Below are 57,671 nucleotides of genomic sequence, written 5' to 3' on the forward strand. Positions count from 1 at the left end.
GCCGCAGGTCGGCGTCACGGTCGCGGCCAGCACTGTTACTTTCGGCGCCGCGGCGACCGTGCGCTTCTCCAGTACCGATACCTCCGAGGAAGACGTGCCGACCGGCTGGCGGATCGACTGGGGCGACGGCACGGTCAAGACTTATGGCGCCGGCGTGCGCGAGGCGAGCCATGTCTATGAGACGCCCGGCAGCTTCCAAGTGACGGTCGGGGTGTTCGACCAGGACAACCCGACCACGCCGACGACCGCGACGCCGGTGACGATGAGCGTCGTCATGCCCGCGCCGTCCACCACGCCGGGCGCCGGCGACACGGTCGTGCTCGCGGATGCCACCATGGTCGCGGGCGGCGCCGTGCAGCTCTCGGTGACCGCGATGGGCCTGCCGACCAGCTATGTCTGGAGCGTCAACAATGTGGTGGTGGCCGGACTGAGCGGTGCGGCGCCGACTCTGAACTGGGAACAGGCAAAGGCGGCCGGCATCATCGCCAATGGCACCTTTGCCAACGCGATTTCGGTTGACGTGATCTACGGTTCGGGCGGCAGCGCGACCTCGACCACGCGTCGGGCGGACCTCACTGTCACCAATGCGGTGCCGACGTTTACCGCCTTCAGCCAGCTCAAAGCCGGCACCGAGGGCGCGTCGACTCCCGATACGCAGACGGTCATCGGCTTTACCGGGGCAACCGATGCGGCGCCCTACGACGCCGCGCGGCTTCGTTATGATTTTGATTTCAACGGCGATGGCACGTGGGATCTGACGGACGAGATGACGGCGACCGTGGCCATACCGGCGGCTTATGCGTTGCGCTCCGGATCCTTCATCGTTGCCGGACGGGTGAAGGACACGAGCGGCGCTACGGCCCTTGGCTACGCGTCGGTGACCATCGCCGACATCGCCCCGACCGTGACGATTACCGACACAGGCACGGTCAAGGAGGGCGATCCGGTCACGCTCAACCTCACCGCGACAGACCCGGGCTTCATCGACCCCACCCAATCCGTGCTCGTGGGCGACAGAATTACCGGCTGGACCATTGACTGGGGTGATGGCGCGACGGTGAGCCTTGACGCCGGCGCCAGCAAGGCCGCCACGCACAGCTATGGAGCGCAGGGCACCTACACGGTGAAGGTGACCTATTTCGACAGCGAGGGCCTGACCGGCACGCGGACGCACCGGGTGAGCGTCAGCAATGCGGCGCCGGTACTGAGCGCTGTCAATGCGCCGACGACGATTGCCGAGGGCACTCCCTTCCGCATTACCGGCGCGATGGCCGATGCCGGTATCGCCGATGCGCGGACCCTCACGGTGAACTGGGGCGATGGCAGTAACGCCGACTACGACTTCGCCGCCGGCACCACCACTTTCGATATCTCCCACGTCTATGCGACGGATTCGGGTGGTGTGGCGCGCATGGTCTTCCTGACGCTCAAGGATGATGACGGCGGCAGCGATGCCACGGCCCTCTCCGTGACGGTGACCAATGCGGCGCCGGTGGTGACGGAACTCGCGGTCTCCAGCGCGACGCTCGACCAGATGCAGCAGGTGCTGATCACCGGCCGCTACAGCGATGCTGGTTCGGGCGACAGCCACTCGGTCGTCATCGATCTCGGCAACGGCACCGTGCTTTCCGGTGCCGACGTCAAGGTGAACGCCGCGGATAAGAGCTTCTCCGCCGTCGCGGCTTTCCCCGTGGTGGGGGTCTACCAGATCAAGGCCGTCGTCACTGATCGCAACGACGCCGGTTCCAAGGGGCAGAGCTCCACCACGGTTAGCGTGGTCAACCCGCTGGCTTCGATCCGCGATGTGAAGGTCAATGGCGTGGACGGCACGGGCCAGCGCTCCAGCGCCGCCGTGGTGAGCGTCGACAAGGGCGACGCGGTGACGGTGAGCTTCAGCCTGACCGATCCCGGCAAGGATGGAAGCTACACGGTCCAGATCGACTGGCGCGACGGCCGCGGGCCGGTGACGCTGGAGGCGCTGACCACGACCTATGACGCGGCGAAGAACCTTACCGTCAAAACTTACAGCGCCACGCAGATATTCACCCGCGCCGGTGGCGTCGAGGCGGACCCGACCCTGTCGATCATCGATATTCTGATGAGCGAAGGCGGCGATACGCCGACGCTGACGGGAAGCATCGCCATCGCGGTGCTGAACGCCGCGCCGGTGGTTTCCGCCTTCACCGTAACTCCGGAAAGCACCACGGAGCCGGGCGTGGTGACGGCGAAGCTCGTCTTCACCGACAACGACGTGGACGACACGCATGGCGTGATCTTCACCTGGGGGGATGGCAGCACCACCACGCTGGAGTCGAGCGAGCGCGTGAGCGAGATCGGCGGTGGATACTCCTTCACCGCCACCCACACCTATGCCGACAACGCGGTAGGTGCGGCAAGCTATGTCGTTTCCGCTACGGTGACGGATCAGGATTTCGGGAGCGCTACGACCACTGCGCTGGCGCCTGTCGTCAATGACGCGCCGTCCTCTCTGGTCATCGCGCTCGACGAGAGCAAGGTGGTTGAGGGCGGCACCGTGACCCTGCGCGGCAGCTTCACGGATGCCGGCCTGCTCGACACCCATAGTGTCACGATCGACTGGGGTTTCGGCACGGATACGGAGCGCTACCAGACGATCAACCTCAATGGCGGCGAGCGCAGCTTCACCGTGGAGCATCGCTATGGCGCGGGGCTGCGCGCCGCCGCCGCGGCGGCGCCCTTCGGCATCTCCGTCACGGTCGAGGACAAGGACGGTGGCACCGGCGTGAACCGCCTCGCGCCGGAAGTGGCGAGCGAGCCGCCGAGCCTGTCCGGTCTCAAATTCGCCACCCCTTCAGTCGTCGAGGGGGGCTATGTGCGGCTCACCGGACTGATCGAGGACGCGGATCTCAACGACACCCACAGTCTCGTCATCGACTGGGGTGACGGCACGGTGGAGACGCTCGCGGTCGCCGCGACGGATCGCGTGATCGACCTCAAGCACCGCTATGCCCAGGATGCCCAGAGCGCCCTTGGCATCGATACCTACGCGGTCTCGGTCCGTGTTACCGACGCGCTCGGCAAGAGCGCGGCTCAGGATCTTTCTGTCGCGGTAACCAACGCTGCGCCGCAGCTCGGCTCGGTCAGCCTCACCGGCATCGTCGCCGAGAACGGCACAGTCACGCTTACCGGCAAGGTGAGCGATGCCGGCCAGCTTGATGTGCTCAGCCTCGTCCTCCTCTGGGGTGACGAAGCGGCGGGCGCGAGCCCGGTCACGGTCGACCTCGCGCCGGATGGCAGTTTCACCGCCTCGCATCGCTATCTCGACGATGCCCGCTCGGCCGGCCTCGAGGCGGACAGCTACACGGTGACGCTGAGCGCCGGCGATGGCGTGACGCAGAGCGAGACCACCCGCGCCGTGACCGTCACCAATGTCGCGCCGGTTCTGAACGATGTCGCGGTCACCTCCACCATCGACGAGAACGGCACTGTCACCTTGACCGGCACCGTGACCGATGTCGGCACGCTCGACGGCCATGTGCTGACGATCCTGTGGGGCGACGAGGCCGAGGGGGGCGTGGGTCAGAGCGTGACGGTGGGTGCCGACGGCACCTTCCGCGTGACGCATCGCTACCTCGACGATGCCTTGTCCGCCGGTAGCAAGGTCGACAGCTACACCGTCGCCCTCCGCGTGACGGACGAGGCGGGCGACGAGGCGACCGCCTCGCGCAGCGTCGTGGTGGTCAACACCGCCCCGAAGCTCACCGACATCGCGCTCACCAGCGCAGTGGACGAGGGCGGGTTGGCCCGCTTGACAGGCGTGATCGTCGACGAGGGCTCGCTGGATACCCATGTACTGACCGTCGACTGGGGCGACGGCACGGTGCGCGACTACAGCTTCACCGCTGGCCGCGCCATCGATCTGACCCATGTCTACGCCGATGATGGCCGCAGCTTCGGCAATCTCGCCGACAGCTACACGATGAAAGTGTCGGTGAAGGACAATCGCGATGCTAGCTCGGCGGTTTCCGAGGCCAGCGTGCGGGTGGACAATGTGGCGCCGGAGTTCCACGACGTCTCCGTGACCTCGGCCATCGACGAGAACGGCATCGTCACCCTCACCGGGCGGATCAGCGATGTCGGCGTCAATGACAGCCATCTGCTGACCGTGTTCTGGGGCGACGAGACCCTTGGGGCTACGCCGGAAATCGTCACGCTCACGGTGGATGGCAGCTTCACCGTCACGCACCGCTATCTCGATGATGGCCGCTCCTTCGGACTGGCGACGGACAGCTATGCGGTCAGCCTCACGCTCACCGACAATGCGGGCGCAAGCGTCGGGGCCGGGGCTGTCGTGCAGGTCTCCAACGTCGCGCCGGAACTGTCGGACATCATCCTGACGCCGGAAATCGACGAGGACGGCACGGTGACGCTGAGCGGACGGGTCAGCGATGTCGGCTCGCTGGACAGCCATGTCATCACCGTGCTGTGGGGCGATGAGTCCCTGGGCCAGATGGGTGAGGTGGTTACGCTCGCGGCGGATGGCACCTTCACTGCCGCTCATCGCTATCTCGACGATGCCCGCTCCTTCGGCCTTGAGGCTGACAGCTACACGGTTCGCATCACGGCGGTGGACGACGCCATTGGCGATAACGTGGCGCGGGAGGATGTTGAGACGGCGCAGGTTCTCGTGCGCAACGTCGCACCGAGCCTCCCGACGGTCGCGGCGACGGCTGAGATCGACGAGAACGGCATCGTTACGCTCACTGGGACAGTGGCGGATATTGGCAGCCGCGACACGCATGAGGTCGTCGTCGACTGGGGTGACGGCGAGGCTTCGCTGGTAACGGTTGACCCGCTCACCCGCAGCTTCAGCGTCGAGCACCGTTATCTGCAGGACGCACTGACCGCGCTCGACACGGCGCGCTACACCATCGCCGTCACCCTGTCCGACAATGCCGGTGCCACCGCGACCGCCGTGCTGGAGACAACGGTCAACAATGTGCCGCCGGTGCTGGGTGATATCGCCTTCCTTCGGCGCGGGGCGATCCTGCCCGGCGCGGTCGATCTGAGCGGACGCGTCACCGATGTCGGCCTCAAGGACATTCATCAGGTGAGCATCGACTGGGGCGACGGGCGGTCGAGCACGGTCGCGGTCGATCCGGTGACGGGCACCTTCGATGTCCGGCACTTCTTCGGCCGCAGCGGCGCCTTCAACGTAACGATCACCGCCATGGACGATGCTGGCGATGTTTCGGAAGCGCTGTCCATCGTCATGACGGTCACCGTGCCCGATCTGACCGCCACGCCGGAGCCGAATATCGACGGGGCGCTGGCCGGTTCCACCGGAGCGGATGAAGGCGCGGCGGCACCGGGCGAGGAGGGCCTCGGCGATGCTGGGACCGACATGGCGACCCGCTTCGGCGCGCCGCCGAGCTTCGGCTTCTTTGGGCGTGACGGCGCCGAGGACGGGGCCGATCCGGAAGGTGACGGGCAGACGATCCGCTTCAATCTGGAAACCCCGAGCGGCGGGCGGTCTCCCTCGCAATTCGGTGGGGCGGGCCCGACGACCGAGCCCGGTTCTGGGGCGCCCGCATCCACGGGTGGGAGCAGCGGATCGGGCCAACCGGACGAGACTCCGGCGGGCAATCAGGGCCAGCTTCGCGAGGGGGGTGCGCCCGCTACTCAGGGACAGTTCCCACCGGAGGGCGACCCCGCCTCGCGCGGTGCCGCGCTGACGCCGCCGACCCGTCTCACACTGGCCTCGGCGTCCGGTATTGTCTTGCCGGAACTCGCGGTTACGCATCCCTTCGCCAGCGCCGTCACTCTGGCGCAGCGCTCGGAGGCGGTGATCGCGCTCCGCCCGGTGCTGGAGCCCCGTGGAGATGCTTCCGGGATGGATGCGGATCACCAAGGGATTCGGGAGACGTGGTCGGCCGTCGGGGGCGCCTCGCTTGCCGCCGGAGGGCTGTTCGCGCTCACCGCCGACCGAGCCTCGGCGCGTCACCGCCGCAAGCGGGCGCAGGCCCTGCGTGAGGCGCTCGGCCTGCCCGTGAATGATGCGTGGGAAGTTCCCCATCCCTCCGCCGCGCCATTGGCGGGTTGGGGCGAGGGGGGAGATGTTTCACAGGATTGGCGCTGATTGAGGTAATTTAATACCGCGATCGAATGCCAGTCCCCGGCCTTACGGTTCTCAAGAAACGGATCGACGAGATATGTCCGACCTGCCGCTGTTTTATTCTTCGGTGGTGCCGCTCGACAGCCAGGCGCACCGCTCCCACCGCATCGCCACGGCGCAGGCTCCCTTCGCCTTCGCCGCCGGGGCGCATCTCATTCCGGCGGTGGTCGACGAGTTCGCGGCGGCAGCGCGGGAAATCCCGGTGGTGTTCGCACCGGCCGGCACGCGGTATGCGGCGGTGTTTCTGTGCGGGTTGAAGCCGCAGAGCAACCTGTTCGTGGATGCGCAAGGTCGGTGGACCGCCACCTATCTGCCGGCCTATCTGCGCCGCTATCCCTTCATTCTGGGCGAGCGGCAGGGGGGCGATCCGCTTGTCTGCGTTGATACGGGCTTTGCCGGCTTCGCCCCGGATGAGGACGGGCAGGCGCTGTTCGACGCGGAGGGCAAGGCGACGCCGGCTCTGAACGCCATGGTGAAGCTGGTGACGGACTACGCCAATTCCGCCAAGCGCACCGAGCTTCTGGGCAGCAAGCTGCAGGAATTCGATCTTCTGCGCAGCGTGACCATCGATGTGCAGGGCGCCAACGGCCCGAGCGCGAGCATTCACGGGTTGTCGATCGTCGACGAGGCCAAGTTCGCGGCTCTGCACGACGCGGCGCTGCTGGAGCTGCGGCGGCTGAACCTACTGGGCGCGATCTACGCGCATCTGTTCAGCGTCGGCGCGACGCAGACGCTGTCGGCCAAGCTGAAGGCAAATGAAGCGACGGCCGCAGAGACTGGCGCAGACGCTTACGACAAGAGCGCGGCCTGACGGCGCAGGGGAGATCGGCGCCCGTGCTTCACAGTCTGCCGCGGGATCGTCACGGCCCGGAGGCCTTCGCCGAGAGCGAAGGCTGGCAGCTTCTGGGCGCCGAGGCGGGCACGCGCGCCCTTTCCGACGTCACGCAGCTGCGTCCCTGGCTGGAGGCGTGGCTCTTGCTGCAATGCGCGCTGATTGGTGACGTGGCGGCCGCCACGGTGACGCTCGACGCAGCGGTTGGCGTGCCGGTCTCCGTTTTCTGGCCGCCCGGTTCGCGCGCGTCCTATCCCGTGGAAGCCGCCGCCAGCGTCCGCACCCGCACGCGCGGCATGGTCAAGGATGAGGCGGAGGACGGGGCGGGCGCGGCGACGGTTCTGCTCGCCTTTCCGCTGATGCTCGATGGACAGGCGTTCGGCGGTGTCGCGCTTCGCCTTGAGCCGCGCTCCCCCGAAGCCCTGCGCCTCGCCATGCGGCACATGCAATGGGGCGTCGCCTGGCTCCGCGAATGGCAGGCGGGTGAGCGGCTCGACACGTTGAGGGCCAGCGATTCCGCCGGCCGCGCGCTGCTGGATCTGCTCGCCGCGGCTCTGGAGCCCAACGGCCTCAAGGCGAGCCTGCGCAGCCTCGCCATCGAGCTGGCGGAGCGCTTTGGCTGCGAGCGCGTCTCGGCGGGCATCGTCCGGGGCAATCACGCCACGGTTCTCGCGATCTCCCACAGCGCGAGCTTCGGCAAGGACATGAACCTCGTGCGCCTCATCGGCGAGGCGATGGACGAGGCGATTGACCAGCGCGCGCTGGTGCAGGTGCCCGCGCCGCCGGGGTCGCTGGTCGCCAGCCGGATGCATGAGCAGCTGATGCGGGGCCATGGCGCCGCGACGGTGCTGACCGTGCCGATGCCGCTGCGCGATGGCTTCATCGGGGCGATCACGCTGGAGCGCGCGGGGGATGATGCCTTTGCCGCCGAGGATGTGCGGCTGATCGACCTACTGGCCACCGCCCTCGCGCCGATTGTCGAGGAGAAGCGTCTGAATGACCGGCCGCTGGCGGTCAAGGCCTGGGATGCGCTGCTGGTGGAGATCGGCAAGGTCACCGGGCCGCGCCATGCGCTGCGCAAGGCTTTCGCGGCGGGGGGCGTGCTTCTCCTCCTGCTGTTCACTTTCTGGTATGGCAGCTACCGCGTGACGGCCGAGGCGCTCGTCGAGGGCCGGGTGCAGCGGGCCATGACGGCGGGCTTCGATGGCTTCCTGCGCGAAGCGCCGGTGCGTGCCGGCGACCAGGTTCGCGAGGGCGACGAACTCGCGCGGCTCGATGACCGCGAGCTGGTGTTGGAGCGGCTGCGCTGGGCGACGGAGCGCCAGCGGCTCGCCTTCGAATATGAGCGTGCGCTGGGTGAGCGCAACCGCAGCGAACTGCGCCTGCTGACCAATCAAATCGAGCAGGCCGATGCGCAAATTCAGCTGATCGATGCCCAGATACAGCGAGCCCGGATCACCGCGCCCTTCGATGGGTTGATCGTGTCCGGTGATCATTCCCAATCCATCGGCGCGGCGGTGCAGCGTGGGCAGGTACTGTTCGAGGTCATCCCCGACGGTGGCTACCGCATCGTGCTGCATGTGGATGAGACGCAGCTTGGCGAACTGCGACCCGGGCAGAAGGGTGAACTTGTGCTCGCCGCCCTGCCGGGAGAAACCTTCCCTTTGACGCTCGCTCGCATCACCTCGGTCGCCGAGGCGGCGGAGGGACGCAACCGTTTCCGGGTCGAGGCGACGCCCGACGGCGCCACGCAGGAGCTGCGGCCGGGCATGCGTGGTGTCGCCAAGATCGAGGTCGGCGAGCGCCGGGTTATCTGGATCTGGTTGCGCAGCGCCATCGATTGGATGCGTCTCGCGCTCTGGCGCTGGATTCCCTGATCAGGCAGGGCATTCATGGCCGTTTCCCACCACAGCCCCTCCTGGTACCGCGTCTGCGGGCTGCGCCCTCGGCTGCGCGCGCATGTGCAGATCCACCGGCAGAGCTTCCGCGGTACCGTCTGGCATGTCGTGCAGGACACCCAGTCGGGTCGGTTCCACCGCCTGTCGACAGCCGCCTATCATCTCGTCTGCCTGATGGATGGGAGACGGACGGTTGAGGAGATCTGGCTCGCCGTGTGCGAGCGGATGGGCGCCCAGCAGCCAACGCAGGAGGACGTGGTGCGGCTGCTCTCCCTGCTGCACGCTGCCGATCTGACGACTGGCGGCACTGCGCCTCATCTCGACGATCTCACCGAGCGCGAGCGTGCCAAGAGCCGTCAGGACATGTGGTCCCGGGTGCGCAATCCGCTGGCGATCCGTCTTCCGCTGGTGGATCCCGACCGGTTCCTGACCGCCACATTGCCCTTTCTGCGGCCGCTCTTCACGCGCTGGGCGCTGGTTGCCTGGAGCGTTCTGGTGCTCATTGGCGCGGTGCTGGCGGCAGTGAACTGGGACGCCCTGATGGCGTCCGTGTTCGAGACCGAGTTTCTGGCGCAAAACATCGCGCTCGCCTTGCTGATCTTTCCCGTCGTGAAGCTCGTTCACGAGTTTGGGCACGGCTACGCGACCAAGATGTGGGGCGGGGAGGTGCATGAGCTCGGCGTCATGCTGTTGGCCTTCATGCCGGTGCCCTATGTCGATGCCTCGGCCTCGACCGCCTTTCGCGAACGCGGCCGCAGGGCCGTGGTGGGCGGGGCAGGGATCATTGTCGAGCTGGCGATTGCCGCCCTCGGCATGATCGTCTGGGTGCTGGCGGAGCCGAGCCTTGTCCGCGCGGTGGCGTTCAACGTGGTGCTGACCTGCTCGGTCTCGACCCTCGTGTTCAACGCCAACCCGCTGCTGCGCTTCGACGGCTATTACGTGCTGAGCGACCTGATCGAGGTGCCAAACCTCGCCCAGCGGGCCAATCGCTACATGATGCATCTGATCCAGCATCGGCTGTTCGGCCTGCCGGACCTTGAATCGCCGGTGGAATCGCCGGGCGAGCCGCTGATCTTCGTCGTCTACGCGGTTGCCTCCTTCATCTATCGCACGGTGGTGATGGTCGGCGTGGCGCTGTTCATCGCAACGCATTTCGTGCTGATCGGCGTGCCGCTGGCCATCGCCAGCCTTGTGACGGCGATTGTATTGCCACTGATGAAAGGGCTGCACTATGTGCTGGCCGATCCGCGGCTCGGGGTGCATCGCCGACGCGCGGTCATAGTGAGCGGGCTCGGCGTCGGAATCCTTCTTGTGCTGCTCCTCGCCGTGCCGCTCCCCTATGCCACCCTCGCGCAAGGCGTGGTGTGGGTCGCCGACGATGCGGCGACGGTGCGCGTGCGCAGCCCGGGCGTGGTTGCCGCCGTGCCAGCCGGCGATGGGAGCAAGGTGGATGCTCAGGCCCCGCTGATCGACCTCTATGATCCCGTCCTCGCGATCAAGGCGCGCATCGCCGAGAAGCAGCTGGAGGAACTGCGCATCAAGCTGGAGGCGCTCGACCTGTCGGACCGGGTCGGCGGCAACATCCTGCGCGAGCAGATCCGCGAAAGCGAAGCACAGCTTGCCGATATGCGCCGCCAAATCGACGATCTGGCCCTCCTATCCCCGGCCGAAGGCCGGCTTCGGCTGCTTGACGCCACCGACCTGATGGGCCGCTACCCCCGCAAGGGCGACGTGGTCGGCTATGTCGTCAGCGGGGAGGGGCCGGTCGTGCGGGCCTTCGTGCCGCAGAGCGAGATTGACCTTGTGCTGCGCCATACCAGCGCCGTCGCCGTCCGCCTTGCCGCGGACAAATCCCGTAGCCTTCCGGCGCAGATCGAGCGCCAGGTGCCGGCTGCGGTGACGGAGCTGCCACATCCCGTGCTCGCGCCGGGGGGCGGTGGCAGCCTGCTGGTCGACCCGAATATGCCGGGCCGGCTGAAGCCACTCGACACGCTGTTCGAGGTGGATCTACGCGTCAGCGGCCTGCGCGATGACGCGCCGCTCGGCATGCGGGCCTATGTGCGCTTCCAGCATCCGCCGGAGCCGATCGCCCTTCGCTGGATACGGGACCTGCGCCAGCTGTTCCTGCGGCATTTCGATGTCTGAGCCGGTTGATGGATTGGCGATGGGGCCCCTGCCAAGCCCCGTGCTCTATGCCGAGCGTTCCAGCGAGCCGCCGCGCCGGGCCGACCGGCTGCTCAAGCGCCTCGAGGCACTCGTCATTCCCCGTTTCGCCCGGCGCCGGCAGGCGCAGCTTGCCCGCATCGTGCCGCTGGTCCACGCCGCCGCCGCAGGGCTGGAGGGGCTGGACGATGAGGAGGTTGCCAGCCGCGCGCAGGCGATGGCGGGGCGACTGCGGCGCAGCCGGAGCCCGGCGATGGAGGATATCGCCGCGACCTTCGCCCTGGTGCGGGAGGTCTCCGGCCGCATGCTCGGCATGAAGCACCATGATGTCCAGCTGATGGGCGGCTTCGCCCTGATGAGCGGCATGATCGCCGAGATGAACACCGGCGAGGGCAAGACCCTCACCGCCACGCTCGCGGCTGTCACTGCAGCGCTCGCGGGCAAGCCGGTGCATGTGGTGACGGTGAACGATTATCTGGCCCGCCGCGATGCGGAAAAGCTCGCGCCCATCTTCGGCTTCTTCGGCCTCTCCGTCGGTGTCGTCGCCGCCGGCATGGAGCGGGATGCACGGCGCGCGGCCTATGCCTGCGACGTGACCTACTGCACCAATAAGGAACTGGCGTTCGATCACCTCAAGGATCGGCTGGTCCTTGCCGGAGCGGGCGGCAATCTGCGCCGCAAGATACGCTTTGCCGGCCGGGGGGGCGACAGCGATGCGCCGGGACGCGATCTGCTCTTGCGCGGCCTGCATGTCGCGATCGTCGACGAGGCCGACAGCGTGCTGATCGACGAGGCGCGCACGCCGCTCATTCTATCCGGCGAGGCCGAATCTGCCGCTGAGGCGGAGCTGCTCCGCCAGGCACTGGCGGTGGCGCAAGCCCTGAGGGCCGGGCACGACTTTATCCTCGTTGTTCATCAGAGCCGGATCGACCTCACCGAAACCGGCCGCAAGCGTCTTGATGGCGAGGCGGCGGCGCGGGGCGGGCTGTGGCTCAACCAGGTGCTGCGCGAGGATGTGGTGGTCAAGGCGCTGACCGCGCTGCATGTGATGCTGCGGGGCGAGCAGTACATCGTCCGTGACGGCAAGGTGGAGATCGTCGACGAGTACACCGGCCGCATCATGGCCGAACGCTTCTGGAGCGATGGGCTTCACCAGCTCGTGGAACTGAAGGAGGGGGTTCCGCTCTCGCCGCGTCGGCGCACGTTGGCGCGCATGACCTATCAGCGTCTGTTTCGCCGCTACGAGCATTTGTGCGGTATGTCGGGCACGGTGGCGGAGGTGGCGGGCGAACTATGGGAGGTCTATGGCCTGCGCATCGCGCGGATTCCGACACACAAACCACCACGGCGGAAGTTGGTCACGGATGTCATCCTTCCACGTTCGCAGGAGCGCTGGAGGACGGTCGCCTACATCGCCGCGCGTTTCCAGCGCCAGCAGGTACCCCTGCTCATCGGCACACGCTCGGTCGCGGCCTCGCTGGAGGCCAGCCACCATCTAGCCGAAGCCGGTGTCGTCCATCAGGTGCTCAACGCAACTGACGAGGCGGCAGAGGTTAGCATCGTCGAGAAGGCCGGCCACGCCGGGCAGGTCACGGTCGCGACCAACATGGCTGGCCGTGGCACCGATATTCCGCTCGGGCCGGGCGTCGCCGAGCGGGGCGGGCTGCTGGTGTTGATGACCGAGCGACACGATTCCGCCCGCGTCGACCGCCAGCTCGCGGGCCGCACCGCGCGCCAGGGAGACCCGGGCGTGTTCGTCGCGGTGCTGTCGCTGGAGGATAAGCTGCTGGTGGACTGTCCGCTTCTGTCAGCGCGCCTTGCCGCGAGGTTGGCCGCGCGATGGGGCTCTCCGCGACTCGCCCGCCTCGCCATGCGTCTCGCCCAGCGCTATGCCGAGCGCGATCACGCCCGCATCCGCCGCCAGCTGCTGCAAGCCGACGAGGCGCTGGAATCCATACTGGCGATCACCGGAACACTGGAATAGCCGGCGCGCGGCTTTCCAGCCGCAGAACCGCGCATTTTCTGCGTGGAACAAGAGAGCAGAGTTTTGTTGATAGAGCCTCTACCCTCCACAGAGGGGTCGCGGCGACTAAGTCGCACCACGGAGTAGAGTTGGCAGTGCTGGCGCGCCCGGCGCGATTCGAACTATCTTTTGATCGTGAGGCTATCGCAATGATGTTCGTCCGCTTTTGGGGATCCGCCCATTCGAACCCGAATGTCCGCAATGGCGGCGCAAAGCGGACGTCGCGGCTAGGGCAGTCGAGGGGCATCAATGGGTCAACTTCGACCAATTCTATGGCAGTGAACACTCGCTTTAGTGGTCCCGAACGCGGCGCCGCTGCGCATTCATCGATGCTAAAGCAGGCCATCACGCACAGCACAGCCTGCAAGATTAATCGATTTGTCTTTGGGTGCCATGTGTTTCCCCGGGCCGGTGATGCTTCTCAAACGTGCTTCGTCCTTTCGCCTCCCAAAGGCCGCGCGCCTGTTCGCTCTCGCCACTTCTGAGCTTGTTCGCCATCCAGAGCAGCGCGCCATAGATGACGGCGCGGTCATCGCCGGTCAGTTCGACGACGCCCGACTTGACCACGAGCCCGCCGAGCTCGATCAGGTGCCGGGTGCGCTTGCGGCGCTCGATCTGCCAGTCGCGCATGTCATGCTGCGCCCGTGCCGCCTGATGGCGGTTGCGTGCCGCTCGGTTGCGCCGGCGTGCCGCCCCCGTCGTGGTCAGCTGCCGCTGCAGATCGGCGTGCCCTTCCTTGAAAGAACGCCGCGCCCCGTCGCTCCCATGCCTCCCTCCTGTCAGGGTCCTTTGTCTCGGCCAGCAGGAGCAGTGCGCCGGCCAATTCCTCGGCCGTGAGCGCGTCCGCGCCAGTGGCGATCACCAGATCGCCGAGCTGCTGCACCTTGCGGGTCTTGAGCTCTAATGCCTTGTCTTCGAGTGTCTTCAGCTCCGCGTCGAAGTCCCGTGGTTTGCGCATCGTCCTCTCCATCAGCAATCGATGGATGGATGATAGTTGAGCGTGTTACGGTAGGCTGTAGTGTTACTGGGACGGACTGGGATGGCCTCGTCGCTCCCGATTTTTTTCGAGGGAGGGCGCGCTTATACGTCGTTCCGACGTGCGCTTCGCCGTGGTCATGTTCGGATCGCGATGGCGATCTATCATCTTCACGTCAAGGTCATTGGCCGTAAGGCCGGCTCCAGCGCGGTGGCGTCCGCGGCCTACCGCTCGGCCTCAAGGCTGCGCGACGCGCGGATCGATCGTGTCCAGGACTTCTCCGCCAAGCGCGGTGTCGTGCACTCCGAGGTACTGCTGCCGGATGGGGCGCCTGAAGTTTGGCGCGATCGCGAGCGGCTGTGGAACGATGTCGAAGCCTTTGAGGTCCGGAAGGACGCGCAGCTCGCCCGCGAAGTCGAGTTCGCCCTGCCGCGCGAGATGAGCCAAGCGCAGGGGATCGCGCTCGCCCGCGACTTTGTTGAGGCGGAGTTCGTCGATCTCGGGATGGTCGCCGATCTCAATGTGCATTGGGATATTGGCGAGGACGGCATGCCGAAGCCCCATGCCCATGTCATGCTCACCATGCGCTCGGTCGATGAAGACGGCTTCGGCCCGAAGGTGCGGGAGTGGAATGCGACCGAGATGGTGGAGCGCTGGCGCGAGCGCTGGGCCGCGCTCGCCAATGAGCGGCTGGCCGAGCTCGATATCGACGCGCGCATCGACCATCGCAGCCTGGAAGCGCAGGGCATCGCCCTGGAGCCGCAGAGCCAGTCGCCCTGTCCGGCATCGCGGCGGAGAATCTGGAGAGCGGATCGGGCATTGCGTCCCGCACCATCGCCAGTCTCGAACATGGCTGGGGCCAGGGCCGGGATTTGCTCTCCTCACGCGATGTTCTGGTGATCGACGAGGCCGGCATGGTCGGCACGCGTCAGCTGGAGCGCGTGCTCTCCCATGCCGCTGATGTTGGCGCCAAGGTGGTGCTGGTCGGCGATCCGCAGCAGCTGCAATCGATCGAGGCCGGCGCCGCCTTCCGCTCCCTCGTCGAGCGCCACGGCGGCGCCGAGATCAGCGAGGTACGCCGCCAGCGCGCGGACTGGCAGCGTGATGCCACGCGTGATCTGGCGACTGGCAAGATCGACGAGGCCATCCATGCCTATGAGAGGAATGGCATGGTCCATGCCGCTCAAATGCGGGAGCAGGCGCGGGGCGCGCTTATCGACTGCTGGGAGCGTGACCGCCAGGCTGCGCCTGACAGCAGCCGCATCATCCTCACCCACACGAATGACGAGGTGCGCGCTCTCAACCAGGCCGCCCGCGAACGCATGCGGGGGGCCGGCAATCTCGGCGAGGAGGTGCGCGTCACCGTGGAGCGCGGAGAGCGTTCCTTCGCCCGCGGCGACCGTGTCATGTTCCTGCAGAACGAGCGTGGGCTGGGCGTGAGGAACGGCACGCTCGGTACTATCGGAGAGGTCAGCGCGCAGTCCATGTCGGTGCGTACGGATGATGGCCGATCCGTTGTCTTCGACCTGAAGGATTATGACCGCATCGACCATGGCTATGCCGCCACCATTCACAAGGCGCAGGGCATGACCGTGGACCGAACCCATGTGTTGGCAACGCCCGGCATGGACGCTCATTCCAGCTATGTCGCGCTGTCGCGCCACCGCGACGGGATGGAGCTGCACTATGGCCGCGACGACTTCGCCGACGGAGACCGGCTGGCGCGCACCCTGTCGCGTGACCGGGCCAAGGACATGGCGTCGGATTACGAGCGGTCCGATCCCACCCAGGACTTTGCCGAGCGGCGCGGCATCACCTTCCGCGAGCGCGTCGTGGAGATGGTGCGCAAGGTTCCGGAGAAGCTGCGCGACCTTGTCGATGGGCTAAGGCCGGCCGTGGACGCGGCACGGGAATCTCCAGCCCTGCGCGAAGAACTCGCGAGCAAAGCCGAGCCGCTCGCCCGGGAGGGTTCTGAGGATCCGGAGATGGTGCTGCGGCGGGCGCGAACCCGTGCGCTCGTCCGGCATGCCCGAGCGTGGGACGCGATCCTCACCACGGCCGATGCCACCGGCCAAGGCACGCCCGAACAGTTGCGCGAGCTTTCCGACGCCCGCAAGGCCTTCGAGGAGGTTCGGCCCCATGGCTGGCGCGATGCGGAAGCGGCCTATGAGAAGAATACGGAGCTGGTGCACGAGGCCGCCGCCGGCAAGCTCAATCGCACCATCCGTGCCCTCCAGCTTGAAACCGAAATCCGCACCGATCCGGAGCGCCGCGCCGATCGCTTCGTCGAGCGCTGGCAGAAGCTCGACCGGCAGCACCAGCGTCAGTACAGCGACGGCGACTACGCCGGCTACAAGGCGACGCGCGTCCAGATGGGCGACATGGCGCGGAGTCTGGAGCGCGATCCGCAGCTTGAATCCCTGCTCGCCGCTCGTAGGAAGGAGCTCGGCATCAGCTTTGAGACCGGCCGCAGCCTTGGCCGAGAACTCGCCCACAGCCACGGCATCGACTTCGACCGCAGCCGTGGCCTCGGCCTGTAACCCGTCCGATGTACCGCCGCCGGTTCGCCACGCGACACCGGCGCCGTTCATCCCCTTGCCGGTCGGCGGTTCCATGCCTTGTTTTGCGCAGGCCCCCTCAGGCGCATCCAGCAGGAGGCAGCACCGCCATGCAGACACCAGAGCGTATCATCCGCCTCAAGACCGTCCTTACCCGCACCGGCCTGTCCCGTTCCACCATCTACCGCAAGATCGCCGAGGGCACTTTCCCCGCCCAACTGAAGATCAGCACAAACGGTGCCGGCTGGCGGGAATCCGACATCAACCGATGGGTTGCTGATCCGCCCCGATGGCGGGCACCGGACGAGACGGTAGTCGATAGGTTTTGATAGCGGGCCGACCATTAGGCGAAACAGCGCCGATGTTGTCGCTTGCCAAGCTGCCGATGGGGGTGGCACGTTTTCATCGATTGGAGGCAGATCGCTGTGCGCGGCCGCCTCTACTCCTCTACTCGCCATCGCGATCAGAGGCGAATGCCGCCGCGTAGGCTCCTTCGACCCGCTCGATCTCCTCGGCCCTGAGCTCGCGGAATTCCTGCTCCCGGGCACGCTTTGAGAGAACTCCCCCGTTTTGTCGCAGGAAGCGGAAGAGGAGATCGACGGTCCGATCCGGCATGTCGACGATCTGTCCGATCGCGACGCGGAACGCGTCATACGCCCGCAGGAAGCGCGTCTCGGCCGGCATGTCGATCTCGATCGTGCGCTTTACGCATGCGTAGAGGAATTCTGCGTGGGGCGTCGCATCGAAATAGCGGTAGAAATCCGCCGTCTCATTCAGCACCCGGACGTTACCGGTTGGTGTCGGCTCCCATTGGATGAAGGGGAGGAGGCGCGCAGACCAGCTTTCCAGCGTCCACCGATAATTATCGATCCGATCGAGGATCGCCGCGGAGATGGGAAAAACAACACCCGGCGGATTGAACCCGTGTTCAGCAAGGACGTGATGGATCAGGTAACGGTGTAGGCGCCCGTTCCCATCCTCGAAGGGATGGATGTAGACGAAGCCGAAGGCCAGCGCGGCAGCTGCGATCACCGGATCAAGTTGGCGCTCCGCTGCCGTGCGGTCCAAGGCCACCAATCCATCGATGAGATCATGCAGGTCCTCATGCCGGGCGCTGATATGATCGGGGAGTGGCATCCGGGTGTCGCGGTCATGTTCGCCGACGAATCCGCCCTCCGTGCGTAGTCCAAGCTGGACGAAGCGCGCATCGCCGATGACGATGCGCTGAAGCCTCAAGAGCTCGTCAAGTTCGATGGAGCGTCGGCCTGCCTCGCCGATGGCGCGACCCCAGCGCTGGATACGATCCTGCGTCGGATGCTCCCCCTCGATTGCAAAGCTTGAGCGGGAATCCTTCAGCAGCAGGAAAGCTGCGGTGCGGGCGAGCAGATCGCGGGGCACGTCGGCAATAGCGGCGCGCGCCCGTTCGGCGAGATTCGTGCCGTGGAAGGCCTTCAGGGCTTCGGTCGCGAACACCATGGGGCAGAAGGCTGGCGTGCCAGGCAGGTTGTTCCTGACACGATGGCGGGTCGACGTGGTGCCGGACGCCGCCCATTGCAGGTCGGGATCGACGACAAGGGCATAGGCTCCCTTTTCGGCGGCCGGAAGATCGAGCCTCTCGCCAAGCAGCCATTCATACAGAAACCAGACGCGCCTTGCGTAGGAGCCGGTCGGCGTTGCGCGCACCAGCGCTTCGATTGGCGCCGGACCCGTGGCGCGAAAAATTCTCTTGAGGACGAGGAGATCGAGCCCCTCGTATTTCAGGGCGAAGGTGAGGTGGCCTTCGAGATTGGCGGTCGGCGCATGGCGCGGTGTGTATATGCGCCAGCCATCCCGTTCATAGAGACGGTGATGAGCTCCGATGGCGCAGAGTGTTCGCGGCAACGGCACGGCGAGGCTCAGCGCGTCTATGAGCGCGGCGTAGCCAGCGGGTGTCGCTGCTTCAGGCAGTGTCCGGTCCTGAAAAACCGTAACTGGGCCTGAGAAATCGTATTTCGTGCCGTCGTTCATGAAAAAAACGTTCTGATGCGTCGCGGGTAAGTCGGCTCAAAATATCCTGAAAAATCGTAACAATCTATGATAATGAGTAACCAAGATGCATTTTGCTTGAAATTTGCATCTAGACGTGCGGTGAAAGGGATCCCGGCGCCACCCGGGCGGGTTGGCTCGCTGGGGAGCTTTCAGTACGCCGTGCTCGCTGCGTCCGGTGTTACGACAATGATGGCCAGGCTGGCGCTGGCGCCGATGCGGGTGGCGCCAGCATCGATCAGCGCCCAGGCAGCCTCGGTCGTGCGCTGGCCACCCGAGGCCTTGACGCCCATCGCGGGGCCGACCACCTGCCGCATGAGCGCGATATCGGCCACCGTGGCGCCACTTGCGGCAAATCCGGTCGACGTCTTCACGAAGTCAGCCCCCGTGTCGCGGCTGAGTTCGCAGGCGAGTGTCTTCCCCGCTGTGTCGAGCAGGCACGCTTCGATGATGACCTTCAGGATCCTGCCGTCCGTGGCTGTCCGCACGGTGGTAAGTCGGTCCGGCAGCGTTCGATGTCGCCCTCGATCACCCCGCCGATATCGATCACCATGTCGAGCTCGTCCGCACCCGCGGCGACGACCCGGCGGGCTTCATCCGCCTTCGCTTCCGCGCCGCTGGCGCCGAAGGGAAAGCCGATCACCGCGCAACTGCGTACCTCACCGCCTGCCAGGGCGCTTGCGACGAAGGGGACGTGGACCGGATTGACGCAGACCGAGGCGAAGCCGTGCGCGAGCGCTTCGGCGTAATAGCGCGCCACCTGCGCACGCGTGGCGTCCGGCCTCAAGAGAGTATGGTCGATGAGGCCCGCCAGCAGGGCGGGAGGCCTCGGGTAGCCAAAGTCGCGCGTGGCGGCCAGTGTCATGGGTTCTCCCATCGTTTGTCGCCTGGGGCGAGGGTCTCGGGGGGGGCTGTTCAGCGGGCGTCGGGCGCGAACAGGGCCGCGGTCCTCTTCGGTGATTGCCAACATGATGAGCAATCACGCACGGAAATTGTGCATAAGTAAAGGCTGACCCATCTTGCGCTTATCTTAGTGGTATGCAAGCATCATTGCATGGATAACGCCCACGTCCCTTATTTGACGTCAGTCGGCCGACGCCCCGCGTCGGGTCGCCGCTATGCGTCAAAGCGGCGGCGGAGTACCCGGTGGGTTTCGCGCTCGTCGCGCCTGTTCGTGGTGCTGCTTTCGGCGATTCAGGGGTCAAGGTCCTGATTTAAGGGGTGATTTCAGCGCGCGGCGCTGATCGCCTCCTCCATCTCAACAACAGCTGCTCGTCGCGCGTGCGTTTGTCACGCCGTCCGCTGCGCGCCATCGCGCCGTCGCTCTGAGTAACTCTCAGGAGCGCGATGCCTGAACTATACTTCATCAATGGAGATCTATTCATGAGCATCGACAGGCGTCGAGCGCTTTACATGATAGGTGCAGGCATGGGCGCGGTGGCTCTGGGGGGCACCACGCGTGGCGCCTCTGCCCAAGAGCCACGCGAACTGGTGATCGTCACCTATCCCGGAGCGCTGTCCGAGCCGCATCGCTGGCTGGCGAACGAGATGCAGGCGCGGCATCCTGGGCTGACGATCCGCCTGGTTCCCTCCGATAGCCAGGACATCGTCGCCCAGATCAAGGCCGCACAGGGCTATTCCCCCTTCGATGCCGGTCCCAATGACGAGCCGCCCCATCTCATCGGTATTCGCGAGGGCTATCTGGCCAAGCGCGGGGGCAACGTCCCCAATCTTGCCAACGCTTATCCCGATCTTGTCGCCAAGAGCGAGGGCTTCGGTGTTCCGGCGACCTATTCCCTTGTCGGCATCGCCTACAACACGGCTATGGTGAAGGTGCCGCCGACCAGCTGGGCGGATCTCTGGCGACCCGAATTCAAGGGACGCGTGGGCATTGCGCGCACCTCATCCAATCTGGGTCTCGCCACCCTCGCCATCGCGGCGAAGACCCATGGCGGATCGGAGAGCGATCTCGCGGTCGGATGGGAGAAGCTTCAGGCGCTGGAGCCGAAGGCAGCGCGCTCCCCGGCCTCGCTGACGCAGATGCTGGAGCGCGAGGAGATCGCGATCTGCCCGCTGTGGAACAACAACACGGCGGCGGCCGCCGCCAAGGGGCTGCCCATTGCCTTCGTCAAGCCGGCGCCGGGCGCGGTTGCCATCATCTCGTTCTTCTCGGGCTTCGCCAAGACACGCCATCCCGACCTCGTCGCCGAATGGCTGAACGGCATTCTCAGCACCGAGTACCAGAGCCGGGCCGCCGCGGCGCCGTACTACTTCGGACCGACGGTGAAGGGCGTGCCGGTGCCCAAGGACGCCGCGCCTTACACACCCGCCACTCCCGAGGAAGTGGTCGCCCTGCAGACGATCGACTGGAAGAAGATCGTCCCGGTGCGCGGCGAGCTGGTGGAACGTTTCGACCGTACCTTCGCCTTCTGACACGCCTGATGTGCCCCCTATCCCAGACCGTCTGCCTCAGGAAACCCCTTCCATGACCCTCCTTACCAATCGCCGTCGCTTCCTCCAGTCGGGTGCCGCTCTCGGCGCGGCGCTCGCCATGCCCGGCCTCGCCCGCGCGCAGGACAAGCGCGAGCTTGTCATCGTCTCCTTCGCCGGACAGCTGCAGGAGCCGCATCAGTGGCTGGCGCGGAAGATGGAGGCGAAGCATCCCGGCCTCACCGTGCGGCTGGTGCCGAGCGAGAGCCAGGATGTCGTCGCGCAGATCAAGGCCGCGCAGGGCTATTCGCCCTATGACGCCATGCCCAATGGCGAGCCGCCGCATCTCATCGCGATCCGCGACAATTATATCCTGCCGCTTGATCCGGCGGCCGTGCCGAACGCCTCCAAGGCCGTCCCCGCCTTCATGGCTAAGAGCAAGGGTTACGGCATTCCCGCCAGCTATTCGCTGATCGGGATCGCCTACAACACCGCGCTGGTGAAGACGCCGCCGACCGCGTGGAAAGACCTGTGGGAACCGCAGTACAAGGGGCAGATCGGCATTCCGCGCGCGTCCTCCAATCTGGGCCTTGGCTTCCTGGTGGCGACCGCCAAGACCTTTGGCGGTTCGGAGACCGACCTCGCCGTGGGCTGGGAAAAGCTGAAGGAACTGAACCCCAAGGTCGGCCGCTCGCCCACCCAGCTGCTTCAGATGCTGGAGCGCGAGGAGATCGTCATGGCGCCGATCTGGAACAATGATGCCGCCGGCGCCGCCGACAAGGGCCTGCCCATCGCTTTCGTGAAGCCCGCGCCGGGCCCGATCGCGGTGATCTCCTTCATGTCCGCCGTGAAGGGCACGCGTTATCCCGAGCTGGTCAATGAGTGGATGAACGAGATCCTCTCGCCGGAATACCAGCAGAAGGCGGCTGGCGCGCCCTACTACTTCGGCCCCACCATTGCCGGCGTCGAGGTGCCGGCGGCGGCGCGTGCCTACACGCCGGCGACACCCGAAGAGGTCGCCGCGCTCCAGACGGTGGACTGGTCGGTAATCGCCGCCAAGCGCGGGGCGATCGTCGAAGAATTCGACCGCCTGTTTGCCGCCTGAGCGTAGCGCGGGAATGCTGATGCAGGGTCGGCCCATGCTGGAGGATATCGCGCGACAGCCTGATGTCCTCGTAAGGCTCGCAGTGCGCGCGGCGTCGTTGCGCGCGGCGGCCGGCGTTCTCGGCGGGCGCCACGGGCGCGTGCTGGTGACGAGCTGCGGCGACGGTCATTTCGCGGCGATGGCGGCTTCGACCTGCGCGCGCCGCCTTGGGCTGGACTGGCACGCGGTCGGGCCGCTCGATCTGCTCGTCGGCGCGGATGAACTGAAGGACGATGATCGCGTGATCGCCGTCTCGATGTCCGGGAATGTCGACCGCACCGTCGAAGCGGCGCGGATGGCGCAGGCCCGTGGCCTGCCGATCCTGGCGCTGGTGAACGGGGAGGGGGGCAAGCTTGGCGCCCTGGCACAGGAGAAGGCCTCCCTCGACCTGCCGGACATCGCCCCCTTCCTGTGTGGAACGGCCAGCTACACCGCGACGCTCGCGGCGTTGCTGTTGTTCGCCCAAGGACTCGCGGGAGAGACGGAGCCGGATCTGTCGCCGCTTGCCGCCGTACAGCGCGGTGCCCAGGAGGCTGCGCTGCCGGTTGTTGCCGAGGTTGCCCGGCAGGCATTTTCCGGCGTCCGCCTTCTCGCCGCTGGCGCCGAGCAAGGCACGGTCGCCTATGGTGCGGCGAAAATCGTCGAGCTGACGCGGTTGCCGGTCTGGAGCGGCGAGCTGGAAGAGTTTGCCCACAGCCAATACTGGTCGATGCCGCGCACCGATCTCGTGGTGATCCTCGCCACGCATCCCGTCGTCGCCGGCTATGCCCGGGAATCGGCCCGGGCGCTGGCGGAGCTGGGTGTCTCGACACTCGCGATCAATACGGCCGAGTCCCCGGTCGAGAGCGCGAGTTGGCGCATCACCCTGCCGCCGGTCGATCCGGCTCTGGCCCCGCTCGCGAGTGCGATTCCTCTTCAGCTTCTCGCCTATCGAATGGCCGAGGCCGGCGGGCTCGATCCCAACACCCGCCTTCATCTCAAGAACGATGAGGAGCGTTTTCGCGTCAGCCGCATGCTGACACGCCGTTCACTGCTCGGGACCGGGTTGTGATCCCTATGAGCGTGCCGCGTCTCCTCGTCATAGGCTATCTCTCGATCGATACGGTCACACAGGGCGAAGGCAACCCACGCGTCATGCCGGGCGGCGCGGGCCTCTACGCGGCGCTGGGTGCCGCGCATGTGGGCGCGCACGTTGATCTGTGCGCCTCGATCGGGCCGGATTTTCCGGCCAGCTGGATTGCCGCGCTGGAGTCCATGGGGGTGGGGACGAGTCATTTGGTGAGGCGGGAACATCCCTCCCGCCAAACGCGGATCGGCCATGCGGCCGACGGCCGGCGTGGCTCGCGCCATTATGACGATCCCGCCTGGTGGGAAGCGAGCCGCCTTCATGCTCCCGTGCCGCCGGACGACCTCTCCGCCTATCGCGTCGTCGTGGCCTGCCCAATGCCGGCGGAACGGCTCGGCAGCCTCCTTGATCACGCCCGCCGAGCGGGCGTCGCGGTGGTCGCCGACACCAATGAGGTCTTCGCCGCGACCGAGGGCGAGGCGATACGGGAGATGCTTCCGGCCCTTGATGTCTTCGCGCCCAGCCGGGAGGAAACCCGCCTTCTCGTATCAGGACTGTCGGATGACGCGGCGGCGCGCGATCTGGCGGGTCGGGGTCGGGATGGCACCAAAGGGCCGGTGGTGATGCAGAAGCGCGGTGCCGACGGCCTGTTTATCGTTGACGGCCCTGAGCATGGGGAATGGCATCTGCCGGCGCCTCCCGTGGACGTTACCGACCCGACAGGGGCGGGCGACGCCACCGTCGGTGCCTTCGCGGCGTCTCGACTACTCGGCTCGCCCCTCCTCGACGCCGCCCGTGCCGCCCAGCGCGTGGGCGCGATCGTGGTCGGGGGATATGGGCCTTCGTCTCTTTGTGCGGCACTGTCGCCGCTTTCCATTTCCTGCGCCGGCCAAAGGGGGCTCGCCCGATGAGTCAGCTCGTCATCGACGGCGTTACCAAGCAGTTTGGTGCGCTCAAGGTTCTGCAATCCTGTGATCTCACGGTCGAAAAGGGCTCGGTGGTCACGCTTCTCGGTCCCTCCGGCTGCGGCAAGACGACCCTGCTGCGCTCCATCGCCGGCTTCGTCACGCCCGAAGCGGGGCGGATCTGTGTGAACGGACAGGACATTTCCCACCTGCCGCCGAACCGGCGGAATGTCGGCTATGTCTTCCAGAACTACGCGCTGTTCCCACATCTGACCTGCCGCGAGAACATCGCCTACGGCTTGACCGTGCGCCGCGTGCCCAAGGCCGAGATAGCCCGCCGCGTGGCGCAGGCGCTCGATCTGATCGCGCTGGCCGCCTTTGCCGACCGCTATCCCAAGCAGCTCTCGGGTGGCCAGCAGCAGCGCATCGCCATTGCCCGGGCTCTGGTGCTTGAACCGCAGGTGCTGCTGCTCGACGAGCCGTTCAACGCCCTCGACGCGCAACTGCGGCTCTCCATGCAGGTCGAGTTGCGCAAGCTCATCGACCGTGTAGGCATCACCTCGATCTTCGTGACGCATGACCAGCAGGAAGCGATGGCGGTGTCCGATCGCATCGCCATCATGCGGGGTGGACGCATCGAGCAGGTCGGCAGCCCGCTGGAGATCTATGATCGTCCGCGCAGCGGCTTCGTTGCCGACTTCATCGGCCGCGCAAACCTGTTGCCGACACGTGTTCGCGCGGGCCGCACTGAGGGGCCGCAGCCGATCATGGCCGCGATTCCCGACGGGCCGGCGACGCTGGTCGCCCGGCCGGAAAACATCGATCTCACCTCCGGCGGCGGTGCGGGGTGGCCCGGCAGGGTCACGTTCCTGACCGCGCTGGGACCGGTCATTGAGTATGAAATCGATTGCGGCTTCTCCGCTCCCTTGCGCGCGGCCTTGCATCGACACCCCGGCGTGGAGACTTTCGCGCCGGGAGCCCAGGTGACGGCGCGGATCCGCGACGAGGCCGCCGCGGTGGTGCTCCCGGGAGAACCGGATCATGGTTAGTCGCCCTTTGATCGAGGCGAGCGCCTCCCTGTCGCCGCGTCGTTTTTCCCTGGCGCGCCTGCTTGAGGGGGGCGGCCTGTGGCCGGCGGTGCCGGCGCTCGTCTATCTCATGGTCTTCATGGTGGCGCCGATCGCGACGCTGCTGACCTTCGGCTTCGTGGACATTGAGCGCGGCGCCATCGGCGAGGGCGGCTTCACCCTTTCCCATATGATCGGGGTCCTGACCGATCCGCTGGTGTGGAACCTGACCTGGCGCTCCTTCTGGATCGCCGTCATCTCGACTTCGCTCACCCTGCTGTTCGCCTATCCCGTGGCCTATGCGTATGGGCATCTGCGCGGCGCCGCGCGCACGCTGCTGCTCGTGGCGGTGATCTCACCCCTGCTGACCAGCGCGCTGGTGCGTACCTATGCCTGGATCGTCATTCTTGGTGGGCGGCGCGGGCTGGTGAACCAGACCCTGCTGACGCTGGGCCTCATCGAGCGGCCGCTCGACATCCTCAACACCTCGACCGCGGTGCTGATCGGCATGACGCAGATACACCTGCCTTTCATGATCCTGCCGCTGCTGGCCGTGCTGTCGGAGCGTGACCGTTCCTTCGAGCAGGCCTCGCTCAATCTCGGGGCGAGCCAGACCGCCACCTTCTTCCGCGTGACCGTGCCGATGTCGATGCCGGCGATTGTCGCCGGCTTCGCCCTGGTCTTCGCGGTCTCCTACACCAACTTCATCATCCCGCAGCTGCTGGGCGGCGGGAACTACTCGACCATCGCCGTACAGGTCTATGAGCAGACCATCGTCGTGCTGGACTGGTCGCGCGGGGCGGCGCTGGCGACGCTTCTTCTGTCGAGCTGCTTCGTATTCGTGTTCGGCATCGTCGCCATCGGCAACCGGCTGACGCGCTGGAGTGAGGTGCGGCGATGAGCGGTCTCCGTCAGACGATCTCGCTCGGCGATCGGTTCGCACGTGGGGTGCTGATCGCCCTCACGGTCCTGTCGATCGTGCTGCTGGTCGCGCCCAGCCTGATCGTCATCGCCATTTCGTTCGAGCCGCGCGGCTACATCGCCTTTCCGCCGTCCGGCTTTTCGCTGCGCTGGTATTGGGCGCTGCTGGAGCGGCAGCAGCTCTTGGACTCCATTCTCGTCTCGCTGCGCATCTCGGTGATGGTGATGGTTGTCTGCCTGGTCCTCGGCATTCCGGCGGCCTTCGCCGGTATACGCGGCCGCTTCCCGGCCAAGACCGCGTTCAACGCCTTTCTCCTCGCGCCGCAGATGATGCCGGGCATGGTGATCGGCATCGCCTCGCTGTTCTTCGGCGCCTACATCTCGTTCCGTGCCTCGGACCTGATGCTGGTGCTCTCGCTGTCGGTGTTCTGCCTTCCCTTCGTCGTCCGTATCGTCATGGCGCGGCTCGCCGGGCTTGACCCTCTGCTCGACGAGGCGAGCGCCAATCTCGGCGCCGGCAAGCTCGAAACTTTCTTCCGGGTGACGCTGCCGCAGCTGGCGCCCGCCGCGTTCGCCGGCGCGGCCTTCACCTTCATTGAGGCGTTCGACAACGTCACTGTGTCGCTGTTTACCTCGGATGTGCGTGCGCGCCCGCTGCCGGTGGAGCTCTATTACCTCGTGCAGTTCGAATCCTCCCCGCTCATCGCCGCAATTTCCTCGCTGGAGATCGCCCTCTCGCTCGTGGTGATGCTGGTGATCGCCCGCGCGGTGGGCCTCGAACGCTTTGGCCGCTGAAATCCGCGCGCGCATGACCCGCGTGCGCGACGTCCCCTCGCTTAACCGGACCTGTTTCCAATGATCGACTTAGCCAGCCGTCTCAAAGCCCTGACGGCGGAACCCTCCCGCGACACGGCGAACGATCCGGCACGGCTCGCCCGCGTCGAGCGCACCCGCAGCGAGCTGTTCGGGCAGGGAGGCGCCATCCGGCAGACGCTCGACCTCGCGGCGCCCCATCTGGTCGCCCTCGCACAGACACTCGCCAACCGCCCGTTGAGCCGGATGATTGTCGTGGGCTGTGGCGATTCCTGGTTTGCCGGCAAGGGTGTGCGGCATGCGCTCGAAGCGATGACGGGACTGCCGGCCGAGGCGATCGAGGCGCTGGACTACGCCGCCTATGAATCCCGGATTGCCGATGACGCCACGTTGGTGGTCGGCATTTCGTCGGGCGGAAACACGCCGGCGGTAATGCAGGCGCTGAGGGCCGCCGCCGAACGCGGCGCCTTCTGCATTGGCATCTCCAATACGGCCGGCAGTCCGATCCTGACCGAGTTCGACGCCGCCCTGCAGGTTCATGCGACCCGCAAGGGCTGGCCGACCCAATCCACCAACGCCACCATGGCCTTGTTGATCGCGCTGGGGGCAGCCCTGCCGTCGGCCGCGCCGGCGCGGGAGACGATGCTGCGCGATCTTGCCGACCTGCCGGAGATCATCGACCGCCTCTGCCGCGAGCTCGATGCCGACATCAAGGCGCTGGCGGAGCGCTGGGCGAGCGCCGAGCTCGTGCTCTATTCCGGCCTCGGACCGAACTTCGCGGCGGCCAGCATAGGCGCGGCGAAGCTGCGGGAGCTCTCCCCAGTTCACGCCTTCGCTCTGCCCCTGGAGGAATATCACCACTACCGCACGCAGAAGGCCGGCGATCCGCTGGTGCTTGTCGCCACGGATGCCGCCAGCGCCGAGCGGGCGCTCGATACCGCGCTGGTCGCCGAGGAGGTCGGCGGGCCGATTCTCGCCATTCTGGCGGCGCCGGCACGGGATATCGAGACGAGGGCCGCCGCTGTTATCCGCGTGCCGGAAACCCCGGCGGCACTGGCGGCGATGGTGTCGATCGTGCCGCTGCATCTGCTCGCCTATCATTACGCAACGGCGCGAGCGGCGCTCGGTCTGGGGGCCGCCGTCCGGCCGCCCCTGGAGTGAGGCCGCGATGATACGGCTCTTCACTGCCGGCGGCGTCATCCTCGATACGGTGGTGGCGGCGGATGGGACATTGGGGCCGCGCAGCATGGGCGGCAACGCCGTCTATTCCGCGGCCGGCGCGCGCCTCTGGCTCGACGGCGTCGGCATTGTCGGCCGCCTGCCCGCGAACTATCCCCGCGATCTGGTGGCGCAGCTTGAGGCGAGCGGTGTGGACACGCAGGGCCTGCGTGTCGAGGCGGAGAGCGTCACGGAAGGCGAGTGGTTCTTCTACCGCCCCGATGGCAGTCGAGCCGACCATCTGCATGCGCCGCTGGACGAGCCCCCGCCGCATCCGCCCGGCACCCGGCTGGATGCTCGCACCTGCTGCCTTCTGGAGGAGCGCCTGCGCTCGCGCCCGGCAGAGGGGCGCGATTTCGCCAGCTTTCGGCGGAGTCACCCGGTTCGCCTTGAGGATGTTCCGGCCGCGTACCGGCAGGCACGCGCAGCTCATCTCGCGGCGAACCGACCGGACCAGCAGGTCGAGGTGGCGCGGGGGCTGTCGCGCGAAGGGATCGGCGTGTCGGTCGATCCCGGGTCAAATGCCGGCCTCTACCCCGCGGCCGATCTGGCGGAGCTGTTCCGTGCCTCCCGGGCCTTCCTGCCCAGCGAGAAGGAGCTGGAGGCGCTGGCGCCCGGTCTCGGTCTCGCCGCCGGTCTACTCCACGTGCAGCGTCTGGGCGCGCCGATCATGGTGGTCAAGCTCGGCGCGCGCGGGTGCGGCTGGCTCCGGCCGGATGGGGCGCTCGACACCATGCCCGCCTTCCCGGTGGCGGCTGTCGATCCGACCGGGGCGGGCGACGCCTTCTGCGGCGGTTTCCTGGCCGGACTCGTCCTGTTTGAGGATGTCCGGGCCGCGATCTGCCTCGGTACGATTTCCGCGTCCTTCGCGGTCGAGGCGTTCGGCCCCTTCCACCTCCTCGGCACGCCGCGGCACATCGCCCGTGCGCGTCTCGACTCCTATCTCGCCAGCCTCGACCCCTGTGTGGCCGAGCCCCTTCGACCGATCCTTTCAGACCTGGATGCCGCATGAGTTTTCTTCGTTCCAGCAGCGACGACCCGCTGATCGTGGCCGCCCTGCACCTGCCGGACCTCTCCATCAACCGCGACCTCTCGCTGGCCTTTCTGGAGGACTATGTCCTGGCCAATGGCGAGGTCTTTGTCGCCGCTGGGATCCGGCGGATCATGCTGCAGGATCAGACGCGCCAGAAAGGGCCGGCGAGCGCGGAGACCATTGCGATAACCGCCGCCCTCGGCCGCGCGCTGAAGCAGGCATTTCCCGACATATCGCTCGGCATCATCGTGCAGGCCCACGACGCGGTGGCTCCGCTGGCCATCGCCCATGCGACAGGCGCGGATTTCGTCCGCCTCAAGGTCTTCGTCGGCGCGGCCATGACGATGGAAGGCGCGCGCGAAGGCCTCGCCACCGAGGCGCGGACCTATCGCCACCAGTTGCGCCGCGACGATATCGCCATTCTTGCTGATATCTTCGACCGCACCAGCGTGCCGTTGATCGATGTGACGCCGGAAGAAGCCGCCAAGGGAGCGGTGAAGCTGGGCGCCGATGCCCTGGTCATCACCGGGGCGACATTTGCGGAGAGTCTTGAGCGCATTCGGGCCGCCAAGCATGCGGGCGTCGCACGCCCCATCCTTCTGGGCGGCAGCGTCACCGCCGACAATATAGCGGAAACGCTTGCCGTGGCCGATGGTGCCATCGTCTCCACCGCGCTGATGCGCGAGGATAGCGGGCGCCACGAGCGGGTGCTGTGGGATGCGGGCAAGACCCAGCAGTTCATGGAGGCGGCATGTCTGCGCTAGGCCCGGAACGTGACTTCGCCGGCTATCGAGGTCGCGAGCCGTCCATTCGCTGGCCCGATGACGCTCGGCTCGCCGTCTCTGTGGTGGTGAATGTCGAGGAGGGCGCCGAACTCTCCATTGGTGCGGGCGATGAGCGTAACGAGTCGATCTACGAGGCGGTGGAGGCGACGGAGGGCGCGCGTGATCTCTGCATGGAAAGCCATTTCGAGTATGGCACCCGCGCTGGCTGGCCGCGCATCCGACAGGCACTCGCCGAGCGCGGCATACCAGCAACCCTGAACGCCAATGGGCGTTCCCTCGTGCTCTCGCCCTGGATCGCCGCTGAGGCGGTCGCGGACGGGCATGAGGTCGCCTCCCATGGCTGGCGCTGGGAACGCCATGTCCACATGACGGAGGCCGAGGAGCGCGGCGCCATCGCCCGTTCGGTGGAGGCGATCACCATGGCTGCCGGCACGCCGCCGGTGGGCTGGCACACGCGCTCAGCGACCTCGGTGCGCACGCGCGACCTCCTCGTCGAGCATGGCGGCTTCCTCTACGATTCCAATGCCTACAATGATGACGTGCCCTATTTGGTGACCATCGCCGGGCATGACCACATCGTGCTTCCCTATGCGTTCGACACCAACGATATGCGCTTCTTCAACCGCGGCGGCTTCACCTTCGCGGAAGATTTCGCGCGCTACTGCGGCGCCGCCTTCGACCGCCTCTATGAGGAGGGCGCCACCCGGCCGCGTATGCTGTCCATCGGCCTGCACCTGCGCATTATCGGTCGGCCGGCGCGTATCGCCGGGCTGGAGATGTTCCTAGATCACGCCCTCAGCCGTCCCGGCGTGTGGTTCGCGCGGCGCGACGCCATTGCCCATCACTGGCGGTCGGGCCTCGGGCTTCCACGCTGGCAGGCGCGCCCGACGCCGGAGGGGTTCACCGCGTGACGCGCGATCTTCTCGGCTATGCGGGCCGGTGGCCGGACATCACCTGGCCGAACGGGGCGAAGCTCGCAGTCTCGCTTGTCCTCAATTTCGAAGAGGGCGCGGAGGAGCAGGTCGGGGATGGAGACCCGCGTTCCGAACGCTTGGGCGAAGTGCTCTCGGTGGTCGAGCCAGGTCGGCGTGACTTCGGCCAGGAACAGATTTTTGCCTATGGCCTGCGTGCCGGCTACTGGCGGATCGCCGACTGTCTCGAGCGGGCGGGCTTGCCGGCGACCATCTTCTTCTGCGGGCGCGCCGTCGAGCGCACGCCGGAACTCGCGCGCCGGCTCGTCGCCGCCGGCCACGAGCCGGCCTGTCATGGCTGGCGGTGGCGTCCACATGCGGATTATCCGGACGCCGAGGCGGAAGCTGCCGATCTCGATCGGGCGACTGCGGCCATTGAGGACGCAACCGGCGTGCGCCCGCTCGGCTTCTTCTGTCGTGGCTCGGAAAGTCCCTGGACGCGCCGGCTGCTCGCCGAGCGGGGCTATGTCTACACCTCGAACGGCCTCGACGACGATCTGCCTTATCGCGATGCCGATACGCCGCTGCTCGTCGTGCCCTATGCGTTTGACAGCAACGACATGAAGTTCTTCCACCCCAACGGCTTCGTGCGTGCGGATGAGATGTCCGCATATGTGATTGATGCGCTCGATGTGCTGGAGGCGGAGGCACGGCGCGGCCACGCACGGCTGCTCAATATCGGCTTCCATCTGCGCATTGCTGGGCGGCCGGCACGCTTTAAGGCCTTCCAGACGATTGTCGAGGAGCTGAAGCGGCGCCAGAGCCACCTCTGGGTGGCCCGCCGCATCGATATCGCCCGCGCCTTCCAGGCGGCGGTGGACCGGGGTGATAAGCTGTGAAGCCCCTTCTCCTCGTCAACCCCAACACCAATGTCGATACCACCGCCGCGATGCTGGACATCGCCCGCGCCAGCCTGCAGGACGTCCGGGTCGAGGCGCTAACCGCCCGGTTCGGCGCACCGCTCATCACCAACGAGACCGCGCTGGCGGAAGCCGGGCGCGCCGTCCTCGATCTGGTCCCTCACATGGGCGCGGCGGCCGGTGTCATCGTTGCCGCCTTTGGTGATCCGGGGCTGTCCGCCTTGCGACGGCAGATCGCCGTTCCCGCCACTGGCCTCGCCGAAGCGGGAATGGCGGAAGCGGGGGAGGCCGGACGCCGCTTCGCGGTGGTCACCACGACGCCCGAGCTCGTTGCCGCAATCGCGCGTTCCGCCGAGGCGTATGGCCATGGCCCGGCCTTTCTCGGCACCTTTCTCACACCGGGCGACCCGCGCGAGGTGATGGCGGAGCCTGGGCGGCTCGTCGAAGCTCTGGCCAAGGCCTGTAGCCGCGCGGTCGAAGCGGGTGCCGAGGCGGTCGTCATCGGCGGCGGCCCTCTGGCTCTTGCGGCCCGCGCTCTTTCGGGCCGGCGGGATGTGCGGCTCATCGAGCCGCTGCCTGCGGCTCTGCGCCTCGCTCACAGGCGCGCCATGGAAGCTGGAGCCCTCGCATGACCACTACTCTGCTGCGTGCCGACCACGTGCTTCTTGGCTTTGCTGCCGATGGTCGCCCTGAGTGGCTCAGCGACGCGGGCCTGCTCATCGAGGACGGGCAGATCCGCGACATCGGCGACGGCCCCGCCCTTGCGCGGGCCCACCCCAAGGCGGCGACGCACGGGGGGCGGGGGTTCGTCGCGATCCCGGGCCTGATCAACGCGCATCATCATGTTGGCCTGACCCCGTTCCAGCTTGGTTCACCCGACCATCCGCTGGAACTATGGTTCGCCAGCCGGCTCGGGCTGCGCGATGTCGATATGCGGCTCGACACTCTCTATTCCGCTTTTGAGATGATCGCCTCGGGCGTCACCACGGTTCAGCACCTGCATTCGCGCGTGCCAGGTGGGCTTGAGGCGGTGCTGGCGACGGCCGAGCGGGTGATCGGCGCTTATGGCGAGATCGGTATGCGCGCCTCCTACTCATTCGCGCTGCGCGATCAAAACCGGCTCGTCTACGAGGCGGACGAGGCCTTCCTCGCGCGGCTTCCGCCGGAGCTGCGGCCCGGGCTCGCCGCCTATTTCGCCCGTTTCGCCCAGCCGCTTTCCGACCAGATCGAGGTGTTCCATGAACTTCGCCGGCGTCACGCTGATAACGGGCGCATAGCCATACAGATCGCGCCCTCCAATCTGCATTGGCTCTCCGATGCTGCGCTGGCAAGCGCCGCCGAGATCGCCGCCGAGACGGGCGCGCCGATGCATATGCATCTGCTGGAGACGCCCTACCAGAAGGCCTACGCCCTGAAGCGCACCGGTGGGTCCCCGCTCGCCCACATTCATCGTTTCGGGCTGACCGGTCCGCACCTCACCCTCGGCCACGGCGTGTGGATGAGCGAGGAGGACATGGAGATCTGCGCCCATACCGGCACGCGCATCTGCCACAACTGCTCATCCAATCTACGGCTGAAGAGCGGCACCGCACCGGTGAACCGCTTCAGAGCTCACAGCATTCCCGTTGCTCTCGGCATTGACGAGGCGGGGATCAATGATGACCGCGATATGCTGCAGGAGATGCGCCTTGCCCTGCGCGTGCATCGCCAGCCCGGCATCGACAGTCCCCATCCGAGCGCAGCGGACATCCTGCGCATGGCTACAGAGCACGGCGCGGGAACGACACCCTTCGGCAGCTTCATAGGCCAGCTGCGCCCCGGCAGCGCCGCCGATATCGTGCTGCTCGACTGGGAGCGTCTGGTCTATCCCTATCAGGACCCCGATTTGGCGCTAGAAGACGTGCTGGTGTACCGCGCGAAGCGCGAGTGCGTGGATACGGTGATAGTGGGGGGCGAGGTCATCTACACCAAGGGCACGTTCACCCGGGTCGACCGGGCGGAGACGCTGGCGGAGATCCACCGGCGCTTGAAGGTGACGCCCACGTCGGCGGAACTCGACCGGCGGCATCTCGCAGCACAGTTATTGCCCCATGTGCGTGCGTTCTATGATGGCTATATCGGTCTATTATGAGATCGGAGGGCTGCGAGACGCGGACGGCCTTACCGAACCGCCTGAAGTCGCAGGCAGGCGCTGTGAAACCTCTGTGGCGCGGGCTTCGGCGATGGCGCTCCCTCGAAGCCGATCCAACTCGTCTGCCCACCACTGCATCATCAACACGCGTTCGTCCCAATGCTCGCCGCGGGTATATGCCCGGCGCACATTATTGCCCTCAACGTGGGCGAGCTGCCGCTCAATCGTGTCGGGATGCCAGCGCCGGCTCTCATTGGCGAGCGTGGCAAACGCGGCCCGAAAACCGTGGGCGGTCATTTCCTCCGCCCCTATATCCAAGCGGCGTAGCGCGAAGTTCAGAGTGTTCTCGCTCATCGGCTTCCTAACCGAGACGGTCGCCGGAAACACGAAGAAACTGATCCCCCTTCGGGTGGCGTCGCGCAACTCCTGCAAGGTGGCCACGGCCTGTAAGGGCAGGGGCGTGCGGTGTGGTCGGCGCATCTTGGTTCGGCCGGCTGGAACGGTCCAGACCCCCGCTTCAAGGTCAATCTCGTCTCACGTGGCGGCGCGGAGTTCGCCGGGACGGAGCGCAAGCAGGGCGAGCAGCTTCAGGCCTGCGACCGTCGTTTCCTGACCCTTCTTCCAGCGATAGATGGCCGCCATAAGCTCGCCAAGCCGCTTCGGGCGTGTGATGGCGGCGCGGTGCTTGGTCGTGGGTGCGAGAAGTGCGCCTCGCAGATCGGCCGTCACATCCCGTTCGGCGCGGCTGGTTGCGATCGCATAACGGAAGACCTGACCGATGATGCTGCGGGAGCGGCGCGCAGTCTCGTAGTGCCCTTTGACCTCCACCGCCCGCAGGACGGCAAGGATCTCTGGCGGTGTGATCTCGGCGATGGGGCGGTTGCGAAGAGGGGCTGCGATTTCCTCCAGCAGCCAGTGCGCCTTCAGGAGGGTGGCCTCGGCTCGCCCTTCCTTGGTCATCTTGTCGATGAACTCCGTCGCAATGACACCGAAGGTGCTCGTTGCGGCCGCGACAGACGCCGCGACGGCGGCTTTGTTGGCTCGTTTGTTGGCTCCAGGGTCTACTCCCGAGGTCAACAACCTCTTGGCTTCGTCGCGCAGCCGCCGGGCATCGGCCAGCGAAATGAGCGGATAGGGCCCATGGGTGAGTTTCTTCTGTTTGCCCGCGAATCTGTAGGCCTGCTGCCAGACCCGGGCGCCGTTGGGCTTCACGAAAAGATAGAGGCCGCCACCGTCGGAAAGTTTGTATTCGCCTTCCCGGCCTTTGGCCGTCCGGCACGCTGCATCTGACAAGGCCATGTTCGCTCTCCCTGCTGATCGCTGGGATCACGAAAACACGGCCTGCAGGCCAACAACAAGGCCAACAAATTCGCGGGATGGGGTGGCTCTGGCTGAGCCCGGCTCGGACAGCGAGCGGAGGCTGGAGAAGAAATTATCCAGCCAATTCAAGGGATAGCAAGACGATCTGGGAAAAGCTGAGCCGCCCCGGAAACGGGGGAGTGGCTCCCTGAGCAGGACTCGAACCTGCGACCATTCGATTAACAGTCGAACGCTCTACCAACTGAGCTATCAGGGACCGGAGGCGCGGCTGAGCGCCTCGGAGGCCGGCGATATAGCAACGCGTTCTCGGTTTGTGAAGTCGCAACCGCGTGGCCTGTGGATATTAATCACGCGCTGAGGCGTTCCTCCTGCCCCGAGAACTGGAGCTGGTGGAAGTTGTAGTAGCGCCCGCGCTTGGCCACGAGCTCTTCGTGGCGGCCACTTTCGACCACGCGGCCGCTGTCGATCACGCAGATGCAATCGGCGCTCACGACGGTCTGCAGGCGATGGGCGATAACGATCGTCGTGCGGTTCTGCTCGAGCAGGCGCAGCGCCTTCTGGACCTCCGCCTCCGATTCGCTGTCGAGCGCGGCGGTCGCCTCGTCGAGCAGCAGAATCGGCGCGTTCTTCAGGAAGGCGCGGGCGATGGCGATGCGCTGGCGCTGGCCGCCGGAGAGTTGCGCGCCATGCTCGCCGACGCGGCTGTCATAGCCTTCATTGAAGCCCATGATGAAGTTATGCGCGTTGGCGGCGCGGGCGGCTTCCATGATCTCCTCGTCGGATGCGCCCGGTCGGCCGGTCGCGATGTTCTCGCGGATCGTGCCGGAGAACAGGAACACGTCCTGACTGACGAAGCCGACAGCCTCGCGCAGCGAGCGATAGGTGACGTCGCGCACATCCTGGCCATCAACCTTGATACTGCCCGAGTCGACCTCGTAGAAGCGTTCGATCAGGCTCATGATCGTGCTCTTGCCGCCGCCGGACGGGCCGACCAGCGCGGTGGTCTTGCCGGCCTCGGCGATGAAGCTCAGGCCGCGCAGCACCGGCTCGTCCTCGCGATAGCCGAAATAGACGTCGTCAAAGGCGATCTCGCCCTTGGTGACGGAGAGCTTCGGCCTCTCCGGCTGGTCGGTCTCGATCGCCGGGCGGTCGAGGATGTCGAACAGCATGCGCGCGCCGATGAGGTGCGTGGTGAGGTCGATGTTGAGACGGGCGAGCCGCTTGGCCGGCTCATAGCTGAGCAGCAGGGCGGTGATGACCGAGAAGAACTCGCCCGGGGTGCGCCCGCCATGCAGGACGCCCCAGCCGGCATACATGACGACGAGACCGATCGCGACGCCGCCCAGGGCCTCCATCAGCGGGCCCGACTGCGATTGCGCCCGGATCATCCGGTTGGACGCCTTCTCCATGCGGTCCACGCGGTCATAGATCTTGGTGCGCAGGTCGTCCTCCATGGTGAAGGACTTCACCGTGCGGATGCCCTGAAATGCCTCGATCGACTCGGTCATGATCTGCGCGGCGGCGTGGAATTCGCGCGAAAAGATCTTCTGCACCTTGCGGATCAGGCCGCGCACACCGCCGACGGCGATCGGCATGACGATGAGGCCGATCAGCGCCATGAAGGGATCCTGGATGATCATCACCGCCGTCAGGCCGATGACCGAGAGCAGGTCGCGGCCGAGGCTGGTGATGATGAGGTTCAGCACGTTGCGCGCGCCCTGCGCACCCGTGGTGAAGCGCAGCATGATCTCGGCGGTGTGGCTGCCACTGAAGAAGCGCACATCCTGCGAGAAGAGTCGGTCGAGCACCCGCTTCTGGTTGTCGGAGACGATGCGGTTGCCGACGCGGGCGAGGGTCACGGCTTGCCCGTAGGAGGCGAAGCCCTTGACGATGCTGAGCGCGAGAACCGCGCCGGAAAGAATCCAGATCGCCGACGAGTTCTGCTCGACGAAGATGCGGTTGATCACCGTCCCCATGAGATAGGCGAGGCCCGATGTCGAGCCGGCCATGAGGCCCATGAAGACGAAGGAGATGGCGTATCCCTTCCAGTGCCGGCGTCCATCGGTCATGAACAGCCGCTTCACCGTGTCCCGCGTCTCGGGCGAGACCATATTGCGGAAGGTATTGGCCAGCTTGGCAGGCACCATCAGGCAGTTCCTCTGCAGAGAGCCATCGCGGCGCCGGAACCTCCGGGCGCGGCTCGATCGCGGTCCGCCCAGGGCGGCGGCCTCATCAACGACGATCGGCGGGCGTTGTCAAACCAACCCGCCCGTGCATGGGGCGAGCTTTGGCAAGGTGTAGCGTGGACGACACGCGCCGCCGGTTACCGTGAGACGGCCCGGCGGCGCGTGCGTGAACTGGAGGCCACGGAGGGAATCGAACCCCCGTACGCGGATTTGCAGTCCGCTGCGTAACCACTCCGCCACGTGGCCGATCGGTGCGCGGGATGTCTCCCGACCGATGGACCGGGCGCCTCATAACAGAGCCTTTCGGGATCGGCAACGCACCTTGGGCTCGCCATCCCCATCGCGTGAGCGCCGCGGGGACCGGGCAGGGGCCTGCCGGCTGTGCGCGGCGGTGGTCCGCGACATTGGAATCCTTCGACAAGGCTTGCATTGCGCCCGCGCGTGTCGCAATTCTCCTGCGACGTTACCGCCCGTGCGCCCGTGGCGCCCGGACTTGCCGAGGTTCCCCGAATGATCGATTTCGCTGAGATGCGTCGTGCCATGGTGGACGCGCAGGTGCGCGCCAACGACGTGACCGACCTGCGCATCGTCGCCGCCATGATGGAGACCCCGCGCGAGCGCTTCGTTCCTGCGTCTCTCACGAACTTCGCCTATATCGACGATGACCTGATGGTGAAGGACGGCCAGCCGGCCCGTTATCTGGTCGAGCCGATGGTCCTCGCGAAGCTACTGCAGGCGGCTGAGATCGGGCCGGATGCGCTGGTGCTCGATGTCGGCGCGGCCACCGGCTATTCGACCGCCGTGCTGGCCAAGCTCTCCGGTCAGGTGGTGTCGCTCGAGGAAGACGCGGAGCTCGCGGCGCTGGGCTCGGCGGTGCTGGTCGATCTGGGTCTTCTGAACGCCGCCTATGTTCAGGGCCCGATGACCGCCGGCTGGGCGGGCGAAGCGCCCTATGACGTCATCTTCATCAATGGCTCGGTGGACGAGGTGCCGGCGGCTTTGTTCGCGCAGCTCAAGCCCGGCGGTCGGCTCGTCGCCGTGGTCGGTCGCGGCCGCGCCGGGCGCGCCACCGTGTTCACCAACACGCCCGGCGGTGTCGGCTCGCGTATTGTATTCGACGCTGGCGTGCCCACGCTCCCCGGTTTCGAGGCGCGTCCCGGCTTCGTTTTCTGAGCGTTTCCGAACCTGCTGTGGCTGAACTGCCGCGCGTGCGACTAAAACGTCGGGATGAGCGGTGAGGGCGGTTCACAGTGCCTACCCGAACCCCTATTCTGATGCTGCGTCAGACGTGAATCAGAAGAGTCTCCCTGGGGGCAGGTGACTCCGGACAAGTAATGCGTTCGCAGGGGTTTGGACCATGTGGCTGTCAGCTACCGGGGGCAGGATCGTCGTGTTTACGGCGGTCTCATTTTTCGGTGCCTTCTCGCTTCCGGCGCACGCGCAGACCCTGGAGCAGGCTCTCGCCGCCGCCTACAAGAACAATCCGACGCTGAATTCGCAGCGCGCCGCCACGCGGGCGACCGATGAGTATGTGCCGATCGCGCTGGCCGGCTACCGGCCGCAGGTGTTCGGCAGCGCCTATGTCGGCACCCAGTGGGCCGAGACCCGTGTCGATTCGGGCTATGCCGCTCTTCAGGGCAATCAGGCGATCAGCAACAACCGCACCGACCCCAGCGGCGTCGGCGTGACGATCAGCCAGACCATTTATAACGGTTTGCGCACGGCGAATTCGGTGCGTAGCGCCGAGTCGCAGGTGAAGGGCCAGCGCGAATTGCTGCGCAACACCGAGCAGCTCGTCCTGCTCGATGCCGCCACCGCCTATATGAACGTGCTGCAGAACGCCGCGCTGGTGGAACTGCAGAAGCAGAACCTGGAAGCGCTGCGCGAGGAACTGCGCGCCGCCCGCGACCGCTTCGCGGTGGGTGAGATCACCCGTACCGACGTCGCCCAGGCCGAGGCGAGCGTCGCCGATGCGCAGAGCCAGTTGGCTCTCGCCGACGCCAACCTGAACAGCGCCAATGCGGTCTTCTTCCAGGTCATCGGCCTGAAGCCGACCAAGCTGTCCCCCGGTCGGCCGATCGACGGCCTGCTGCCCAAGACGCTGCCTGCCGCGGTGAGCACGGGTATCGGCAGCCATCCCGCGGTGAAGTCGGCCGAGTTCGCCGTCGATGCGGCCGTGGCCAATGTCAAGGTGGCGGAAGCCGCCCTGTCGCCGACGCTGACGCTGAACGGCTCCGCCTCGTCCGACTACAACAGCGCCCAGTACACCGAGCGCCAGACAGCGGCGTCGGCGACGCTGAACCTCTCCGTGCCGATCTATCAGGGCGGCAGCGAGTTCGCGACGATCCGGCAGAGCAAGGAGACGCTCGGCCAGATGCGCATCGAGGTCGACGTGAACCGCGAGCAGGTTCGCGCCAATGTGGTGCAGTACTGGGGCAACCTCGAAGCCGCCAAGGCGGCCATCGAGTCGGCGCAGGCCTCCGTTGCCGCCAACGAGATCGCGCTGCGCGGCGTGCGCGAGGAATGGCGCGTCGGCCAGCGCACCACGCTGGACGTGCTGAACGCGCAGACGGCGCTGTTCGACGCCCGCGCCAATCTCGTCATTGCCCAGCGTGACCGCGTGGTCGCGTCCTATGCGGTGCTGTCCGCCACTGGCCAGCTCAATTCCATGCGCCTTGGGCTCAAGGTCGCGACCTATAAGCCGCAGGTTCACTACAATCAGGTGCGTGATGCCTGGATCGGCGTGCGCACGCCCGGTGGTCAGTGACAGCTTGAGGCAAGGCTTTCGCCGCAGGATTGAGACGGGTCGGCTTGCCGGCCCGTTTTGCCATCCACAACAGCGATAGGGCCGTCCGTGGCGCCCTGCGTGACGCGGTGTCATATTCATGAAGCGTTAACGGGTGATTCGTGCGAGTCGCGGGCCCGGCACCGCAGAGTTGAGTTAGAACCGGGATCAGCGCATGTCGGCGAGCGCGAGGGCAAACGAGCCATCCATGGAAGAGATTCTCGCCTCCATCCGGCGCATCATCTCCGACGAAGTCGCCAGCGGCTCGCGCGAGGCGCCTGCCTCGTCTCGCCCGATGGCGGTTGAGCGCAGCGCCGCCGATACAACGGGAGAGAATGCCCGTCGCGATCTGCCGGCCAGCCGCCGTCTCGCCGAGGAGGCGATCGATGCCGAGGCCGACCCTGAGAATGCTGCCGCGCATTTCGCCGTCGGGGATCATCTCAACGGCGCGGATGAGAACGGGCATCCGGGGGCGTCTCAGGCTCTCGCTGAGGACGATTCCGTGCCCGCGGCCGAGGTTTTCGCGCAGGCCGCCGACGCCCCGCCAATCGAGACCGCGCGTCCGCTGGCCGATCTGCCGGCTTTTGTCTCGCGCAGCGCGATGAACGCCGCGCGCAACGGCGGCTCCCTCGGCTACACGCCGGTGGGACGCCCCGTGGCCTCCGAGCCCTTCGTCAATGGCCGTCGCGCCGTTGCGACGCTTGCCGGCGAGCCGGCGAGCCGCATGGCCGAGGCGACCTTCACCCCGGCGCCGCGCCCCTCGCTGACCCGCCAGGCCGCCCGTGCCGCCGTGGCGCAGGCGCTGCCGGTCTTCGCGCCGGTGGAAGTTCCCGAACCTGCCGAGGTTCAGGATCAGGACGAGCGTTTCGCCGCAGCCCTTCTCGACCTCGATCTCGTCGAGCAGGCAGTGCAAGCGGAACTCGCCATCATGTCCGGCGACGCGGCGGAGGCGGCTACCGTGGCTTCCGAGCCGACTCAGCCGATAGTGGCGGCGGAGACGGCCGATGTGGCCGAGTCGTCCGCTCCTGAGGCCGCGCCCGTCGCCGCCGATCACTCTTTTGAACCCTCGTCCGTCCCGGAGATCGCCGACATGCAGGTTCAAGCCAAGACGGGCCCCGTCTCGCGCACGTCCTCGGTTGAGGGAACCGAGGACCGCCGGCCGGAGAACCGTGGCGAGCCGCGCTTCTTCCCGGCGCCGCGCCCGGCCGAGGCTCCCACCGCCGAGGCGCCGAACCGTCTGGTCTCCGGCACGACGACGACCGCCGTCTCCGCTGCCTTTGGCACGCTGGCGCGCGCCGTCGCCTCCAATTCCCGCACGGTGGACGATCTCGTGACCGAGGCGATCCGTCCGATGCTGAAGGAATGGCTGGACGAGAACCTGCCGGCGCTGGTCGAGCGTCTGGTGCGCGCCGAGATCGAGCGCGTCTCCCGCCAGGGGCTCTGACGCCGCAATCCGGTTGGGGGACGCCAGAGGCGCCCTCATCGTTGGTTTCATAAAGGCCGCGTGGGCTGACTGCCGCGCGGCCTTTCCTTTTGCGCCGTTGTCTCCGCGCAGGGCTGAGTTGCGGTCTGCCCGTTGACTTGACGGCCCGGCTCCGCTTTCTGTCGCACCCATTCAACACGAGGTGCCGGAGCCAAAATGCTCGAGAACAGGTTCGATCCCGCCGCCGTCGAGGGCCGCATCTACCAGAACTGGCTGGATGCGGAAGCGTTCAAGGCTGGCCGGGCGGACCGGGTAGGCGCCGAGCCCTATTGCATCGTCATCCCGCCGCCGAACGTCACCGGCTCGCTCCATATGGGGCACGCGCTCAACAACACGCTGCAGGACATCCTCTGCCGCTTCGAGCGCATGCGCGGCAAGGACGTGCTCTGGCAGGTCGGCACCGACCATGCCGGTATCGCCACGCAGATGGTGGTCGAGCGCCAGCTCGCCGAGCGCCAGCTTCCTGGCCGGCGCGAGATGGGCCGCGAGGCCTTCGTCGAGCGCGTCTGGGCGTGGAAGGAGGAATCCGGCGGCACCATCATCAACCAGCTCAAGAAGCTCGGTGCTTCCTGTGACTGGTCGCGCGAGCGCTTCACCATGGATGAGGGGCTCTCGCGCGCCGTCCTCAAGGTGTTCGTCCGCCTCTACAAGCAGGGGCTGATCTACAAGGACAAGCGGCTGGTGAACTGGGATCCCAAGTTCCAGTCGGCTATTTCCGACCTTGAGGTGCTGCAGGTCGAGGTGAAGGGCCATCTCTGGCACTTCCGCTACCCGCTCGCCGATGGCGTGACCTATGATCACCCGGTCGCCTTCGACGCGGACGGCCTGCCGACCGAGTTTGAGACGCGCGACTACATCGTCGTCGCCACCACGCGGCCGGAGACCATGCTGGGCGACACGGCGGTCGCGGTACATCCCGAGGATCCCCGTTACATCGGCCTCGTCGCCGCTGGCGCCAAGGTGCGTCTGCCGCTGGTCGGCCGGCTGATCCCCATCGTGCCGGACGAGTATTCGGACCCAACCAAGGGCACGGGCGCGGTGAAGATCACCCCGGCGCACGACTTCAACGATTTCGAGGTCGGTCGCCGGCACAATTTGCCGATGATCAATATCCTCGATGCCGAGGCGCGGCTGACGCTGGCCGGCAATGAGGACTTCCTTGCCGGGACGGCGGGGGCGGATCTCGATGTCGTGCTCGCCCTCAACGGCCAGAGCCGCGAAGCGGCGCGCAAGGCCGTGGTCGCGCTCATGGAAGAGCGCGGCCTCGTCGACAAGATCGAGCCGCACACCCACATGGTCCCGCACGGTGACCGCTCGAACGTCGTCATCGAGCCCTGGCTGACCGACCAGTGGTATGTGGACGCCCACACGCTGGCCCAGCCGGCGCTGGCGGCGGTGCGCGAGGGGCGCACGAGCTTCATCCCGAAGAACTGGGAGAAGACCTATTTCGAGTGGCTGGAGAACATTCAGCCCTGGTGCGTCTCGCGCCAGCTCTGGTGGGGTCACCAGATCCCGGCCTGGTACGGGCCGGACGGCACGGTCTTCGTCGAGGAGACCGAGGAAGAAGCCGTCGCCGCCGCGCTCGCCCATTGCGTGCAGACGGGCATCATCACCGATGCCGAGGCGCGCGAACTGGCGGACGACCCGGAGAAGCGGGCCGCTCTCATCACCCGCGACGAGGACGTGCTCGATACCTGGTTCTCCTCCGCGCTCTGGCCGTTCTCGACGCTCGGCTGGCCGGACGAGACGGCGGAGCTGAAGCGCTTCTACCCGACCTCGGTGCTCATCACCGGCTTCGATATCATCTTCTTCTGGGTCGCCCGGATGATGATGATGGGCCTGCACTTCATGGACGGCGAGATCCCGTTCAAGGACGTCTACATCCACGCCCTCGTCCGCGACGAGAAGGGCGCCAAGATGTCGAAGTCCAAGGGCAATGTCATCGACCCGCTCGACCTCATCAACCAGTACGGCGCCGACGCCCTGCGCTTCACGCTGGCGGCGATGGCGGCGCAGGGGCGCGACATCAAGCTCGCGACCTCGCGTGTCGAGGGCTATCGCAACTTCGCGACCAAGCTCTGGAACGCGGCGCGCTTCGCCGAGATGAATGGCTGTGGGCGCGATCCGTCCTTCGATCCGTCCAAGGTCTCCACCACACTGAATCGCTGGATCGTCGGCGAGACGCAGAAGGCCGGCGAGGAAATCACCACCGCCATCGAGGCCTATCGCTTCAACGAGGCGGCGGGCGCGGCCTATCGTTTCGTCTGGAATATCTTCTGCGACTGGTATCTGGAACTCGCGAAGCCCGTCTTCATGGGCACGGATGAGGTCTGGAAAGCGGAGACCCGTGCCACCGCGGCTTTCGTGCTCGACGAGATCCTGAAGCTGCTGCACCCCTTCATGCCCTTCCTCACCGAAGAGCTGTGGGCCCGCACGGCGGAGGGCGGCGCCGCGCGCGACGGGCTTCTGGCTCTCACGCCGTGGTCGGAACTGCAGGGGCTCGAGGCGCCGGAGGCGGAGGCCGAGATCGGTTGGCTGATCGATCTGGTCACCGAGATCCGGTCGGTGCGCGCCGAGATGAACGTTCCTGCCGGGGCGCAGCTGCCGCTGGTGCTGGTCGGGGCGAGCGAGCAGGTGCGCACGCGCGTGGCGACCTGGAGCGATGTGCTGATGCGGCTCGCCCGCGTCTCCGCCATCAGCTTCGAGGCGGAGGCGCCGGCCGGCGCAGTCCAACTCGTGGTGCGCGGCGAGACCGCGGCCCTGCCGCTGGCGGGTGTCATCGACATGGATGCCGAAGCGGCGCGCCTGTCCAAGGAGCTCGCCAAGGCGAGCGACGACATCGCCAAGGTCGACGCCAAGCTGAACAACCGCGATTTCCTCGCCCGCGCCAAGGAAGAGGTGATCGAGGAGCAGCGCGAGCGCCGCGAGGCAGCCGAAGCCCGCGCCGCGAAGATCCGCGAAGCCCTGGCACGGCTCGGCCGCGCCAGCTGATAGGTTTGGTCGAGCCGGGCGCTTCGTCGCAAGCGCCTGGCTCTCGCGTTCCATCGGGGCCGGGGGCATATGCCGTTCATTGCGAGCTTCGAGGCGAGCGACTTTCTCTCGACCTTCGTCAGCCTTTTTGTCGCCTTCGCTCTCGGCACGCTGATCGGGGCGGAGCGGCAGTACCGCCAGCGCACGGCGGGGCTGCGCACCAATGTTCTGGTCGCCATCGGCGCCTGTCAGTTCGTCGACATGGCGGTGCATCTGGGCGGGCCGGAAGGAGCGATCCGCGTTGTCGCCTATGTGGTGTCGGGCATCGGCTTTCTCGGCGCCGGCGTCATCATGAAGGAGGGCGCGAATATTCGCGGCCTCAACACGGCGGCGACCCTGTGGTGCTCGGCGGCCGTCGGAGCCTGCGCGGGAGCGGACCTCGTGGCGCAGGCGATTCTGCTCACCCTGTTCGTCCTTGCCGGCAACACCATGCTCCGGCCGCTGGTCACGGCGCTTGAGCGCCTGCCGCGCCCGGAGGAATCGACCGAGGCGACCTATGGCGTGACGGTGGTCACGCGGGCGGCGGTCGCCAATGATCTCATCTCTCGGCTCTCGGCCCTGCTCGAGGCCGCGCATTTCCCGACCGATGTCGTCGCGCAGGAGGATCGCCCGGATGGCAAGGTCGAGCTGCGGGCGACGTTGGTGAACACCTCCGTGCGTGTCGCCGAGCTCGACGCGACGGTCGCGCGGGTCCGCCATCTGCCGGATGTCATCTCCGCGACCTGGACGCGGAGCGCCGCCGACTGAGCTCTCTCACGGGGAAGGGGGTACGGGGCAGGTGGTGTCGCCTTCCTGGCAGGACAGCAGCGGGCGAAGCTCAGCGACACGCTGCTTGGTGGCGTCGGCAAGGCACAGCGCCATCGCCATGGGGTACATGCTGCCGCCTTCGACGGCCGAGGCGCGGAACGCGCACTCCGTGTCGCGGAAGGTGATCCAGGCCTTCTGGGCCGTCACCAGCTTGGCCTTCGTCCCGGCATCCTTGGTCAGACGAGCGACGATGCGGCCGTAAATCTGATTGAGTTCGGCATCGGCCTTTTTGTACGCGGCTCCCGCGCATTCATCGAGGCCCATCTGGGTGGCGTCGGTACAATCCTGCGCGAGCGCGGGCAGCGCCCACAGACCCGCCACGGCAAGCAGCGTGGCGGCGGTCAGCAAACTGCGCATTTTGGCGTTTCCTTATGGTTTACAATGTATTGTCGGCTGATTCTGACATTTTGAATCCGCCGTTCGTCCGGCGAAACAGGCCTGAGATCGTGGCGTCTCCGCAACAGTGTCACGCATTCGCAACCATAACTGGAACCGCGGGACCGGATGCCGTGAAGCCGCCACAAACCGGCACGAAATCCGACGTGTAGGCGAGGGAAAGTAGTGGCCGGGTGCAGTTGCCCGCTACGCCATCGTCCACCGGGATGCGCATAAGAAAATGGACGTCAGGACCATCATCGACAAGCGGAAGCTGCCGAGCCGGCACGTGACCGAAGGTCCGGCGCGCGCCCCGCACCGTTCCTATCTCTATGCGATGGGTCTGACCCGTGAGCAGATCCACCAGCCGCTCGTCGGCGTCGCTTCCTGCTGGAATGAGGCCGCGCCCTGCAACATCTCGCTGATGCGCCAGGCGCAGGCGGTGAAAAAGGGCGTGGCGAGCGCCGATGGCACGCCGCGCGAGTTCTGTACCATCACCGTCACCGATGGCATCGCCATGGGGCATGAGGGCATGAAGTCCTCGCTGGCCTCGCGGGAGGTGATCGCCGACTCGGTCGAACTCACCATTCGCGGCCATTCCTATGACGCGCTGATCGGCCTTGCCGGCTGCGACAAGTCGCTGCCGGGCATGATGATGGCGATGCTGCGCCTCAACGTTCCGTCGATCTTCATCTATGGTGGCTCGATCCTCCCCGGCTCCTTCCGTGGCCAGCCGGTCACCGTGCAGGACATGTTCGAGGCGGTCGGCAAGCACTCCGTCGGGCTGATGTCCGACGATGATCTCGACGAACTGGAGCAGGTCGCCTGCCCCTCGGCCGGGGCGTGCGGCGCGCAGTTCACCGCCAACACCATGGCGACCGTCTCCGAGGCCATTGGCCTCGCGCTGCCCTATTCGGCCGGCGCGCCGGCGCCCTACGAGATCCGCGACCGGTTCTGCATGGCGGCCGGCGAGCAGATCATGGATCTCATCGCCCGCAACATCCGCCCGCGCGACATCGTTACGCTGAAGGCGCTGGAAAATGCCGCGACCGTGGTCGCCGCCTCGGGCGGCTCGACCAATGCGGCGCTGCACCTGCCGGCTATGGCGCATGAGGCCGGCATCAAGTTCGACCTGTTCGACGTCGCCGAGATCTTCAAGCGCACACCCTATATCGCCGACCTCAAGCCCGGCGGGCGGTATGTCGCCAAGGACATGTTCGAGGTCGGCGGCATTCCGCTGCTTATGAAGACGCTGCTCGACCATGGCTTCCTGCATGGTGACTGCCTCACCGTGACCGGGCGGACCATCGCCGAGAACCTCGCCTCGGTGAAGTGGAACCCGGATCAGGACGTGGTGCGCCCGGCCAATGACCCGATCACCGTCACTGGCGGCGTGGTCGGCCTCAAGGGCAACCTCGCCCCGGACGGCGCCATCGTGAAGGTGGCGGGCCTGAAAAACCTGAAGTTCTCCGGCCCCGCCCGCTGCTTCGATGGCGAGGAAGCCTGCTTCGAGGCTGTCGCCCAGCGCGCTTATGCCGATGGCGACGTGCTGGTCATCCGCTATGAGGGCCCCAAGGGCGGCCCCGGCATGCGTGAAATGCTCTCCACCACTGCCGCGCTCTACGGGCAGGGCGCCGGCGACAAGGTGGCGCTGATTACCGACGGACGCTTCTCCGGCGCCACGCGCGGCTTCTGCATCGGCCATGTCGGGCCGGAGGCGGCGGTTGGCGGCCCGATCGGGCTGATCCGCGACGGCGACATCATCACCATCGACGCAATCGAGGGCACGCTGGACGTGGCGCTCTCGGACGAGGAACTCGCCGCCCGCCGGGCGGAGTGGGTGCCGCGTCCCTCGCCCGTCGGCTCGGGGGCCATCTGGAAGTTCGCGCAGGCCGTGGGGCCCGCCCGTGAGGGCGCGGTCACCCATCCCGGCGGCGCGGCCGAGACATCGTGCTATGCGGATATTTGAGCGCCCAGTCTTTCTCGCCCTCATGGGCGCCGCGTTTGGCGGCGTCGTGATGGCGCTCGCGCCGGCTCCCGCGCGGGCGTTCGATGGCTCGACCGATTCCGCCTCGGCGGCGCAGGCGCTGCCCAAGGGCGTCGTGCCACCCTCCGGCACCCGCCCGCTTGAGGAAGTCGTGCGCTTCGGCGCGCAGGCGCTGCGTTCCGGCGACATGGAGAAGGGGATCGATTCCCTGCGCTATGCCGCCGATCAGGGCCATGCCGGCGCGCAGTGGAAGCTCGGGCGCATGTATGCCGAGGGCGAGGGCGTCGAGCGCAACGACATCAAGGCGTTCGAGTACTTCACCCAGATCGCCAACCTGCATGCCGATGACAACCCGTCGGCGCCGCAGGCGCGCTTCGTGGCCGATGCCTTCGTGGCGCTCGGCGGCTATTACCTCGTCGGCATTCCCAACAAGGTGCGCCGCGATCCGAATCGCGCGCGCGACATGTTCGCCTATGCCGCCTCCTATTTTGGCGATCCCGACGCGCAATATCACCTCGCCCGTCTGTATATCGACGGCGACGGCGTGCCGCGCGATCCGCGCTTTGCCGCCCGTTGGCTCGGCCTTGCCGCCCATAAGGGTCAGTATCAGGCGCAGGCCGCGCTTGGTGGGCTGCTGTTCAAGGGCGACGATGGCATTCCGCGTCAGGGCGCGCGGGGGCTGATGTGGCTGACGCTGGCCCGTGACGCGGCCGCCGGTCCCGAGGACAAGTGGGTCGTCGACCTCTATGAGGAGGCCTTTGCTGGCGCCAGCTCGGATGAGCGCGCCATGGCACTGGTCTATCTCGAGCAGTACATGAAGAACGTGCGCTGAGCGCGCCGGCCTTCCTCATCCCCCGACATCGAACTCCGCCCAGACCGGCACATGGTCCGACGGCTTCTCCCAGCCGCGCACATGCTTGTCGATGCCGGCGCTCTTCAGCCGGTCGGCGGCCTGCGGCGAGAGCAGCAGATGATCGATGCGGATGCCGTTGTTCCGCGGCCAGGCACCCGCCTGATAGTCCCAGAAGCTGTAGAGGCCGGGCTCGTCCGTGGTGGCGCGTAGCGCGTCGGTCAGGCCGAGATTGAGCAGTTCGCGGAACGAGGCGCGGGTCTGCGGCAGGAACAGCGCGTCATTCACCCAGGCCTGCGGATGGGCGGCATCGGCCGCTTCCGGGATCACATTGTAGTCGCCGCAGACGATGAGCGGCTCTTCCAGTGCGAGGCGGGCGGCGACATGGTCCTTCAGCCGCGCCATCCAGCCGAGCTTGTAGGGGTATTTCTCGGTGCCGACCGGATTGCCGTTCGGCAGATAGAGCCCGCACACCCGCACCGCGCCCTGCGACGTCGACACCACCACCTCGATGAAGCGGGACTGCACGTCGCTTTCATCGCCGGGCAGGCCGGGCGACACCTCGTCGAAGGGCAGGCGCGAGAGAACCGCGACGCCGTTGAAGCCCTTCTGGCCGTGGACGGCGACATTGTAGCCGAGCGCTTCGAACGCCTCGCGCGGGAACTGGTCGTCCTGGCACTTGATCTCCTGCAGGCACACGATGTCCGGCTGGCGGTCCTTCAGCCAAGCGACCGTGTTGTCGATGCGCAGGCGGACGGAATTGACGTTCCAGGTGGCGATGATCATCGGGGCCTGCCAGGTCGGTGAATCGGAGCGCGAGCTTACAGCACCGGCATCAGCCGGCGCAGGATGAGCGCGGACGAGAGCGCGACCTCATCCACGAACTGCCGGAAATCGAAATGCGATTCGTTGCCGGCGAGATCTGAAAGCGCGCGGATGACCAGCCAGGGCACGCCGAAGGCGGCACAGGCCTGAGCCATGGCGGCGCCTTCCATCTCGACGGCGACGCCGCCCAGCTCCTCATGCAGACGCCGGCGCAGGCTCTCGCTGTTGACGAACTGATCGCCGGTCAGCACGCGGCCGAAATGCAGGCGGGGAGGGCGCTCATCGGAGGTGGCGGAGAGCGGCGACAGCGCCATATCGGCGAGCGCCGCGCGCACCCGCTCGAGCAGCGCGGCTTCGGCGCTGTGACCGAGCTCATCGGTCGGCGCGAAAAAAGGAAGAAAGCCGGCCTGATAGACGGTGAAGCCGGCCTCCGAGGTATAGCCGGCATCGTGCTGGACCACATGATCGGCGATCACCACGTCACCAATCGCCAGCGCGGGATCGAGCCCGCCGGCAATCCCGGAGAACACCACGACGCGGCAGCCGAAGCGCTCGATCAGCAGCGTCGCGGCTATGGCGGCATTGACCTTGCCCATGCCGGCGCGGGCCAGCACCACGGGCTCGCCGTCGAGTCGACCGGCATGAAAGCGCATGCCGGCGACCTCGGTGATCTCGGCCGCGATCAGGTTGTCGGCGAGATAGGCGAGCTCCTGCGGAATCGCGCAGAGAACGCCGACCGGACCCATCACAGGGCGAAGCTGGTGCCGCAGCCGCACGAGGACGTCGCGTGCGGGTTGTTGATGCGGAACGAGGCGCCGATCAGGTCATCGACGAAATCGAGCTGCGAGCCGGACATATACTCAAGCGAGACCGGGTCGATCACCACGCGGGCGGCGCCGTCGACGATCACGATATCGTCCGCGTCACGCTCGCGGGTGATGTCGAACTTGTACTGGAAGCCGGAGCAGCCGCCACCCTCCACGCTGACCCGCAGCATGGCATCGCCGGGTTCGCCCTGGAGAATCTCGGCGATGCGGCGGATGGCACTCGCGGTTACCCCGACGCCCGTGGCGGGGGGAGGCGAACCGGCGTTTGAGGACGCATTCGGCAGTGCGGGGCTTGCGCTCATCTCGCGGCCTTCGGGTTGAATATGAACTGACTGGATAGTTAAGTGCTGCCGGCCCCGAGTCAAAGGGGCATCGACGCAGGGGAGATGCGCGCATGGCGGTGGCCGGAGCAGAGCCGCGCGTGGCATGGGCCTCGCGGGCGGAAGAAAGCCGCGGCCGTCTCCATGGCGAGCCGGACGGCGACGGGCGCAGCCGCTTCCGCCGCGACGCGGACCGCATTATCCATTCCTCGGCCTTCCGCCGCCTCGCCTACAAGACACAGGTCTTCTCCTATCACGAGGGTGACCATTACCGCACGCGCCTGACCCATACGCTGGAGGTCGTGCAGGTCGCCCGCTCGCTGGCGCGCGCGCTCGGGCTCGACGAGGATCTCGCCGAGGCGCTGGCGCTGGCGCATGACCTCGGCCACCCGCCCTTCGCCCATGCCGGCGAGCGCGTGCTCGACGCCTGCATGGCCGGCTATGGCGGCTTCGACCACAACGCCCAGTCGCTGCGTGTCGTCACCCGGCTGGAGAATCGCTACCCCTCCTTCGACGGGCTCAACCTCACCTGGGAGACCCTCGAGGGCATCGTGAAGCATAATGGCCCGCTCGCCGGGCCGCTGCCGCATGCCATCGAGGTTCACGCGGAGAAGCAGGATCTGTGGCTGTGGAGCTGGGCCTCCGCCGAGGCGCAGGTTGCCGCCATCTCCGACGACATCGCCTATGATGTGCACGATCTCGACGACGGCCTGCGAGCCGGCCTGTTCGACATCGAGGAATTCGCCGACCTGCCGCTGGTCGGCAATATCATCGCGGATATTCGCACGCATTTTCCGGGCCTCGACCGCTCCCGCTTCATCCATGAAATCGGTCGGCGGATGATTACCGCGCTGATCGAGGATGTGGTGGGGGAGACCCGCCGCCGTGCGGCCCACGCCCAGCCTGACAGCGCGGATGCCGTGCGGCGCCTCGGGCGGACTCTCGTCGGTTTCTCCGTTCCGATGGCAGAGGCCGAGCGGGCAGTGAAGGCCTTCCTGTTCCCCCGCATGTACCGTCACCCCCGCGTGATGGCGGAGATGGATGCGGCGGGCGAGGTCGTGCGGGCGCTGTTCAACCGCTACATGCAGGACGACCGGGCGCTGCCGGAGGAATGGCGCGCCGGTGTCGCCGGCCGCACCGAGTCCGCCCGCGCCCGGCGGATCGCCGACTTCATCGCCGGCCAGACCGACCGCTATGCGCTGGCCGAACATGCCCGTCTCTTTGACAGCGTACCTGAACTGCGGTAGCGGCAGCGGCCGTCCTTTCCGGCCCTGCGGGCCGACGCGCCGAGCCGAGAGCTGCTGCCGATGAACCTGTTCGCCATCTTCGCCGACCATGTGCGTGACGCCGTGGGCCAGCTTGCCGCTGAAGGCCGCGTGCCGGCCGGGCTCGATGTAGCGCGCGTCGTGGTCGAGCCGCCGCGCGAGGCCAGCCATGGCGATCTCGCGACCAATGCCGCGATGGTGCTGGCCAAGGAAGCGAAGATGAAACCCCGCGACCTCGCCGAGGCGCTGGTGCCGAAGCTCGCGGCCGTCGCCGGCGTGGCGCGCGTCGAGGTGGCGGGCCCCGGCTTCATCAATATCGCGCTTGATCTCGCCTACTGGCCGCGCGTGCTGGCGGCCGCGCTGACGGCGGGCCGTGCCTTCGGCCGCTCCGAGCTGGGCGCCGGCGAGAAGATCAATGTGGAGTACGTCTCTGCCAACCCGACCGGGCCGATGCATGTCGGCCATTGCCGCGGCGCGGTGTTCGGCGATGCGCTGGCGAACCTTCTGGCCTTTGCCGGTCACGAAGTGACGCGCGAATATTACATCAACGATGCCGGCGTGCAGGTGGACGTGCTCGCGCGCTCCGCCTTCCTGCGCTACCGCGAGGCGCTGGGCGAGGCGATCACCATTCCCGACGGCCTCTATCCCGGCGACTATCTGGTCCCGGTCGGCCATGCGCTGGTCGCCAAATATGCCAACACGCTGCTCGCGAAGTCCGAAGCCGAGTGGCTGCCGCTGGTGCGCGGTGTCGCCATCGACATGATGATGGCGATGATCCGCACCGACCTGAAGGCGCTGAACATCAGCTTCGACGTCTACTTCTCCGAGCGCACGCTCCATGCTCGCGAGGGCGGCAACGCCTCGATCATCGACCGGCTGCTGGACGAGATGCGCGCCCGCGACCTTGTTTATCAGGGCAGCCTTCCCCCGCCCAAGGGCGCGCCGGTGGAGGATTGGGAGGATCGGGAGCAGACCCTGTTCCGCGCCACCGGCTTCGGCGACGAGATCGACCGCCCGCTGGTGAAGTCGGACGGCACCTACACCTACTTCGCCGCCGATATCGCCTATCACAAGAACAAGTTCGATCGCGGCTTTAAGCAGATGATCGACGTCTGGGGCGCCGATCATGGCGGCTATATCAAGCGGATGCAGGCGGCGGTGACCGCCGCGACCGCCGGGCAGGGCGCGCTTGATGTCGAGATCTGCCAGCTCGTGCGCCTGCTGCGTAATGGCGAGCCGGTGAAGATGTCGAAGCGCGCGGGCACCTTCGTCACGCTGCGCGACGTCGTGGATGAGGTCGGTGTCGATCCCGTCCGCTTCATGATGCTCTACCGCAAGAACGACGCGGTGCTCGACTTCGATCTCGCCAAGGTGATCGAGCAGTCGCGCGACAATCCGGTGTTCTATGTCCAGTATGCCCATGCGCGGGCATCCTCGATCCTGCGCAATGCGCGCGAGGCGTTCCCGGACCTGCCGACCGAACTGGGGGCCTTTGCGGAGGCCGAGCTCTCCCGTCTCGATGACGAAGGGGAGATTGGGCTTGCCAAGCTCATCGCCGCCTATCCCCGGCTCATCGAGCAGGCGGCCAGCGCGCGCGAGCCGCACCGCGTGGCGTTTTATCTCTACGATCTCGCCAGCGCCCTGCATGGACAGTGGAATCGCGGGAAAGACATGCCACATTTACGCTTCATTATCGAAGATGATCGAAACTTGACCTACGCGCGGCTGGCGCTTGTGCACGCGGTCGCGCTGATCATCGCTTCAGGACTTTCGATTCTTGGAGTCGATGCTCCCGAAGAAATGCGGTGAGCGAGTCGCGGAACGGGTGCTTCCTCCTGAGGTGCCCGCAGATCGCATCTGACCTGCCGCCGCCGATGTGCCGCCTCCCGGCGGGTGTGTAGCGAGACGCAGCGAACAGGTTCGGTGAACATGGCCAACGACACGACGCGTAATCGGCAGGGCGGTCCCGCTGAGGATCCGCTTGCCGAACTCGCTCGCCTGATGGGTCAGGAAGACGAATTCGCGGATCTGCTGCGTCAGGCCCAGTCCGCGCGGCCTGCGGCTCGTCCGGCCGCGCCCGCGCCGGCCAGTCCGCCCCCTGCGGCGGCGCGCCCGCCGCTGCCGCCGCGTCCGGCCTCGACCCGTCCCTCGGCCCCGCCGAGCGCCCCCCCGGCCCAACCTCGTCCCGCCGCGCCGACCTCTTTCTCGGCGCTGGCGGCTGATGTCTTCGCCGAGACGCCGCGCCGTCCGGCCCCGCCCGCGACTCCCGCGCCGCGTTCCTCGCTTGAGGATACGGCGCGCGATCTCAACCGCTCCATGGTCCGCCCCGAGCGGGCTGCGCCGCCGGCTCCGCGCCCTCCCGAGCCGCGCGCTCCGCAGCCCCGTTCGCGTGACGAGGCGGCGATTGGCGACAGCGCAGCCGACGCCATTTCGCGCGCCCTGTCGCAGCCGTTCAATCTGGTGGATGACCCGGTCTATGAAGATCCCCGCGCTGCCGGGCGGGCGGCCCCGCGTGGCGAATCGGCTCCGCCGGCCTGGATGGCGCGTGGCGCGGCTCCGGCCCCGGCTCCCGCTCCCGCGCGGGACGCTCCGGCCGGCGACGATGCCTATGATTACGGCCGCTCGGCTGACGCCGATGAAGGCTATGACGAGGAAGAATTCGTCGAGCAGAATTACCAGATCGATGGCGAGGAGCGGGCTCGGTCCGGCCGCCGCCGCCTGGCGCTCGTCGTCGCCGTTGTGGCCCTCGCCGCCGTCGGCACGGTCACCGGCTATGTGCTCGTCGCCAATAAGCGCGCCAGCGTCTCCGCCTCGGGCGATGCGCCGGTGATCCACGCCGAGCAGGGGCCGAACAAGATCGTGCCGTCCCAGCCGGCGCCGGAGGCCTCCTCCGACGGCCAGAAGCTGATCTATGACCGCGTTGGCGGCAGCGCCCCGACTGGCAATGAGCGGGTCGTCTCCAGCGAGGAGCAGCCGGTCGATGTGAGCCAGGCGGCACAGCCGCAGCCGCGCGTCATCCAGCCGGCCACCAGCCCGAGCGCAAAGACAACCGAACCCAAGCGCGTGCGAACCCTCACCGTGCGGGCCGACGGCACGATCGTCGAGGACGCGACGCCGAGCCCTGTGCCTCCCGGCACGACGGCTTCCGTCCAATCCTCCGCGCAGCCGACGGCCTCCGCCCCGGCGCCGCTGAGCACCGGCTCGGGCGCGCCGGTCTCGACCAGCCCGACGCCGCTCGCCGCGACGCCCTCCATCGTGCCCAACGCGCCGAACCCGCCGGCCCGCGTTGCCGCCGCGCCGACACCGGCTCCGGCAGCGACCTCCGCCGCTCCGGCGCCGGCGGGCGCCTATGTGGTGCAGATCGCTTCGGTGCGCTCGGAGGCGGAAGCCCAGGCCACCTGGCGCTCCATGCAGGCGAAGTTTCCGGGCGTGCTGAACGGCCAGTCCATGGCGGTGCGCCGGGCGGACCTTGGCGACCGCGGCATCTACTACCGCGCCCAGGTTGGCTCCTTCACCAATCGTGACGATGCCAATGCACTCTGCCAGGCGCTGCGCGCGCAGGGCGGGGATTGCATGGTCCAGCGCAACTGACCCCTAACCGAAGCAGCCGTCCCATGACCGCCACGACCGCGCCGCGCGCCTTTATCACCGGCTGCGCCGGCACGCATCTGACGGCGGAGGAAGAGACCTTCCTTCGCGAGACCAATCCCTGGGGCTTCATCCTCTTTCGCCGCAACATCGAGACGCCCGCGCAGGTTGCCGCGCTTGTGGCGGCGTTCCGCGCGCTCGTCGACCGGCCCGATGCGCCGATCCTGATCGACCAGGAAGGCGGGCGCGTGCAGCGTCTCGGCCCGCCGCACTGGCCGATCTACCCCCCGGCGGATGTCTTTGCCCAGCTTGCCGCCACCGCCAGCGAAGCCCGCGGGGCGGAGGCCGCGCGTCTCGGGGCGCGGCTGATGGCGGACGACCTTGCCGCGCTTGGTATCAATGTGGACTGCGTGCCCTGTGCCGATCTGCGCCTGCCGGAAGGCCACGGCATCATCGGTGACCGGGCCTATGGCGAGACGCCCGAGCGCGTTGCCGTGCTCGCCCGTGCCGCCGCCGAGGGGCTGATGCAGGGTGGCGTGCTGCCCGTGCTCAAGCACATTCCCGGTCATGGCCGCGCGCGCGCCGACAGCCATGAAAGCCTGCCAGTGGTCGAGACGTCGCGCGCGGAGCTGGAGGCGACGGATTTCGAGGCGTTCCGCCGGCTCGCCGATCTTCCGCTCGGCATGACCGCCCATGTGGTCTACGCCGCGATCGACCCCGACGCGCCGGCCACAACCTCGAAGCGTGTCATCGACGAGATCATTCGCGGCTTCATCGGCTTCGATGGCGCGCTGATGAGCGACGATCTCTCCATGGGTGCGCTTGCCGGCTCGCTCGCCAGCCGCACGGCAGCCTCCTTCGCTGCCGGCTGCGACCTCGTGCTCCACTGCAATGGCAAGATCGACGAGATGCGCGAGGTCGCCGCGCACGCTCCGGTTCTCGCCGGGGACGCCGCCCGGCGTTGCGCCGCCGCGTTGGAGCGGGTCGCGCGTCCCACGATGATCGAACAAACGCAGGCGCGCGTTCAATTTTCGGCTATGATCGCGGCGTCCTAACGCCAGCGCGGTCACTTCATGGAGCAAAGCCAGTTCGCTTTCGAGGCGGATGACGCCCGTTCGCCGGGCGAGCCGTCGCTCGTCGTGGACGTGGACGGCTTCGAGGGCCCGCTCGACTTGCTGCTGGCGCTTGCGCGGACGCAGAAGGTGGATCTCGGGCGCATCTCGATCCTCGATCTCGCCGAGCAATATCTCACTTTCGTCGAGGCGGCACGGCGCATCCGGCTGGAACTTGCCGCCGACTATCTCGTGATGGCCGCCTGGCTGGCCTATCTGAAATCCCGCCTGCTGTTGCCCGAGCCGACGAAAGAGGAAGGGCCGAGCGCGGCCGATCTCGCCGCCGACCTCACCGAACGCCTGCGCCGGCTGGAGCAGATCCGCGCGGCGGCAGCGCATCTGGCGACCCGCGACCGCATCGGCCACGAAGTGTTTGAACGCGGTGCGCCGGAGCCGCTGGAGCGCGGCGGGCCACAAACCTATGAGGCGACGCTGTACGAACTGCTCGCCGCCTATGGCGCGCAGCGGCAGAAGATGGCGCTGTCGCAGGTGCGTTTCGCCCCGCGCAACGTCGTGTCTCTGGCCGAGGCACGCGAGCGGCTGGAGCGGTTGATCGGCCGCCTCGCGCTTGGCGGGGAATGGGCGCGGCTCGACGGTTTCCTGCTCAACTGGATGGCGGACCCGAAAATGCGGGCGACCGCGCTCGCCTCCGGCTTTTCGGCGAGCCTGGAGATGGTGCGCGAGGGGCTGATCGACGTGCAGCAGGAGGCGCCCTTCGCTCCGATCTGGATTCGCACGCGCGCGACCGGCGGGGAGGGGGCATGAGCGCGGAGGCGGCGCGTGTGCCGCAGCCCGACCGCGAGCCTCTGATCCCCGACCGTGCGCTCGGGCTACGGCTGCTGGAGGCCATGCTGTTCGCTGCCGGCGAGCCGCTGGACGAGGCGACGCTGGCCGCCCGCCTGCCGGAGGGATCAGACCTGCGCGCGCTGCTGGCGCAA

The 57,671-nt window shown here is 67.0% G+C and carries 43 protein-coding genes, 2 tRNA genes and 2 pseudogenes (2 of these 47 cut by a window edge); 34 read left to right on the forward strand and 13 right to left on the reverse strand.

What is annotated here, in order from left to right; genetic code table 11:
- The 5 genes from OU996_RS13730 to OU996_RS13750 all read left to right on the forward strand — a co-directional run.
- Positions 1-6,118: the 3' end of a PKD domain-containing protein gene (locus tag OU996_RS13730; RefSeq protein ID WP_267582172.1), read on the forward strand. It extends 19,247 nt beyond the left edge of the window; only the last 6,118 of its 25,365 coding nucleotides appear in the window; its start codon lies beyond the left edge, outside the window; the stop codon is at positions 6,116-6,118.
- 73 nt (positions 6,119-6,191) lie between these two features.
- Positions 6,192-6,965, forward strand: a complete 774-nt coding sequence (locus tag OU996_RS13735; protein WP_267582173.1) for a SapC family protein — start codon at positions 6,192-6,194, stop codon at positions 6,963-6,965.
- Between the two features lie 23 nt (positions 6,966-6,988).
- The gene (locus OU996_RS13740; RefSeq protein ID WP_267582174.1) at positions 6,989-8,863 is read left to right on the forward strand and encodes an HlyD family efflux transporter periplasmic adaptor subunit; all 1,875 of its coding nucleotides are present in this window, start codon (positions 6,989-6,991) and stop codon (positions 8,861-8,863) included.
- Positions 8,864-8,878: 15 nt separating this feature from the next.
- Entirely contained in the window at positions 8,879-11,029 is a 2,151-nt protein-coding gene (locus OU996_RS13745) for a PqqD family peptide modification chaperone (RefSeq protein ID WP_267582175.1), read from the forward strand.
- 19 nt (positions 11,030-11,048) lie between these two features.
- A complete protein-coding gene (locus OU996_RS13750) occupies positions 11,049-13,031 on the forward strand; it encodes a DEAD/DEAH box helicase (RefSeq protein ID WP_267582176.1) in 1,983 nt (660 codons plus the stop codon).
- Positions 13,032-13,439: 408 nt separating this feature from the next.
- On the opposite strand, the gene OU996_RS13755 is transcribed toward OU996_RS13750, so the two are convergent.
- Complete coding sequence (locus OU996_RS13755; protein WP_267582177.1) at positions 13,440-13,700, reverse strand: conjugal transfer protein TraD; 261 nt, start codon at positions 13,698-13,700, stop codon at positions 13,440-13,442.
- Position 13,701: 1 nt separating this feature from the next.
- Entirely contained in the window at positions 13,702-14,028 is a 327-nt protein-coding gene (locus OU996_RS13760) for a conjugal transfer protein TraD (protein ID WP_267582178.1), read from the reverse strand.
- A 171-nt stretch (positions 14,029-14,199) separates the two neighbouring features.
- Here OU996_RS13760 and mobQ point away from each other — a divergent pair.
- A pseudogene (gene mobQ / locus OU996_RS13765) lies at positions 14,200-16,586 on the forward strand (MobQ family relaxase).
- A 128-nt stretch (positions 16,587-16,714) separates the two neighbouring features.
- The gene (locus OU996_RS13770; RefSeq protein ID WP_267582179.1) at positions 16,715-16,933 is read left to right on the forward strand and encodes a helix-turn-helix transcriptional regulator; all 219 of its coding nucleotides are present in this window, start codon (positions 16,715-16,717) and stop codon (positions 16,931-16,933) included.
- Positions 16,934-17,051: 118 nt separating this feature from the next.
- Here OU996_RS13770 and OU996_RS13775 read toward each other — a convergent pair whose 3' ends face one another.
- The 3 genes from OU996_RS13775 to OU996_RS13785 all read right to left on the reverse strand — a co-directional run bounded on the left by OU996_RS13775 (position 17,052) and on the right by OU996_RS13785 (position 19,494).
- Positions 17,052-18,611, reverse strand: a complete 1,560-nt coding sequence (locus OU996_RS13775) for a Fic family protein (RefSeq protein ID WP_267582180.1) — start codon at positions 18,609-18,611, stop codon at positions 17,052-17,054.
- Positions 18,612-18,781: 170 nt separating this feature from the next.
- Entirely contained in the window at positions 18,782-19,117 is a 336-nt protein-coding gene (gene deoC / locus OU996_RS13780) for a deoxyribose-phosphate aldolase (protein WP_267582181.1), read from the reverse strand.
- Positions 19,087-19,494, reverse strand: coding sequence for a hypothetical protein (locus tag OU996_RS13785; RefSeq protein WP_267582182.1), 408 nt, complete (start codon positions 19,492-19,494; stop codon positions 19,087-19,089). Before OU996_RS13785 ends, deoC begins: the two co-directional genes overlap by 31 nt.
- Before the next feature lie 518 nt (positions 19,495-20,012).
- Here OU996_RS13785 and OU996_RS13790 point away from each other — a divergent pair.
- The 14 genes from OU996_RS13790 to OU996_RS13855 are packed head-to-tail and all read left to right on the forward strand — an operon-like array spanning position 20,013 to position 33,973.
- Positions 20,013-21,062, forward strand: a complete 1,050-nt coding sequence (locus OU996_RS13790) for an ABC transporter substrate-binding protein (RefSeq protein ID WP_267582183.1) — start codon at positions 20,013-20,015, stop codon at positions 21,060-21,062.
- 52 nt (positions 21,063-21,114) lie between these two features.
- Positions 21,115-22,164, forward strand: coding sequence for an extracellular solute-binding protein (locus OU996_RS13795; RefSeq protein ID WP_267582184.1), 1,050 nt, complete (start codon positions 21,115-21,117; stop codon positions 22,162-22,164).
- Between the two features lie 34 nt (positions 22,165-22,198).
- On the forward strand, positions 22,199-23,254 hold the full coding sequence (locus OU996_RS13800; protein WP_267582185.1) for an SIS domain-containing protein: 1,056 nt from the start codon (positions 22,199-22,201) through the stop codon (positions 23,252-23,254).
- A gap of 5 nt (positions 23,255-23,259) precedes the next feature.
- Complete coding sequence (locus tag OU996_RS13805) at positions 23,260-24,180, forward strand: carbohydrate kinase family protein (protein ID WP_267582186.1); 921 nt, start codon at positions 23,260-23,262, stop codon at positions 24,178-24,180.
- Positions 24,177-25,223: an ABC transporter ATP-binding protein gene (locus OU996_RS13810; RefSeq protein WP_267582187.1), complete on the forward strand. Its 1,047-nt coding sequence runs from the start codon at positions 24,177-24,179 to the stop codon at positions 25,221-25,223. Before OU996_RS13805 ends, OU996_RS13810 begins: the two co-directional genes overlap by 4 nt.
- Positions 25,216-26,142, forward strand: a complete 927-nt coding sequence (locus OU996_RS13815; protein WP_267582188.1) for an ABC transporter permease — start codon at positions 25,216-25,218, stop codon at positions 26,140-26,142. The genes OU996_RS13810 and OU996_RS13815 overlap by 8 nt, the downstream gene beginning before the upstream one ends.
- Entirely contained in the window at positions 26,139-26,957 is an 819-nt protein-coding gene (locus OU996_RS13820) for an ABC transporter permease (protein WP_267582189.1), read from the forward strand. The genes OU996_RS13815 and OU996_RS13820 overlap by 4 nt, the downstream gene beginning before the upstream one ends.
- A 60-nt stretch (positions 26,958-27,017) precedes the next feature.
- Positions 27,018-28,136: an SIS domain-containing protein gene (locus OU996_RS13825; RefSeq protein ID WP_267582190.1), complete on the forward strand. Its 1,119-nt coding sequence runs from the start codon at positions 27,018-27,020 to the stop codon at positions 28,134-28,136.
- A gap of 7 nt (positions 28,137-28,143) precedes the next feature.
- Complete coding sequence (locus tag OU996_RS13830; protein ID WP_267582191.1) at positions 28,144-29,205, forward strand: carbohydrate kinase family protein; 1,062 nt, start codon at positions 28,144-28,146, stop codon at positions 29,203-29,205.
- Entirely contained in the window at positions 29,202-29,990 is a 789-nt protein-coding gene (locus OU996_RS13835; protein WP_267582192.1) for a BtpA/SgcQ family protein, read from the forward strand. Before OU996_RS13830 ends, OU996_RS13835 begins: the two co-directional genes overlap by 4 nt.
- Positions 29,978-30,922, forward strand: coding sequence for a polysaccharide deacetylase family protein (locus OU996_RS13840; protein ID WP_267582193.1), 945 nt, complete (start codon positions 29,978-29,980; stop codon positions 30,920-30,922). The genes OU996_RS13835 and OU996_RS13840 overlap by 13 nt, the downstream gene beginning before the upstream one ends.
- The gene (locus tag OU996_RS13845) at positions 30,919-31,821 is read left to right on the forward strand and encodes a polysaccharide deacetylase family protein (protein WP_267582194.1); all 903 of its coding nucleotides are present in this window, start codon (positions 30,919-30,921) and stop codon (positions 31,819-31,821) included. The genes OU996_RS13840 and OU996_RS13845 overlap by 4 nt, the downstream gene beginning before the upstream one ends.
- Positions 31,818-32,474 (forward strand): aspartate/glutamate racemase family protein, encoded by a 657-nt coding sequence (locus OU996_RS13850; RefSeq protein ID WP_267582195.1) that lies wholly within the window; start codon positions 31,818-31,820, stop codon positions 32,472-32,474. The genes OU996_RS13845 and OU996_RS13850 overlap by 4 nt, the downstream gene beginning before the upstream one ends.
- Positions 32,471-33,973, forward strand: coding sequence for an amidohydrolase family protein (locus tag OU996_RS13855; RefSeq protein ID WP_267582196.1), 1,503 nt, complete (start codon positions 32,471-32,473; stop codon positions 33,971-33,973). Before OU996_RS13850 ends, OU996_RS13855 begins: the two co-directional genes overlap by 4 nt.
- On the opposite strand, the pseudogene OU996_RS21450 reads toward OU996_RS13855, so the two are convergent.
- From OU996_RS21450 to OU996_RS13875, 4 genes and pseudogenes are all read right to left on the reverse strand, one after another.
- A pseudogene (locus tag OU996_RS21450) lies at positions 33,968-35,272 on the reverse strand (tyrosine-type recombinase/integrase). The gene OU996_RS13855 and the pseudogene OU996_RS21450 sit on opposite strands and share 6 nt — an antisense overlap.
- A gap of 201 nt (positions 35,273-35,473) precedes the next feature.
- Positions 35,474-35,549: transfer RNA gene (locus OU996_RS13865), tRNA-Asn, on the reverse strand.
- Between the two features lie 91 nt (positions 35,550-35,640).
- A complete protein-coding gene (locus tag OU996_RS13870; protein ID WP_267582197.1) occupies positions 35,641-37,440 on the reverse strand; it encodes an ABC transporter ATP-binding protein in 1,800 nt (599 codons plus the stop codon).
- 211 nt (positions 37,441-37,651) lie between these two features.
- Positions 37,652-37,725, reverse strand: a tRNA-Cys gene (locus OU996_RS13875).
- Between the two features lie 264 nt (positions 37,726-37,989).
- On the opposite strand from OU996_RS13875, the gene OU996_RS13880 reads away from it, so the two are divergent.
- The 5 genes from OU996_RS13880 (at position 37,990) to OU996_RS13900 (ending at position 45,524) form a co-directional block, all read left to right on the forward strand.
- Positions 37,990-38,652: a protein-L-isoaspartate O-methyltransferase family protein gene (locus tag OU996_RS13880; RefSeq protein ID WP_267582198.1), complete on the forward strand. Its 663-nt coding sequence runs from the start codon at positions 37,990-37,992 to the stop codon at positions 38,650-38,652.
- A 184-nt stretch (positions 38,653-38,836) separates the two neighbouring features.
- Entirely contained in the window at positions 38,837-40,246 is a 1,410-nt protein-coding gene (locus OU996_RS13885; RefSeq protein ID WP_267582199.1) for a TolC family outer membrane protein, read from the forward strand.
- A 226-nt stretch (positions 40,247-40,472) separates the two neighbouring features.
- Positions 40,473-41,708, forward strand: coding sequence for a DUF2497 domain-containing protein (locus OU996_RS21405; protein WP_324290702.1), 1,236 nt, complete (start codon positions 40,473-40,475; stop codon positions 41,706-41,708).
- Positions 41,709-41,903: 195 nt separating this feature from the next.
- On the forward strand, positions 41,904-44,738 hold the full coding sequence (locus OU996_RS13895; RefSeq protein ID WP_267582200.1) for a valine--tRNA ligase: 2,835 nt from the start codon (positions 41,904-41,906) through the stop codon (positions 44,736-44,738).
- A gap of 69 nt (positions 44,739-44,807) precedes the next feature.
- On the forward strand, positions 44,808-45,524 hold the full coding sequence (locus OU996_RS13900; protein WP_267582201.1) for an MgtC/SapB family protein: 717 nt from the start codon (positions 44,808-44,810) through the stop codon (positions 45,522-45,524).
- Positions 45,525-45,530: 6 nt separating this feature from the next.
- On the opposite strand, the gene OU996_RS13905 is transcribed toward OU996_RS13900, so the two are convergent.
- Positions 45,531-45,941, reverse strand: a complete 411-nt coding sequence (locus tag OU996_RS13905) for a lysozyme inhibitor LprI family protein (RefSeq protein WP_267582202.1) — start codon at positions 45,939-45,941, stop codon at positions 45,531-45,533.
- A 259-nt stretch (positions 45,942-46,200) separates the two neighbouring features.
- Here OU996_RS13905 and ilvD point away from each other — a divergent pair, with 259 nt between their 5' ends.
- On the forward strand, positions 46,201-47,928 hold the full coding sequence (gene ilvD / locus OU996_RS13910; RefSeq protein ID WP_267582203.1) for a dihydroxy-acid dehydratase: 1,728 nt from the start codon (positions 46,201-46,203) through the stop codon (positions 47,926-47,928).
- Complete coding sequence (locus OU996_RS13915) at positions 47,915-48,778, forward strand: tetratricopeptide repeat protein (RefSeq protein WP_267582204.1); 864 nt, start codon at positions 47,915-47,917, stop codon at positions 48,776-48,778. Before ilvD ends, OU996_RS13915 begins: the two co-directional genes overlap by 14 nt.
- Positions 48,779-48,793: 15 nt before the next feature.
- Here OU996_RS13915 and xth read toward each other — a convergent pair whose 3' ends face one another.
- From xth to OU996_RS13930, 3 genes are read right to left on the reverse strand one after another with little or no spacing between them, the layout of a single operon-like run.
- Positions 48,794-49,582, reverse strand: a complete 789-nt coding sequence (xth, locus tag OU996_RS13920; protein ID WP_267582205.1) for an exodeoxyribonuclease III — start codon at positions 49,580-49,582, stop codon at positions 48,794-48,796.
- A gap of 35 nt (positions 49,583-49,617) precedes the next feature.
- Positions 49,618-50,367: a 5'-methylthioadenosine/adenosylhomocysteine nucleosidase gene (locus tag OU996_RS13925; RefSeq protein WP_267582206.1), complete on the reverse strand. Its 750-nt coding sequence runs from the start codon at positions 50,365-50,367 to the stop codon at positions 49,618-49,620.
- Positions 50,367-50,750, reverse strand: coding sequence for a HesB/IscA family protein (locus tag OU996_RS13930; RefSeq protein WP_267582207.1), 384 nt, complete (start codon positions 50,748-50,750; stop codon positions 50,367-50,369). The genes OU996_RS13925 and OU996_RS13930 overlap by 1 nt, the downstream gene beginning before the upstream one ends.
- Before the next feature lie 92 nt (positions 50,751-50,842).
- Here OU996_RS13930 and OU996_RS13935 point away from each other — a divergent pair, with 92 nt between their 5' ends.
- From OU996_RS13935 to scpB, 6 genes are all read left to right on the forward strand, one after another.
- Positions 50,843-52,015 (forward strand): deoxyguanosinetriphosphate triphosphohydrolase, encoded by a 1,173-nt coding sequence (locus tag OU996_RS13935; protein ID WP_267582208.1) that lies wholly within the window; start codon positions 50,843-50,845, stop codon positions 52,013-52,015.
- Positions 52,016-52,075: 60 nt separating this feature from the next.
- Positions 52,076-53,842, forward strand: a complete 1,767-nt coding sequence (argS, locus tag OU996_RS13940; RefSeq protein ID WP_267582209.1) for an arginine--tRNA ligase — start codon at positions 52,076-52,078, stop codon at positions 53,840-53,842.
- Between the two features lie 120 nt (positions 53,843-53,962).
- On the forward strand, positions 53,963-55,624 hold the full coding sequence (locus OU996_RS13945; RefSeq protein ID WP_267582210.1) for an SPOR domain-containing protein: 1,662 nt from the start codon (positions 53,963-53,965) through the stop codon (positions 55,622-55,624).
- 23 nt (positions 55,625-55,647) lie between these two features.
- Positions 55,648-56,676, forward strand: a complete 1,029-nt coding sequence (gene nagZ, locus OU996_RS13950) for a beta-N-acetylhexosaminidase (protein ID WP_267582211.1) — start codon at positions 55,648-55,650, stop codon at positions 56,674-56,676.
- An 18-nt stretch (positions 56,677-56,694) separates the two neighbouring features.
- Positions 56,695-57,498 (forward strand): segregation and condensation protein A, encoded by an 804-nt coding sequence (locus tag OU996_RS13955; protein ID WP_267582212.1) that lies wholly within the window; start codon positions 56,695-56,697, stop codon positions 57,496-57,498.
- A protein-coding gene (gene scpB, locus OU996_RS13960; protein WP_267582213.1) for an SMC-Scp complex subunit ScpB crosses the window boundary here: on the forward strand, positions 57,495-57,671 show its beginning. 531 nt of this gene lie beyond the right edge of the window; 177 of the gene's 708 nt are visible here — the first part of the coding sequence; the start codon lies at positions 57,495-57,497; the stop codon falls past the right edge of the window. Before OU996_RS13955 ends, scpB begins: the two co-directional genes overlap by 4 nt.

Source organism: Ancylobacter sp. SL191 (assembly GCF_026625645.1).
Taxonomy (GTDB): Bacteria; Pseudomonadota; Alphaproteobacteria; order Rhizobiales; family Xanthobacteraceae; genus Ancylobacter.

Bases quoted from the DNA above. Each gene is read 5' to 3' on its own strand.
- OU996_RS13735 (WP_267582173.1), top strand. From the start codon at position 6,192: ATGTCCGACCTGCCGCTGTTTTATTCTTCGGTGGTGCCGCTCGACAGC.
- OU996_RS13745 (WP_267582175.1), top strand. From the start codon at position 8,879: ATGGCCGTTTCCCACCACAGCCCCTCCTGGTACCGCGTCTGCGGGCTG.
- OU996_RS13750 (WP_267582176.1), top strand. From the start codon at position 11,049: ATGGGGCCCCTGCCAAGCCCCGTGCTCTATGCCGAGCGTTCCAGCGAG.
- OU996_RS13755 (WP_267582177.1), bottom strand. From the start codon at position 13,700: ATGCGCGACTGGCAGATCGAGCGCCGCAAGCGCACCCGGCACCTGATC.
- OU996_RS13760 (WP_267582178.1), bottom strand. From the start codon at position 14,028: ATGCGCAAACCACGGGACTTCGACGCGGAGCTGAAGACACTCGAAGAC.
- OU996_RS13770 (WP_267582179.1), top strand. From the start codon at position 16,715: ATGCAGACACCAGAGCGTATCATCCGCCTCAAGACCGTCCTTACCCGC.
- OU996_RS13775 (WP_267582180.1), bottom strand. From the start codon at position 18,611: ATGAACGACGGCACGAAATACGATTTCTCAGGCCCAGTTACGGTTTTT.
- OU996_RS13785 (WP_267582182.1), bottom strand. From the start codon at position 19,494: ATGACACTGGCCGCCACGCGCGACTTTGGCTACCCGAGGCCTCCCGCC.
- OU996_RS13790 (WP_267582183.1), top strand. From the start codon at position 20,013: ATGAGCATCGACAGGCGTCGAGCGCTTTACATGATAGGTGCAGGCATG.
- OU996_RS13795 (WP_267582184.1), top strand. From the start codon at position 21,115: ATGACCCTCCTTACCAATCGCCGTCGCTTCCTCCAGTCGGGTGCCGCT.
- OU996_RS13800 (WP_267582185.1), top strand. From the start codon at position 22,199: ATGCTGGAGGATATCGCGCGACAGCCTGATGTCCTCGTAAGGCTCGCA.
- OU996_RS13805 (WP_267582186.1), top strand. From the start codon at position 23,260: ATGAGCGTGCCGCGTCTCCTCGTCATAGGCTATCTCTCGATCGATACG.
- OU996_RS13810 (WP_267582187.1), top strand. From the start codon at position 24,177: ATGAGTCAGCTCGTCATCGACGGCGTTACCAAGCAGTTTGGTGCGCTC.
- OU996_RS13815 (WP_267582188.1), top strand. From the start codon at position 25,216: ATGGTTAGTCGCCCTTTGATCGAGGCGAGCGCCTCCCTGTCGCCGCGT.
- OU996_RS13820 (WP_267582189.1), top strand. From the start codon at position 26,139: ATGAGCGGTCTCCGTCAGACGATCTCGCTCGGCGATCGGTTCGCACGT.
- OU996_RS13825 (WP_267582190.1), top strand. From the start codon at position 27,018: ATGATCGACTTAGCCAGCCGTCTCAAAGCCCTGACGGCGGAACCCTCC.
- OU996_RS13830 (WP_267582191.1), top strand. From the start codon at position 28,144: ATGATACGGCTCTTCACTGCCGGCGGCGTCATCCTCGATACGGTGGTG.
- OU996_RS13835 (WP_267582192.1), top strand. From the start codon at position 29,202: ATGAGTTTTCTTCGTTCCAGCAGCGACGACCCGCTGATCGTGGCCGCC.
- OU996_RS13840 (WP_267582193.1), top strand. From the start codon at position 29,978: ATGTCTGCGCTAGGCCCGGAACGTGACTTCGCCGGCTATCGAGGTCGC.
- OU996_RS13855 (WP_267582196.1), top strand. From the start codon at position 32,471: ATGACCACTACTCTGCTGCGTGCCGACCACGTGCTTCTTGGCTTTGCT.
- OU996_RS13870 (WP_267582197.1), bottom strand. From the start codon at position 37,440: ATGGTGCCTGCCAAGCTGGCCAATACCTTCCGCAATATGGTCTCGCCC.
- OU996_RS13880 (WP_267582198.1), top strand. From the start codon at position 37,990: ATGATCGATTTCGCTGAGATGCGTCGTGCCATGGTGGACGCGCAGGTG.
- OU996_RS13885 (WP_267582199.1), top strand. From the start codon at position 38,837: ATGTGGCTGTCAGCTACCGGGGGCAGGATCGTCGTGTTTACGGCGGTC.
- OU996_RS21405 (WP_324290702.1), top strand. From the start codon at position 40,473: ATGGAAGAGATTCTCGCCTCCATCCGGCGCATCATCTCCGACGAAGTC.
- OU996_RS13895 (WP_267582200.1), top strand. From the start codon at position 41,904: ATGCTCGAGAACAGGTTCGATCCCGCCGCCGTCGAGGGCCGCATCTAC.
- OU996_RS13900 (WP_267582201.1), top strand. From the start codon at position 44,808: ATGCCGTTCATTGCGAGCTTCGAGGCGAGCGACTTTCTCTCGACCTTC.
- OU996_RS13905 (WP_267582202.1), bottom strand. From the start codon at position 45,941: ATGCGCAGTTTGCTGACCGCCGCCACGCTGCTTGCCGTGGCGGGTCTG.
- ilvD (WP_267582203.1), top strand. From the start codon at position 46,201: ATGGACGTCAGGACCATCATCGACAAGCGGAAGCTGCCGAGCCGGCAC.
- OU996_RS13915 (WP_267582204.1), top strand. From the start codon at position 47,915: ATGCGGATATTTGAGCGCCCAGTCTTTCTCGCCCTCATGGGCGCCGCG.
- xth (WP_267582205.1), bottom strand. From the start codon at position 49,582: ATGATCATCGCCACCTGGAACGTCAATTCCGTCCGCCTGCGCATCGAC.
- OU996_RS13925 (WP_267582206.1), bottom strand. From the start codon at position 50,367: ATGGGTCCGGTCGGCGTTCTCTGCGCGATTCCGCAGGAGCTCGCCTAT.
- OU996_RS13930 (WP_267582207.1), bottom strand. From the start codon at position 50,750: ATGAGCGCAAGCCCCGCACTGCCGAATGCGTCCTCAAACGCCGGTTCG.
- OU996_RS13935 (WP_267582208.1), top strand. From the start codon at position 50,843: ATGGCGGTGGCCGGAGCAGAGCCGCGCGTGGCATGGGCCTCGCGGGCG.
- argS (WP_267582209.1), top strand. From the start codon at position 52,076: ATGAACCTGTTCGCCATCTTCGCCGACCATGTGCGTGACGCCGTGGGC.
- OU996_RS13945 (WP_267582210.1), top strand. From the start codon at position 53,963: ATGGCCAACGACACGACGCGTAATCGGCAGGGCGGTCCCGCTGAGGAT.
- nagZ (WP_267582211.1), top strand. From the start codon at position 55,648: ATGACCGCCACGACCGCGCCGCGCGCCTTTATCACCGGCTGCGCCGGC.
- OU996_RS13955 (WP_267582212.1), top strand. From the start codon at position 56,695: ATGGAGCAAAGCCAGTTCGCTTTCGAGGCGGATGACGCCCGTTCGCCG.